The sequence below is a fragment of the Halomonas sp. DP8Y7-1 genome (assembly GCF_019801685.1).
In the GTDB taxonomy this organism is placed as follows: Bacteria; Pseudomonadota; Gammaproteobacteria; order Pseudomonadales; family Halomonadaceae; genus Halomonas; species Halomonas litopenaei_A.
In genome coordinates, this window is sequence record NZ_JAHVIN010000005.1 from 57,672 (window position 1) to 115,342 (window position 57,671).

43 protein-coding genes (2 of these 43 cut by a window edge) are annotated in these 57,671 nt (G+C 61.9%); 21 read left to right on the forward strand and 22 right to left on the reverse strand.

All coding sequences use genetic code 11. The features are described from left to right. Window positions 1-939, forward strand: the 3' portion of a protein-coding gene (locus KUV41_RS05790) for a 3-deoxy-7-phosphoheptulonate synthase (RefSeq protein ID WP_222484922.1). 156 nt of this gene lie to the left of the window's left edge; the window shows 939 of its 1,095 coding nt (coding positions 157-1,095); the start codon falls outside the window, past its left edge; the stop codon is at window positions 937-939. Here the strand turns inward: KUV41_RS05790 and KUV41_RS05795 are convergent, their stop codons facing one another. Beyond that, window positions 940-1,539, reverse strand: coding sequence for a lysozyme-like domain containing protein (locus tag KUV41_RS05795; RefSeq protein WP_222484925.1), 600 nt, complete (start codon window positions 1,537-1,539; stop codon window positions 940-942). A gap of 262 nt (window positions 1,540-1,801) precedes the next feature. Further along, entirely contained in the window at window positions 1,802-2,374 is a 573-nt protein-coding gene (locus tag KUV41_RS05800) for a hypothetical protein (protein ID WP_222484927.1), read from the reverse strand. A 487-nt stretch (window positions 2,375-2,861) separates the two neighbouring features. Between KUV41_RS05800 and KUV41_RS05805 the strand changes: the two genes are divergently transcribed. Continuing rightward, the gene (locus KUV41_RS05805; RefSeq protein ID WP_222484929.1) at window positions 2,862-4,991 is read left to right on the forward strand and encodes a PhoX family protein; all 2,130 of its coding nucleotides are present in this window, start codon (window positions 2,862-2,864) and stop codon (window positions 4,989-4,991) included. A 246-nt stretch (window positions 4,992-5,237) separates the two neighbouring features. Here KUV41_RS05805 and ppk1 read toward each other — a convergent pair whose 3' ends face one another. Beyond that, entirely contained in the window at window positions 5,238-7,460 is a 2,223-nt protein-coding gene (gene ppk1 / locus KUV41_RS05810; protein ID WP_222484937.1) for a polyphosphate kinase 1, read from the reverse strand. 48 nt (window positions 7,461-7,508) lie between these two features. Next, window positions 7,509-8,516 (reverse strand): porphobilinogen synthase, encoded by a 1,008-nt coding sequence (gene hemB / locus KUV41_RS05815; RefSeq protein WP_222161576.1) that lies wholly within the window; start codon window positions 8,514-8,516, stop codon window positions 7,509-7,511. Between the two features lie 209 nt (window positions 8,517-8,725). Between hemB and elbB the strand changes: the two genes are divergently transcribed. After that, the gene (gene elbB / locus KUV41_RS05820) at window positions 8,726-9,388 is read left to right on the forward strand and encodes an isoprenoid biosynthesis glyoxalase ElbB (protein ID WP_206940262.1); all 663 of its coding nucleotides are present in this window, start codon (window positions 8,726-8,728) and stop codon (window positions 9,386-9,388) included. 172 nt (window positions 9,389-9,560) lie between these two features. Here elbB and tatC read toward each other — a convergent pair whose 3' ends face one another. From tatC to KUV41_RS05890, 14 genes are all read right to left on the reverse strand, one after another. After that, a complete protein-coding gene (tatC, locus tag KUV41_RS05825) occupies window positions 9,561-10,355 on the reverse strand; it encodes a twin-arginine translocase subunit TatC (RefSeq protein ID WP_222484944.1) in 795 nt (264 codons plus the stop codon). Then, window positions 10,352-10,780, reverse strand: coding sequence for a Sec-independent protein translocase protein TatB (gene tatB / locus KUV41_RS05830; RefSeq protein WP_206940258.1), 429 nt, complete (start codon window positions 10,778-10,780; stop codon window positions 10,352-10,354). The genes tatC and tatB overlap by 4 nt, the downstream gene beginning before the upstream one ends. 6 nt (window positions 10,781-10,786) lie before the next feature. Next, complete coding sequence (gene tatA, locus KUV41_RS05835) at window positions 10,787-11,047, reverse strand: Sec-independent protein translocase subunit TatA (RefSeq protein ID WP_222484947.1); 261 nt, start codon at window positions 11,045-11,047, stop codon at window positions 10,787-10,789. A 58-nt stretch (window positions 11,048-11,105) separates the two neighbouring features. Continuing rightward, a complete protein-coding gene (locus KUV41_RS05840) occupies window positions 11,106-11,438 on the reverse strand; it encodes a phosphoribosyl-ATP diphosphatase (protein WP_222161580.1) in 333 nt (110 codons plus the stop codon). 21 nt (window positions 11,439-11,459) lie between these two features. After that, window positions 11,460-13,082 (reverse strand): ubiquinone biosynthesis regulatory protein kinase UbiB, encoded by a 1,623-nt coding sequence (ubiB, locus tag KUV41_RS05845; RefSeq protein ID WP_222484955.1) that lies wholly within the window; start codon window positions 13,080-13,082, stop codon window positions 11,460-11,462. After that, window positions 13,079-13,720: an SCP2 domain-containing protein gene (locus tag KUV41_RS05850; protein WP_222485723.1), complete on the reverse strand. Its 642-nt coding sequence runs from the start codon at window positions 13,718-13,720 to the stop codon at window positions 13,079-13,081. Before KUV41_RS05850 ends, ubiB begins: the two co-directional genes overlap by 4 nt. Before the next feature lie 7 nt (window positions 13,721-13,727). Continuing rightward, the gene (ubiE, locus tag KUV41_RS05855) at window positions 13,728-14,474 is read right to left on the reverse strand and encodes a bifunctional demethylmenaquinone methyltransferase/2-methoxy-6-polyprenyl-1,4-benzoquinol methylase UbiE (RefSeq protein WP_206940250.1); all 747 of its coding nucleotides are present in this window, start codon (window positions 14,472-14,474) and stop codon (window positions 13,728-13,730) included. A 111-nt stretch (window positions 14,475-14,585) separates the two neighbouring features. Continuing rightward, window positions 14,586-14,969, reverse strand: coding sequence for a gamma-butyrobetaine hydroxylase-like domain-containing protein (locus tag KUV41_RS05860; RefSeq protein WP_206940249.1), 384 nt, complete (start codon window positions 14,967-14,969; stop codon window positions 14,586-14,588). Between the two features lie 168 nt (window positions 14,970-15,137). Further along, window positions 15,138-16,460, reverse strand: coding sequence for an ATP-dependent protease ATPase subunit HslU (gene hslU / locus KUV41_RS05865; RefSeq protein ID WP_222161582.1), 1,323 nt, complete (start codon window positions 16,458-16,460; stop codon window positions 15,138-15,140). Between the two features lie 2 nt (window positions 16,461-16,462). Beyond that, window positions 16,463-16,981, reverse strand: coding sequence for an ATP-dependent protease subunit HslV (gene hslV / locus KUV41_RS05870; RefSeq protein WP_206940245.1), 519 nt, complete (start codon window positions 16,979-16,981; stop codon window positions 16,463-16,465). Between the two features lie 330 nt (window positions 16,982-17,311). Continuing rightward, the gene (locus KUV41_RS05875) at window positions 17,312-23,371 is read right to left on the reverse strand and encodes an Ig-like domain-containing protein (RefSeq protein WP_222484957.1); all 6,060 of its coding nucleotides are present in this window, start codon (window positions 23,369-23,371) and stop codon (window positions 17,312-17,314) included. Window positions 23,372-23,897: 526 nt separating this feature from the next. Next, a complete protein-coding gene (locus KUV41_RS05880) occupies window positions 23,898-24,641 on the reverse strand; it encodes an SPOR domain-containing protein (RefSeq protein WP_222483391.1) in 744 nt (247 codons plus the stop codon). Window positions 24,642-24,644: 3 nt separating this feature from the next. Further along, the gene (argS, locus tag KUV41_RS05885) at window positions 24,645-26,330 is read right to left on the reverse strand and encodes an arginine--tRNA ligase (RefSeq protein WP_222483392.1); all 1,686 of its coding nucleotides are present in this window, start codon (window positions 26,328-26,330) and stop codon (window positions 24,645-24,647) included. A 130-nt stretch (window positions 26,331-26,460) separates the two neighbouring features. Beyond that, complete coding sequence (locus tag KUV41_RS05890; RefSeq protein ID WP_222483393.1) at window positions 26,461-28,686, reverse strand: primosomal protein N'; 2,226 nt, start codon at window positions 28,684-28,686, stop codon at window positions 26,461-26,463. Between the two features lie 168 nt (window positions 28,687-28,854). Between KUV41_RS05890 and rpmE the strand changes: the two genes are divergently transcribed. After that, a complete protein-coding gene (gene rpmE, locus KUV41_RS05895; protein ID WP_206940235.1) occupies window positions 28,855-29,067 on the forward strand; it encodes a 50S ribosomal protein L31 in 213 nt (70 codons plus the stop codon). A 377-nt stretch (window positions 29,068-29,444) separates the two neighbouring features. Then, window positions 29,445-30,716: a malic enzyme-like NAD(P)-binding protein gene (locus tag KUV41_RS05900; RefSeq protein ID WP_206940233.1), complete on the forward strand. Its 1,272-nt coding sequence runs from the start codon at window positions 29,445-29,447 to the stop codon at window positions 30,714-30,716. A 178-nt stretch (window positions 30,717-30,894) separates the two neighbouring features. On the opposite strand, the gene KUV41_RS05905 is transcribed toward KUV41_RS05900, so the two are convergent. Continuing rightward, entirely contained in the window at window positions 30,895-31,656 is a 762-nt protein-coding gene (locus KUV41_RS05905) for a YdiY family protein (protein WP_206940232.1), read from the reverse strand. Between the two features lie 103 nt (window positions 31,657-31,759). Beyond that, window positions 31,760-34,288: a penicillin-binding protein 1A gene (locus KUV41_RS05910; protein ID WP_206940230.1), complete on the reverse strand. Its 2,529-nt coding sequence runs from the start codon at window positions 34,286-34,288 to the stop codon at window positions 31,760-31,762. 237 nt (window positions 34,289-34,525) lie between these two features. Between KUV41_RS05910 and pilM the strand changes: the two genes are divergently transcribed. The 12 genes from pilM to eno all read left to right on the forward strand — a co-directional run bounded on the left by pilM (window position 34,526) and on the right by eno (window position 50,993). Then, window positions 34,526-35,578, forward strand: a complete 1,053-nt coding sequence (gene pilM / locus KUV41_RS05915) for a type IV pilus assembly protein PilM (RefSeq protein ID WP_222483394.1) — start codon at window positions 34,526-34,528, stop codon at window positions 35,576-35,578. Then, the gene (locus KUV41_RS05920) at window positions 35,575-36,132 is read left to right on the forward strand and encodes a PilN domain-containing protein (RefSeq protein ID WP_222483395.1); all 558 of its coding nucleotides are present in this window, start codon (window positions 35,575-35,577) and stop codon (window positions 36,130-36,132) included. The genes pilM and KUV41_RS05920 overlap by 4 nt, the downstream gene beginning before the upstream one ends. Then, a complete protein-coding gene (locus KUV41_RS05925; protein ID WP_206940224.1) occupies window positions 36,129-36,857 on the forward strand; it encodes a type 4a pilus biogenesis protein PilO in 729 nt (242 codons plus the stop codon). The genes KUV41_RS05920 and KUV41_RS05925 overlap by 4 nt, the downstream gene beginning before the upstream one ends. Further along, window positions 36,854-37,384, forward strand: a complete 531-nt coding sequence (locus tag KUV41_RS05930; protein ID WP_222483397.1) for a pilus assembly protein PilP — start codon at window positions 36,854-36,856, stop codon at window positions 37,382-37,384. The genes KUV41_RS05925 and KUV41_RS05930 overlap by 4 nt, the downstream gene beginning before the upstream one ends. A 32-nt stretch (window positions 37,385-37,416) precedes the next feature. Further along, entirely contained in the window at window positions 37,417-38,784 is a 1,368-nt protein-coding gene (locus tag KUV41_RS05935) for a type IV pilus secretin PilQ (protein WP_315900555.1), read from the forward strand. Further along, complete coding sequence (gene aroK, locus KUV41_RS05940; RefSeq protein WP_206940219.1) at window positions 38,784-39,332, forward strand: shikimate kinase AroK; 549 nt, start codon at window positions 38,784-38,786, stop codon at window positions 39,330-39,332. Before KUV41_RS05935 ends, aroK begins: the two co-directional genes overlap by 1 nt. Further along, window positions 39,329-40,447, forward strand: coding sequence for a 3-dehydroquinate synthase (gene aroB / locus KUV41_RS05945; protein WP_206940217.1), 1,119 nt, complete (start codon window positions 39,329-39,331; stop codon window positions 40,445-40,447). The genes aroK and aroB overlap by 4 nt, the downstream gene beginning before the upstream one ends. Before the next feature lie 547 nt (window positions 40,448-40,994). Next, window positions 40,995-45,440, forward strand: a complete 4,446-nt coding sequence (gene gltB, locus KUV41_RS05950; protein WP_206940215.1) for a glutamate synthase large subunit — start codon at window positions 40,995-40,997, stop codon at window positions 45,438-45,440. Between the two features lie 34 nt (window positions 45,441-45,474). Then, window positions 45,475-46,893 (forward strand): FAD-dependent oxidoreductase, encoded by a 1,419-nt coding sequence (locus KUV41_RS05955; RefSeq protein WP_222483400.1) that lies wholly within the window; start codon window positions 45,475-45,477, stop codon window positions 46,891-46,893. 186 nt (window positions 46,894-47,079) lie between these two features. Continuing rightward, on the forward strand, window positions 47,080-48,735 hold the full coding sequence (locus KUV41_RS05960) for a CTP synthase (protein ID WP_206940212.1): 1,656 nt from the start codon (window positions 47,080-47,082) through the stop codon (window positions 48,733-48,735). A gap of 5 nt (window positions 48,736-48,740) precedes the next feature. Next, window positions 48,741-49,592 (forward strand): 3-deoxy-8-phosphooctulonate synthase, encoded by an 852-nt coding sequence (gene kdsA / locus KUV41_RS05965; RefSeq protein ID WP_206940210.1) that lies wholly within the window; start codon window positions 48,741-48,743, stop codon window positions 49,590-49,592. Between the two features lie 105 nt (window positions 49,593-49,697). Beyond that, entirely contained in the window at window positions 49,698-50,993 is a 1,296-nt protein-coding gene (gene eno, locus KUV41_RS05970) for a phosphopyruvate hydratase (RefSeq protein WP_222484960.1), read from the forward strand. 832 nt (window positions 50,994-51,825) lie between these two features. Here the strand turns inward: eno and fdxA are convergent. Both fdxA and mutS read right to left on the reverse strand, forming a co-directional pair. Beyond that, entirely contained in the window at window positions 51,826-52,149 is a 324-nt protein-coding gene (fdxA, locus tag KUV41_RS05975; RefSeq protein ID WP_206940206.1) for a ferredoxin FdxA, read from the reverse strand. Between the two features lie 250 nt (window positions 52,150-52,399). Further along, a complete protein-coding gene (gene mutS / locus KUV41_RS05980; RefSeq protein ID WP_409995785.1) occupies window positions 52,400-54,988 on the reverse strand; it encodes a DNA mismatch repair protein MutS in 2,589 nt (862 codons plus the stop codon). 372 nt (window positions 54,989-55,360) lie between these two features. Here mutS and KUV41_RS05985 point away from each other — a divergent pair, with 372 nt between their 5' ends. The 4 genes from KUV41_RS05985 to KUV41_RS06000 form a co-directional block, all read left to right on the forward strand. Further along, the gene (locus tag KUV41_RS05985) at window positions 55,361-55,519 is read left to right on the forward strand and encodes a YqaE/Pmp3 family membrane protein (protein ID WP_206940204.1); all 159 of its coding nucleotides are present in this window, start codon (window positions 55,361-55,363) and stop codon (window positions 55,517-55,519) included. Between the two features lie 179 nt (window positions 55,520-55,698). Then, window positions 55,699-56,190, forward strand: coding sequence for a CinA family protein (locus KUV41_RS05990; protein WP_222484969.1), 492 nt, complete (start codon window positions 55,699-55,701; stop codon window positions 56,188-56,190). A 225-nt stretch (window positions 56,191-56,415) separates the two neighbouring features. After that, window positions 56,416-57,489 (forward strand): recombinase RecA, encoded by a 1,074-nt coding sequence (recA, locus tag KUV41_RS05995; protein ID WP_206940191.1) that lies wholly within the window; start codon window positions 56,416-56,418, stop codon window positions 57,487-57,489. A gap of 169 nt (window positions 57,490-57,658) precedes the next feature. After that, window positions 57,659-57,671 carry the 5' end (the start) of a regulatory protein RecX gene (locus KUV41_RS06000; RefSeq protein ID WP_222484971.1) on the forward strand. Its footprint extends 467 nt past the window's final position, so only the first 13 of its 480 coding nucleotides appear in the window; its start codon is at window positions 57,659-57,661; the stop codon falls past the right edge of the window.

Below are 57,671 nucleotides of genomic sequence, written 5' to 3' on the forward strand. Positions count from 1 at the left end.
GCACAGCGTCAGGAAATTCGCGACATACTGGAAGGCCGAGATGACCGCCTGCTGGCGGTGGTGGGGCCCTGTTCGATTCATGATCCCCAGGCGGCCCTGGAATACGCCGAGCGCCTGGCCGGCCTGGCGGCCAGTATCCGCGATCGTGTCCTGGTGGTCATGCGCGTCTACGTCGAGAAGCCACGCACCACCGTGGGCTGGAAAGGGCTGGCCTACGATCCAGACCTGGATGGGACTGGCAACATGAGCCGTGGCCTGGGGCTGTCGCGCCAGCTGATGCGGGACATCGTCGAGATGGGGCTGCCGGTCGCCACCGAAATTCTGCAGCCGATGATGGCCCCGTACCTGGAGGATCTGCTGGCCTGGGTCGCCATCGGCGCACGCACGACCGAGTCTCAGCTGCACCGTGAGATGGCCAGTGGCCTGGGGGCTGTCGTCGGTTTCAAGAATGCCACCAGTGGTGATGTGCAGGTGGCCCTAGATGCGATGCACAGTGCTGCCCATCCCCATCAACATTTTGCCGTAGGCAGCGACGGCCAGCCGATGATGGTCGAGACCCAGGGCAATCCCCATACCCATGTGGTGCTGCGGGGCGGCCACGGCGAACCGAACTACGATGTTGCTGCGGTGGCGGCAGCGCGTAGAGCTCTGCGCGAGGCCGGGCTGCCGCCGCGCTTGATGGTCGACTGTAGTCATGCCAATGCACGCAAGGACCACCGCCGCCAGAGCGAAGTCTTGCTCGACGTGCTGGCCCAGCGGCTGGCGGGCGATACGGCGCTGATCGGGGTGATGCTCGAGAGCCATCTGCATGAAGGCAAGCAGCCTCTGGACCCCGGCAAGCTGCGCTACGGTGTCTCCGTCACGGACGCGTGCATTGGTTGGGAGACCACCGAACACCTGTTGAGTGTGGCCGCAGAGCGCCTGGCCGAGGGCGCCTGATCAACCCCGGCAAAATGGCCAGACCTCGAAGAATCCATCGCAACGAAACTCCGCCTCGCAGGCGGCCAGCTGGCCGCGATAACGCGAGGCGGTGGTTGCAACCTCGCGCGCCGCGCGCATGACCGCAGGCTTGGCGCGATAACTACCGCGCTGGTAGCCCCCCTGGCCCTCGTGGTAGGCCAGGTAGAGGTGTTCCGGATTGGCCAGCGAGACGCCGGTCATGCGCTGAGTTCGGGCGTTGTACCAGCCGATGAAGTCGGTGGCATCGTCCATGTCGCTGCGGCTTGAGAACAGCCCACCCGCATCATCACGGTATTCTCCCCAGACCGGATCCTGGGCCTGGGCGTAGCCGTAGGCCGAGGAGGGACGCGTCCACGGAATGAACCCCAATAGCGTGGTTCTGGGAGGCCTGACGTGGCTGCGAAACGACGATTCGCGCTTGATGAACGCCATTTGGGTCCAGGGGGGAGTCCCCCACTTTTCATACGAGGCACGCGTCGCGTCATACCAGTCCGGCTGCTGGCGAAAGACGTCGCACAGATTGTCCTGATGGGCCGGTGGCGCTGGGGCGAAGGCCGCACAGCCTCCCAGCAGCAACATGCCGCTCAAGACCAAGCACTTCAAGACTAAGCACTTCAAGACCCTGCGAGCCGGTTGAGAGACAGCGCCCCTGGAGACACAGCGCCCATAGACAGGGCGCTTGGAGGAACAGCTTCTGGAGAGGGAGCTCCTGAAGAAAGACTCGGGGGCAGGCCTTGAGGCGGGCATGGACACTCCATTGTCGTGATGAGCTTAAGCATTATGCCGTTCTCGCCATCTGGAGAACACTTGGCGTCACCCATGTTGCATTCGTTGATTGGTTTTATGCTGTTTCAGGCGTCGCCTGAGAGAGCTCCCCTGGATCCTGCATGTCCTTCGGCACCCTTGGCAGGTCGACGGGTAGATGGCGGGCGAAGAATGCCAGGCAGTCGAGGCTGCTGGAGGCGTCGGGAGCGAGCGGGCAATTCCATGGGGAATCGCGCAGCTCATCGGGCAACTGTTGGCTGAGCTGCTCCAGCTCCTGGCTCTTTGGCCAGCTGAGCCAACGCTCCCTCTCCAGGGCCTGGGGCTGACGCCACTTGAGCATCCAGTCGTCGCCCCAGGGCAGTACCGCCAGATGTCCAGGGTCTGGCAACGGCAGTCCCTGGAAGGCGCTGGACCACCAGGTGGGGTGGAGCTGCTGGCGGTGAAGCCGGTTCAAGCACTGGGCCAGCAGTCCCCGCTGGATCACCATCACATCCAGGTACTGATGGTCTTGATTGAGCACATGTACCGCCAGGCTCTGTCGACTCACACACAGCTCTTTCGCGATCAGCGTGTCGAGTGACGCTTGCGGGTCACTATGGCCCAGTACCCCCCGCTCTAGCGCCACCAGAGCGATAGTGTGGGGTGGCATGACCAGCACGCAGGGTAGGGCAGGATCCAGTTGACCAAGGAGATCCAGCCGGGAGTGGCTCCCCCCTCGCTGCTGCCTTTGATCGGTGCAATGTACCCAGTGCCAGCAAGGTTCTGGGTCCTCATCGCTAGAGGGTGCCTTTTGCGGCATGAGCAGAATGCGCTGATGTCGGTGTCCCAGATGCCACATGGTTCTGGTCCTGTCGAGAGCAAGCGTTGGATCACTCTGTCGTCACGTAAGCTTAGTTTCTTTCACTAATTGTTACCCTTTTAACATTTCAGTTACCTCTTATGCTTTGTCCGGCGTACCGCATCGTCACATCCCTGTCATCTAGACATCCTAGGGTGTCGCGAGGACCGACATCGCCGAGATAGCGCACCCAATAGCGCAGATCGGCGCGAGTGACCGCCCGCCACCGGCCCGCAGCCGGCAACGACATCCCGTCTGCCGACGTTCCACACGTCGACGGCCAAGAGAGGACTGCGCAATGAGCAAGGAAATCGAAGATCACCGCCTGTTGAACCCCAGCAGCAATGAGCCCTTTTCTTCAATACTCGATCGTCGCCTGTCGCGCCGCGCTGTGATGAAGGGCGGCATGGGTATGGCAGCCATGTCCATGCTGGGGGGCTTCGGGCTGACCGCTATCGCCGATCAGCATGGGTCGGGCATGTCCAAGACGCCGCTGGCACTGGCCTTCGACGCGGTCAAAGGGTCGCGCACGGATGCGGTAGTGGTGCCTGCGGGGTATACCGCCCAGGTACTGGTGCCCTGGGGGACCCCGCTCGATGACAGCGCCCCCCAATGGCGCGAAGACCTGGCAATGACGCCAGAGGGACAGGCAGCCAGCGTCGGCATGCACCACGACGGCATGCACCCCTTCGCTCTGGATGATGCCAGCGGCTCTGAGCGCTTCCTGCTGGTGATGAACAATGAGTACATTGATGAAAATGCCCTGTGGGCGCCCCAGGGCGGTCCCACCAACATGGCGGAGGGCAAGCGTCCTGCCGATGAAGTCCGAACGGAAATCAATGCCCACGGGGTCACGGTCGTAGAGGTGCAGAAGGGCGCCAACGGACACTGGAGTCACGTCAAGGGATCCCGTTACAACCGTCGCTATACCAGTGCCACGCCGATGCACCTGTCTGGCCCGGTGGCCGGCAGTGACTACGTCAAGACCCGGTTCTCTCCGGGGGGAACCCAGGCGCGGGGCACCAACAATAACTGTGCCAATGGGTATACCCCCTGGGGCACCTATCTGACCTGCGAAGAAAACTGGCCGGATTATTTCGTCAAGGACGAAGGGCGGACGCGGGACGATGATCGTCTTGGCATCGCCACCGGGCGCGGTCGCTATGGCTGGGAAACCGCAGCTGGCGACGCCAGCGAACGTGATGACGAGTTTACCCGGCTGATCGGCAACCCCGGCGATGGCGATGCCACCGGCGACTATCGCAACGAGGCGCGTCAGTTCGGCTATATCGTCGAGATCGACCCGTACACCGGCAAGCAAGCGGTGAAGCGCACGGCGTTGGGGCGTTTCCGCCACGAGGGGTGCTGGCCGGGCAAGCTGGAGGCTGGCCAGCCGGTCGTGTTCTACTCTGGCCACGACTCCCGCAACGAGTACATCTACAAGTTCGTGTCCAGGGCGGTCTGGGACCCGGCGGATGCCATCGCGCCCGGTGCCGAGGCCGACCGCCTGGCGCTAGGCAGCAAGTACATGGATGAGGGCACGCTGTACGTGGCTCGCTTCAATGCCGATGGCAGTGGCCAGTGGTTGCCGCTGACGCCGCAAGCCACCACCCAGGATGGTCGACCCCTGGCCGAGGCCCTGGAGCTCGGTGCCGACGATCTGGCAGGGGTGATCATCCATACCTGCGATGCCGCTGACCTGATGGGGGCAACGCCGATGGATCGCCCGGAGTGGGGCGCGGTGGATCCTTCCACCGGTGAGGTCTACATGACCCTTACCAACAACTCCAAGCGTACCGAGGAAGGCACCGAGGCGACACTGACCGGCGATGGCGACAGCATCGAGGCGTTGGGGAATGGCTACGCCACCGCTCCGGTCAATGCCGCCAACCCGAGGGCCAACAATGAGGCGGGGCAGATCATCCGCTGGCGTGAGGGGGGAGATGCCAGTGCTTTCGAATGGGAGGTCTTTGTCTTCGGTGCCGCCGCCAGCGATGCCGATAACCTGTCGGGCCTGACCGCCGACAACGAGTTCGCCAGTCCTGACGGTCTTTACTTCGACGAGCGCGGCGACGGCCAGGGTATCCTGTGGATTCAGACCGACAATGGCTATGAGGGCGTTGCCGAAAGCACCAATGACCAGGTTCTGGCGGTGGTGCCGGCAGGACTGGAGCGTGCCGATGGTGCGGCTGCGGTGCTGTCCGGTGCCAACCAGGACAAGCTCAAGCGCTTCTGTGTGGGTCCCAACGGCTGCGAGGTGACGGGTATCTTCTCGACGCCTGACAAGACGGCGCTGTTTATCAACATCCAGCATCCTGGCAACTGGCCTGCCAGCGATGATGCTACCCAGGCCACCGATTCCAGCGTGCGTCCGCGTGCTGCCACGGTGGTCATTCAGCGCGAAGACGGCGGCCAGATCGGACTCTAGCCATCGCTTGCCGCCTTTGACTGCCGCGTCCAGCACCTGCCCCCGGCTCCTTCATCGGAGCCGGGGGCTTTGCTTTGGGGCAGGGGGCAACAGGGGCGGGGCGCGACAGGGGCTGGGCGCAACAGGGGCGGTGCTGGCGCCAAGGCGCCCTGATGTCCGTGATGTTGGCGGTGCCGGCATGATATGCCCCCGACAGCATCGCTGGCGGGGGCTTTCTAGGAGCGCTGTGTCCTGGAGCTAAAGCCGTCAGGCCCGGGCGGCATAGGCGTAGAGCAGCGTTTCCTGGGCCGAGATCGGGGCGGCCTCGCCGGGATCCTGCTTGATGTAGGTCCCGTCGCCCTGCAACAGCCAGCTCTGACAGTTGTCGACCAGGTAGGTTTCCAGGTCCTTGCGCACCCGTGCGGCCAGTTTCTTGTCCAGCAGCGGGAAACAGGTCTCGACCCGGTGGAACATGTTGCGGGCCATGAAGTCGGCGCTGGAGCCCCAGGTTTCGGGCTTGCCGTCATTGTGGAAGTGGAAGACTCGGGTGTGCTCCAGAAAGCGACCGATGACCGAGCGCACGCGAATGTTCTCCGAGATGCCGGGAAGTCCGGGGCGCAGGCAGCACATGCCGCGAATGATCAGATCGCATTCGACCCCGGCCTGGGAGGCGCGATAGAGGGCCTGAATCAGCTTGGGTTCGGTCAGGGAATTACACTTGACGATGATATGGGCACGCTTTCCCTTACGCGCGAAGTCGGCTTCGCGCTCGATCATTGCGACGACTTGCTCGTGCAAGGTGAAGGGAGCGTGGAGCAGCTTTTCGATCTGGCGAGTGCGGCCCATGCCGGACAGCTGCTGGAATACCTTGTGCACGTCGGCACATAGCACTGGGTCGGCGGTCAGCAAGCTGTAGTCGGTGTAGAGCTTGGCCGTCTTGGAATGGTAGTTGCCGGTGCCCAGGTGGGCATAGTGACGCAGCGCGCCCTTCTCGCGGCGCACAATATGCATCATCTTGGCGTGGGTCTTGTAGGCCATGACACCGTAGATGACGATGGCGCCGGCCTCCTGCAGGCGTGAGGCGAGGGCCAGGTTGTCGGCTTCATCGAAGCGGGCACGCAGTTCGATGACAACGGTGACTTCCTTGCCATTGCCGGCGGCCTCCACCAGGGCGGTGACGATGGGGGAGTCGGCGCCGGTGCGATACAGCGTCTGCTTGATCGCCAGCACGTCCGGGTCGCGAGCGGCTTCACGGCACAGGTCTTCCACGGGAGTGAAGGACTGGAAGGGGTGGTGCAGCAGGATATCGCCTTCCTGCATGGCCTGCATGATGCTGTTGGGCTGTTTGACCTGCTTGGGTATCCCCGGCACGAAGGAGCGATACATCAGCTCTGGGCGCTCCGCGTCCCCCAGTACCGACATCATGCGAGTGAGGTTGACCGGGCCGTTGACGCGATAGAGGTCATTGGGCTCGAGCTGGAATTGCTTGAGCAGAAAGTCGGACAAGCCTTCCGGGCAGTTGTCGGCCACCTCGAGGCGCACGCCGCTGCCGTAGCGGCGGGCCAGCAGCTCACCACGCAGGGCCGAGGCCAGGTCCGAGACTTCTTCCGGGTCCACGGTCATGTCGGCGTTGCGGGTCAGGCGGAACTGATAGCAGCCCTTGACCTTCATGCCCGGGAACACTTCGTCGGCGTGGGCATGGATCATCGAGGACAGGAACAGGTACTCGTTGAAGCCTTCCTCACACAGCTCGCTGGGCAGTGCGATCACCCGTGGCAGGGAGCGGGGCGCCGGAAGAATGGCGAGGCCGCCTTCGCGGCCGAAGGCATCCTTGCCTTCCAGCTCGACGATGAAGTTCAGGCTCTTGTTGACCAGGCGTGGGAAGGGGTGTGATGGGTCCAGGCCAATCGGGCTGACGACCGGAATGATTTCGTTGGAGAAGTAGTCATGGACCCACTTGCGCTGAGCCTTGGTCCAGTCGCTGCGGCGGCGGAAGCGAATGTTCTGTGCCTCCATCGCCGGAATCAGCTGTTCATTGAGAATGCGGTACTGACGTTCGACATGCTCGTGGGCGATCTTGGAAATCTCGTCCAGCACGGAGCGCGGGCTGCGCCCATCGGCTCCGGTGGCGTCATCGCCCATGGCGATCTGGCTCTTCAGGCCGGCGACGCGGATTTCGAAGAACTCGTCCATGTTTGAGGAGAAGATCAGCAGGAACATCAAGCGGTTGAGCAGTGGATGCGCTTCATCCAGTGCCTGTTCGAGCACCCTGATGTTGAACTGCAGATGCGACAACTCACGATTGAAATAGAGGCTGGGATCGCTGAGATCCGCCTCCGGGTCGGGCAGAGCCTTGGGCTTGATCCCGGTGCGCGTCTGATTCAGCCGCGGCACCGGGGTATCGGCCTGGGGGGAGTCTCCCACCGAGATATCGGACTTGCCCAGGGTGGCCTGTTCAATGGTGGCGTTGTCGGTCTGTGCGTCTTCCATGGTCATTCCTCAAAAAGGGGCCCGGGAAGGCGCCGTTCCTTCCCCTCGTCAGCTTGCCAGCAGTCTGGCCGCTCGCTTGGCAAAATAGGTCAGCACGCCGTCGGCTCCGGCACGCTTGAAGCACATCAGGGACTCCAGAATGACGCTGTCGGCATCCAGCCAGCCATGGTCGAATGCCGCCATGTGCATGGCATATTCACCACTGACCTGGTAAGCGTAGGTGGGCACACGCAGTTCGTCCTTGACCCGGCGCACCACATCCAAATAGGGCATACCTGGCTTGACCATCACCATGTCGGCGCCTTCGGTAATGTCCATGGCGGCCTCGTGGAGCGCCTCGTCGCTGTTGGCGGGATCCATCTGGTAGGTGGATTTGTCGGCCTTGCCCAGGTTGGCCGCGGAGCCCACGGCGTCGCGGAAGGGGCCGTAGTAGCGCGATGCGTATTTGGCGCTGTAGGCCATGATGCGAGTGTTGTGCAGTCCTTCCTGCTCCAGCAGCTCGCGGATCGCGCCGATGCGGCCGTCCATCATGTCGGACGGTGCCACCACGTCGGCGCCCGCCTCGGCATGGGACAGGGCCTGCTTGATCAAGGTTTCCACGGTGCGGTCATTGGCCACGTAGCCGTGCTCGTCGAGGATGCCGTCCTGGCCGTGGCTGGTGTAAGGGTCCAGCGCCACGTCGGTAATGACGCCGAGTTCCGGCAGTGCCGCCTTGAGCTCGCGCACGCTGCGCTGGACGAGTCCGCCTGCGCTGTAGGCTTCTTCGGCCAGCTCGCTTTTCTTGTCGGCATCGACGACCGGAAACAGGGCAATCGCGGGGATCCCCAGCTCGACCGCTTCTCGGGCTTCTTCAATCAGCAGGTCCAGCGACAGGCGCTCGACACCGGGCATGGACGGCACGGCCTCGCGACGACCTTCGCCTTCCAGCACGAACACTGGCCAGATCAGGTCATCGGCGGTCAGGGTGTTCTCACGCATCAGGCGGCGAGAGAAGTCGTCCTTGCGCATGCGACGGGGACGAGCAGCAGGAAACAGGCGAGGGGTGATGGCACTCAAGACGGCACTCCACTGGGAACGAGATTTGGCGCCACGCGCTAGTGTGGTGGCGTTAGATGACAGGCGCGTGACATCCGTCGAGTATATTCCTCCTCGCCTGTTCGTCGAAAGTCGCGTCTTGTCGCACCCTTGGTGACTCTCTAGAGTAGTGGCTGTCTTGGCTGCACTTGGCGCCCCGGAGAGCCAAGTGCGCTCATAAGGAGAATGAAATGAGTAAACAGGTAGCGATCGTCCTGTCAGGTTGTGGCGTCCAGGATGGCTCTGAAGTCTATGAAACCACCCTGACCCTGCTGCGCCTGGATCAACTGGGCATTGCCTATCGCTGCTTCGCACCGGATATCGATCAGGCGGTGGTCGATCATCACCGCGGCGAGGCGGTCGAGGAGACGCGGAACGTGCTGGTGGAATCTGCGCGCCTGGCCCGGGGAGAGATTTCTCCGCTGGATGAGCTGTCTGCCTCGGACTTTGATGCACTGATCTTGCCCGGTGGTTTCGGGGTGGCCAAGAACCTGTCGAACTATGCGACAGCCAAGTCCGATATGGACGTGCACCAGGACTTGAGTGAGCTGTTGATCGAGTTTCACGACGCACGCAAGCCGATCGGACTGATGTGCATTGCCCCGGTGCTGGTGCCTAAGGTCCTGGGGCCGGGAATTGCAGTGACCATCGGCAGCGATCCGGAAGTGTGCGGCTGCATCAGTGCCATGGGCGGGCTGCATCGTAGCTGCGCCGTTGACGATATCGTGGTGGATTTCGAACACCGTATCGTCACGACGCCCGCTTATATGCTGGCGACCCGCATGAGTGAAGCGGCACTGGGCATCAACAAGCTGGTCGAGCGCATCGACGAGATGATGGACCTGAATCACTGAATGTGCGGTACGCACATCACCCAGTGATCGGGATTGGATAGCAAAAAAGCCGACGTTTTTTCGTCGGCTTTTTTGCGTCTTTCGCTACAGGTCTTTCGCTACAAGTCTTTCGCTACCGAGGCGTCGGTTGCTGTGTCCCTAGCGACGCGCAGGTTTGCACAATGCTCCGGGATCAGGCGTCGTTGGCGTCCTCGCTGGCGCTGTCTTCCTGCTCGGCATCAGCGCGGCGGCGCTTGACGAGCCGGCCGAACAGCAGCCCCACCTCATAGAGCAGATACATGGGAATGGCCAGCAGGCTCTGGCTGACCACGTCCGGGGGCGTCATCAGCATGCCGATCACAAAGCAGCCGAGTATGACGTAGGGGCGCTTGGCGCTCAGGCTTTCTACGCTGGCGGCTCCGGTAAGCACCAGCAAGAAAGTGGCGATCGGGATCTCGAAGGCAATGCCAAAAGCGAAGAACAGCTTCAGTACAAAGTTGAGGTACTGGTTGATGTCGGTCATTACCTGCACGTTCTCCGGCCCGGTCTGGGTGAAGAAGGCGAATAGCAGGGGAAACACGACATAGTAGGCGAAGGCCGCGCCGAGATAGAACAGCACCACACTGGAGGCCAGCAGGGGCAGCGCCAGGGCCTTTTCCTTGTCGTAAAGCCCCGGGGCGACGAAGGCCCAGGCCTGGTGCAGCACGAAGGGAATGGCCACGAATACCGCCACCACCAGCGTCAGCTTGAAGGGCGCAAGGAAGGGCGATGCGACCTCGGTGGCGATCATCTGCGAGCCTTCCGGCAACAGCTCCATCAGGGGATCTGCCACAAACTGATAGATGTCGTTGGAGAAGGCGTAGAGCGCCAGGAAGATCACCACGATGGCGATCACCGCGCGCATCAGTCGCGAGCGCAGTTCCACCAGGTGTTCAATCAGCGGGGCGTGGCCCTGACCGGACGGCGGCGTGTCACCAGAATGGCTCATCGGGCGGTGGAATCCTTGTGATCGGAAGTGGCAGCTGAGTCGGCGGACGAGGTTGGCTGGCTGGCGCTGTCAATGGCGGCGTCCAGGCGCTGGTCCGCGCTGGTGCTGCCGTCGCTCTGCGGGCGAGCGCTGTCACGAGGCGGTGCGTCGGCGATGGACTCGACACTGCGCTTGGCGCTTGCCGCACTGTTCTTCGCCTGGCTGACGCCTTCGTTGAGCTTGCGTTCCTGCTCCTTGAGTTTCTGCCGCAGTTCCTCGGCTTCGAGCTGGGCGCTGATTTCGCGCTGCATGCCCGCCACTGAGCGTTTGATCCGGCCTACCCACAGGCCGGCGGTACGCGCGGCCTTGGGCAGACGCTCGGGCCCCAGCACCAGAAGCCCCACCACCCCGATGATCAGCAGTTCGAGAAAGCCGATATCGAACATGTGGCGTTACTTGCGTTCGTCGGAGGACTCGGGCTTGCGCTCTGCCTCGACATCGTAGGTGTGGGTGCCGGTGGGCTCGTCATGACGCACCTGGGCCTGAGGCTTGTCGTCCTCGGGCTTCTCTTCGTCTTCGTTGACGGCCTTCTTGAAGCCCTTGACGGCGCCTCCCAGGTCGCTGCCGACATTTCTGAGCTTCTTGGTGCCGAAGATCAGGATGATGATGCCGAGCACGATCAGCAGCTGCCAGATACTGATACCACCTAACATAAGTGCTTCCTCAATGTACGGCGCCAAGCGCCTTGAATCGTTGGTTCCGGCCGCCTTGTCAGCGGGGGCGGGACGCCTTTTCCTCGTGGCCCGATACGCCAAAGCGACGGGCCAGTTCATCCAGCACCTGCTGATGGTCAAGGCCCAGGTGCGAGAGCATCACCAGACTATGAAACCACAGGTCTGCCGTTTCAGCGATCAACGCCTCTTGACTGGCTGGATCTGCGTCAACGTCCTTGGCGGCGAGGACGGTCTCCACCGCTTCCTCCCCCACCTTCTCGAGTATCTTGTTCAGGCCCTTGTGATGCAAGGAAGCGACGTAAGAGGACTCGGGGTCGGCGTGTCGACGTTCAGCGAGGGCGGCGTCGAGCTGCTTCAGAATATCGCTCATCGGTGAAGGTTCCATGAAGGGTCAGTTCCAGATCACCAGCAGGGTGCCAATGCCTGCCGCCAGCAGGACGGGCCATGGCTGGCCCGATAGCCATGCCGTCAATGGCTGCCAAGCCAGTGCGACGGCGGCCAGCGCCAGGCCCAGGCGGGTCCGTCGGACGCGCTTGGCCTGGCGGGTGAGCTGACTCAGGATATGGGTCAGTACATCGGCCTGCTGAGTGATCTGTCGGGAGCGCTTTTCGGTTTCCGACAGCGCCTTGTGGGCCAGCACGGGCAGTTCCGGTAGCTGGCGGGTGAGCTCCGGCGCTTGCCGCTTGAAGGAGTCCCAGAGCCCGTGGGCGCCGGCGCGCTCTTTCATCCACTGTTCCAGATACGGCTTGGCGGTGGCCCACAGGTCAAGATCGGGATAGAGCTGACGGCCGAGTCCCTCGATATTCAACAGAGTCTTCTGCAACAGCACCAGCTGTGGCTGGACTTCCATGTTGAAGCGCCGTGCGGTCTGGAACAGTCCCAGCAGCACCTGGCCGAAGGAAATATCCTTGAGCGGCTTTTCGAGGATCGGCTCACACACGGTACGCACCGCGGCGGCAAACTCGTTGGCGCGGGTGTCTTCTGCCACCCAGCCGGACTCGATGTGCAGCGCCGCCACCTCGTAGTAGTCCTGGTGGAAGAAGGCCAGCAGGTTGCGGGCCAGATAGTCCTGGTCTTCCCTTGTCAGGCTACCGACAATGCCGCAGTCGATGGCGATGTACTGGGGGTCGCTCGGATTCTGGCGCGAGACGAAGATGTTCCCCGGGTGCATGTCGGCGTGGAAGAAATTGTCGCGAAAGACCTGGGTGAAGAAGATTTCGACGCCTCGCTCTGCCAGCCGCTTGAGGTCTGTCCCCTGGGCCTTGAGGGCTTCGATATCGGCCACCGGAACGCCGTGGATACGCTCCTGGACCATGACCTTCTGACGCGTCAGCGGCCAGTGGATCGACGGTACGTAAAGCAGTGGCGAGCGCTCGAAGTTGCGCTTGAGCTGGGAAGTGTTGGCCGCCTCCTTGGTCAGGTCCAGTTCATCGAACAGGTTGACCTCGTAGTCGCGTACCACCTCCAGCGGATGCAGCCGGCGTGCCTCGGGCAGAAAACTCAGGGCCTTGGCCAGCAGATACATCAGCGACATGTCCTGGCGCATGACCCGATCAATGCCCGGGCGGATGACCTTGACTACCACATCCTGGCCATCGTGCAGGCGCGCCGTGTGAACCTGGGCGATCGATGCAGAGGCCAGCGGCTCCCGCGAAAATTCGGCAAACAGCGCCGACAGCGGTTCACCCAGGGACTCTTCGATCAGCGCTTCTGCCTGCTCGCCAGGGAAGGGCGGTACCTGATCCTGCAGTCGCTTGAGTTCGTTGGCGATATCGTCGGGAAACAGGTCTCGTCGCGTCGACAGCATCTGGCCAAACTTGACGAAGATCGGTCCCAGCGACTCCAGCGCCAGGCGCAACCGCTCACCCCGTGAGCGTTCACCTACGGGCACCAGCTTGAGCGGCGACCAGGTGAACACCAGGCGTAGCCACCAGGGTAGTTTCTCCAGTGGCAGCAGGGTATCCAGGCGATAGCGGGTGACGACCCAGATGATGCGCAGGGGGCGAAGGATCATGGGGCGTCGTTCTCCTGGGCCAGGCGGCGGGTCAGGCGCTTGAGGCGTGCTTCGGTGCGATCAGTGGCGAGTTCTAGCTCGGTCAGGGCGTCGCGCATGGCTTCCAGCTGGTGGCGGCCGGGCAGCCAGCGGGCTTCCTCGAACACGTACTCGGAGACATCGGCGCACAGTTCCCGCTGGGTGCGAAGTCCCCAGCGGGATAGACCGCGCAGCCCTTCGGCAAGCTGGTGGGCGGGCAGATCCCCCAGCCAGCGGGCGAGTTCGGCCTCCCAGTCCAGATCCAGGTCCAGCAGCAGGTCGCGGGTCGCCTCCAGCAGGTGGATCTTGCCGCGCACCGCCAGGCGGCCCTCGAACATCAGGCGCTCCATGTCGGCACCGCCGGCGAGGCGTCCCAGGGTCTCCGTGTCCAGCTCGACCACCGCGTCCCAGGCAGCTTCCTCGACCTCGTCGATCAGCAGCAGGTCAAGCCCTTGAGGGTGGTAGCACAGGCCCAGCTGCACCGGCGGCGATTCCAGGCACAGCAGGACGCGCTGGCCCGCCAGCTGGCGTAGCCGCGAGGGGGCAGCGGGGTCGCGGGCAAGCAGGGTGTTGACGGTCTTCTCGATGCCGGCCAGCAGCAGGGTCGGGGTCAAGGCCATCATGTCCTCAAAGCTTGATGCCGCGGTGCAGGGCGACGATACCACCGGTGAGATTGGTGTATTCGACACGCTCGAGGCCGGCCGTTTCCATCATGCCCTTCAGCGTTTCCTGGTCAGGATGCATGCGAATCGATTCGGCCAGGTAACGATAGCTGTCGGCATCACCCGCCACCATTTCGCCCATCTTCGGCAACAGGCGAAACGAGTACTCGTCGTAGGCTCGGGTCAGCAGGGGGTTGCCGGGCTTGGAAAACTCAAGCACCAGCAGACGGCCTCCTGGCTTCAGGATACGCGCCATCGACGCCAGCGCGGCATCCTTGTCGGTAACGTTGCGCAGGCCAAAGGCGATGGTGATGCAGTCGAAGGTATTGTCGGGAAAGGGCAAGCATTCCGCGTTGGCCTGAACGTACTCGACATTGCCACCGACGCCGCGGTCGAGCAGCTTGTCACGGCCCACTCCCAGCATCGATGCGTTGATGTCGGCCAGAACGACCTTGCCGCGAGGGCCCACCATACGCGAGAACTTGAGCGCCAGATCCCCCGTTCCACCGGCAATATCAAGCACGCTGTGGCCTGGGCGAACACCGGAGCGCTCGATAGTGAGGCGCTTCCACAGACGATGGATACCGAAGGACATCAGGTCGTTCATGACGTCATAACGGGCTGCCACGCTGTGGAAGACATCGGCGACGCGTGACGCCTTTTCGTCGACCGGCACGTCCTGAAAACCAAAGTGGGTAGTGCGCTTATCCATGGGACTCCCGAGTCGTGAGCTGTCGCGAGATGGGCCTAGAAAACGGCCATTGTAGCCTTGCGGGCCGGGCTTGTCTTTGACCGTGGCCTGGCCTCGGAAAGACGAGTGCTGCTACAGCTGACGGATCTCGATACCCAGCGGCTCGCGGCTGGCGCCAGCGGCTTCGAGGCGTTCGAGGTAGTCGGCCCAGTTGGCGTCGCGCTCGCGGATCAACCAGGCCAGGTAGTCCCAGCTGTAGAGCCCACTGTCATGGCCGTCATCGAAGTGAAGCTTGAGCGCGTAGCGTCCGGCCTGGCGAATATCGGCAAGACCTACATCCTTCTTGCCTACCTGCAGGGTGGCGGTATCGGCGCCGTGGCCGCGAACCTCGGCAGACGGCGAGAACACCCTCAGGTATTCCACCGGCAGGCGGTGTCGAGAGCCATCGGCATAGCCAATCTCCAGCTCTCGCGCTTTCCTGTGATAGTGCACCAGGGTAGGGGTAGGGGATGTCATGTCGATCTCCACGGAGTGATATGCCGATCTTGCGCTTGCTGCTGCCCTTGTGGTTGAAGCTGATCATCAGGGATGGTCATGACAGCCTACCATCACGACACGGGCCGCGGCGCGATGCGCGGCGGCCCGTGGGAGTGATGCTCAAGCCTCGTCGGGCATGGCAAGGTATTACAGAATATACCGGCTCAGGTCCTCGTCCATCGCCAGCTCACCCAGCTGAGAATCGACGTAGGCGCGGTCGATGACCAGCGGGCTGCCAATGTCTGAGCCCTTGAAGGAAGCTTCTTCCAGCAGTCGTTCCATCACGGTGTGAAGGCGGCGAGCCCCGATGTTTTCGGTGCCTTCATTGACGTTATAGGCGATCTCGGCGATGCGCTCGATGCCGTCGTCGGTGAACTGCACTTCCAGGCCATCGGTGGCCAGCAGCGCCTCGTACTGACGGGTCAGGGCGGCGGACGGCTCGGTCAGAATGCGCTTGAAGTCCTCCGGCGTCAGCGCCGACAGCTCGACGCGGATGGGCAGACGACCCTGCAGTTCCGGGATCAGGTCTGACGGACGCGACAGGTGGAAGGCCCCTGAGGCGATGAACAGGATGTGGTCGGTCTTAACCATGCCGTACTTGGTCGACACGGTGGAGCCCTCGATCAGCGGCAGCAGGTCGCGCTGGACGCCCTCGCGGGAGACCTCCCCGCCGCTGGACTGTCCGCTGCCCTTGGCCACCTTGTCGATTTCGTCGAGGAAGACGATACCGTTCTGCTCCACCGCCTCCACGGCGCGGGATTTGATGTCGTCCTCGTTGACCAGCTTGCCGGCCTCTTCGTCGCGCAGGATGGAGAAGGCTTCCTTGACCGTGACCTTGCGGGTCTCGGTCTTGCCCTTGCCCATGCCCGAGAACAGGCTCTGGAGCTGGTTGGTCATCTCTTCCATGCCCGGCGGCGTCTGGAATTCCAGATTGGGTGCCTGGGGAGACACCTGAATCTCGATTTCCTTGTCGTCGAGCTGACCCTCGCGCAGCTTCTTGCGGAACATCTGGCGGGTGGACGAGTCTTGACGCGGTTCGTCTTCCTGGCCCCGCGGCGGCGGCAGCAGGGCGTCGAGGATGCGATCCTCGGCGGCGTCCTCGGCGCGGTGGCCGACCTCTTCCTTGGCCTGCTCGCGGACCAGCTTGATGGCCGCTTCGGTGAGGTCGCGGATGATCGACTCGACGTCGCGCCCGACGTAGCCCACCTCGGTAAACTTGGTGGCCTCGACCTTGATGAACGGTGCCTTGGCCAGCTTGGCCAGGCGTCGAGCAATCTCGGTCTTGCCGACACCGGTGGGGCCGATCATCAGAATGTTCTTCGGCGTGACTTCCTGGCGCAGCTCACCGTCGAGCTGCATGCGACGCCAGCGGTTGCGCAGGGCGATGGCCACGGAGCGCTTGGCATCCTGTTGACCGACGATGTACTGATCCAGCGCGTGGACAATTTCGCGGGGTGTCATCTGGGTCATGATCAAAGCTCTTCCAGGGTCACGTGGTGATTGGTGTACACGCAGATGTCACCGGCGATTTCCAGCGACTTCTCGGTGATCTCGCGGGGCGACAGCTCGGTGTTCTCCAGCAGTGCGCGGGCGGCGGACAGGGCAAAGTTGCCGCCGGAGCCAATCGCGATGATGCCGCGCTCGGGCTCGACCACGTCGCCATTGCCGGTAATGATCAACGAGGCCTTCTTGTCGGCGACCGCCAGCAGGGCTTCAAGACGACGTAGAGCGCGATCGGTGCGCCAGTCCTTGGCCAGCTCCACCGCTGCCTTGACCAGGTTGCCCTGATACTTCTCGAGCTGGGCTTCGAAGCGTTCAAACAGGGTGAAGGCATCCGCGGTACCGCCGGCAAAGCCTGCCAGCACCTGGCCATGATAGAGGCGCCGCACCTTGCTGGCGTTGCCCTTCATTACCGTGTTGCCCAGTGACACCTGGCCGTCACCAGCCAGCGCCACCTGGTCGCCGCGGCGAACGGAAACAATCGTGGTCATGGAGCATTCTCCTTGAGGAAACCCCGGCATTCGACCGGCCTCGGGTTTCCTGTGACTTTCGAGGGAAGGGTCCCTCGTTGAAGACGATAGTCTGGGAGGTGTGGGCACCATGCCGAGATTTCAACCGGGCACAGCGGGCATCGCGCTGGCGGTGGGGCAGAATACGTTCGTGGCGTAGCCATGGAGACTGTCGTTGGCCATGGCTGACGCTGCATTCATCGCTCCGGGCCCGTAAACGACAGCACCCGGCCGAGGCCGGGTGCTGTTTCTTCCTTTTACATCAACTGCTTCCTTGCTACTGCGGGTATCGATAGGGGCTCAATGCAAGCCTTACTCGATATCGAGCTGGTGGTTCTCCAACAGACCCTTGAGGAAGTCATCGCTGGAGCCCGACATGCTGACATCGGACAGCACGATGACCTGGCTGGCGTTGCTGCCATCGGCGCTGATGTTGCCACCTGCGTCGATGTGCAGCACGGTGTCGGCCCCTTGCTGTTCTGCCAGCAGGTAGTCAGACAGCGACGCCTCTGATGCATCTTCCAGCAGATCCGACAGGTCCAGCTTGTCGGCACTGGCACTAGAGCCATAGACACCGGTGTGGAAGTCGACAATGGTGTCCGTCGCGGGCGAGCCCTCGACGCCTGCGTCAGCGAGAGTGAAGACAAAGGTGTCTGCACCGCCACCGCCGATCAAGATGTCATCGCCGGCACCGCCCCTCAGGATGTCGTCACCGCCCTGGGTGCGAGTGGTTTCCAGCAGCGATTCGTAGTTGTCGCGAACGTAGTCGCTGAGCTGGGCATTGGTCGGTGCTTCACCATCACCGTGCTCCGGAGACCACGTCAGGAACTCGAATACCCCTCTCAGGCCCATGCCGTCATGGGTGCCAGCAGCGAAGCTTGCTCCCGTGTCGCCATTGGTCCAGCTCAACTCGTCACTGTTGGTGGTATCACCAAAGATGATGTCGTTGCCGCCGCCGCCATCCAGGGTGTCGTTGCCAAGACCGTTGTATCCAGTTTCCTTGGAGCCGGTGGCCAAGGCCAGGTTGAGCTCGAACTGGGTGTCGACAATCTCCGCCTCGCCAATGGTGCCGGTGAATTCGGTGCCGTCATCCAGAATGACGGTAGATTCCCCGACCACGTTGGTGTTGTCGAAGTACTGGGTGATCTGCGAGACGTTGGTATCGTCGGGCAGAATCGTGCGGGTCTTGGGCGTTTCATCCCAGCCCACCGCGTGCACATCGGTGTACTGCGTCAGGTCGTTGAAGGCATCTACCGTCTCCTGCATCGTGACCTGGGTGGTGTTGGCCGTCCACACCTTGGCGTCGTTGTTCACGCCCGCCATGTAGAACTGAGGCGTACCGTCGGTGTAGAAGATGGTCTGGTTTTCCACGTCGTCAGTACTGACTTGCTTGAACCAGGTCTCTGTCTTGCGGAACGCGTCTTCGGTGTTGGTGTAACCACCCGGGCCCCAGCCGTTGACACGGTCGATGATGGACTGGAACAGGTTGTTGCCGACGACGTCCTTGTACTCCATGGTGTAGGCGTGATCGTTGAAGATCACCACGTTCATGTTGATGACGCCGACATGATCCTTGAGGCCATTGACGAATTCGGTGACCGCCTCCCTCAAGATTTCGATACGCGTCTTGAAGTACCCGGGGTAGCCGTCTTTCGGTATGTCGGTATACGCCGCAGTACTCACCGAGAAGTCGAGCACCAGAGCCAGGTTGTAGTCCTTGCCGTTCTCGATGATGGTTGCGCTGCCGCCATCGTCGCCGATGATGACATCGTCGCCGTGGCCTGCGGTGATAGTGTCATCGCCGTCACCACCGGCCTGCACGCTGTCTTCCTCGCGGGTCTCGAGGGTCAGGTAGCCTTCGGCGTAGTCGCCATCCCCATCGGTACCGGTCAGCTCGTAGGTAACATCGAGGCTGCCACCTTCACCGCCCGAGCGATACTCCATGCCGCCGAGGCTAAGGTCATTGCCCGCCTGGCCAGTGATTTCCACTGCCTGGAAGGGCTGGCTGCTCTCAAGTTCGATACGCCATCCGTCCTGAATGCCGGCCACGGTGATGCTGTTGCCGTTATCGGTCAGGGTGATTTCCGAGGTGACCTCGACACCCACGGCATCGAATACCGAGATGTCGCTGACCGACAGGTCGACAGGAGTGCCACTGCCCAGGGCAGGTACCGAGCTGCCGGCGCCGCCGTCGACATCAAAGGCAAATGCGGAGACAGAGAGGGACGCTGTCGAGCTGGACTTGCCATCAACATGCAGCGTCTGCTGGTAGCGGCTGATGGACTGATGGCTGTCCCAGGACGCTTGACTCTTGCTGATGACAGCATTGTTGAGGAAGTCGACGCGGATGACCTCACCAGCACTGATCTTGGCATCCTTGACGCCCAGGGAGTTGTCATCACGAACGATGGTCTGACCCTTGGAACTGATCAGTACATCGTTGCCAGGCTCTGCATCCGCCACGTTGTAGCCGATAAAGCTGTGGTCTTCGGCAGCGGTTCCCGTCGATACGATGACGTCATTGGTCTCGCCAGTGGTAAAGGCATCGCTGGCCATCACCGAGTAGCTGGTCCCATCGTCCGACAGGGCCACAGAGAAGGCAACGTCGCCGTCAGCGGTAACCGCTGACAGCATCTTGCCGTCGTCGCTCAGCGCGTAGGTCAGGGGTTTGCCAAGGTAGATCAGAGCGTTACCAGCGCTGTCCAGCGCTGCGGTGCCATCGATGTCGTCGTAGAACACCACGCTATCGGCACCATCGGCGCCGGCATGGGTAGCGAAGTTGAGGGAACCTGACGCACCATCTTCCAGGAAGGCAGGATCCGCCATGAACACTTCCGGCATGTCGTCATTGAGGTTGACAGTCAACTTGCCGGTGACGACATCACCATCACCATCCTTCAGCGCATAGCCGAGGTCCAGGGAAATAGTGTCCTCGGTATTGATCATCGGATGATCAAGGACATCGCTAAGGACCACTTCGTAGCTACCGGAGGCAAGGTCAGTGACCTTGGCGGTCAGTACTGTCGTGCCATCGGTCGTGCTACCCGTCAACACGGTGCCGTTGGCACTGACGGTAAAGGTGATGGCATCACCGCCAGAAGTCAGCGACGGTAGACCTGCCGTCTGCCAGGTGAAGGCGCCGGTGCTGGCCGGACCATCCTCGCCGAAGGTATAACCCAGAGATCCCGTCGTCTTCACGACTTCACCGGACACATCGCCGTTGCCGCCGGCCAGGCCACCTGACAGGCCGTCCTCATCGAGGGTGGTGACAGGGGAGGTGGTGTTAGGATCACCATCGGTCTCGGGCGTCGTGGGTACGATGCCGTTATCCATGACATTGACCGTTACCGTCGCGCTGCTGGTATCGCCGTCGCCGTCCTTGAGGGTGTAGGAGATCCTGGCAATCCCTTCAAACTTGGGAGCAGGAGTGAAGGTCAGAGTGCCATCGCTGTTGATGGACACGGAGCCAACGTCCGCACCGCCGACCACGGTCGCCTTGCTGATGTGGGCTCCGTCGGCGCCCAGCGCATCGTTCGCCAGTACGTTCAGCGTTATGGGTGAGTTGTTCTCGGCATCAACGCGGTCATTTCTTGCCTGCGATGAGTCGTCATTCACCAGGATCTTCAACGTGCCAGAGGCTTGAGCGCCAGCGCTGTTGGTGATGGTATAGCCCAAGTCCAGTACGAAGTTGTCTTCTTCTGTCGGGTTGGCGTGGTCCAGCGGCTGATGGAGCACCACCTTGTAGCTTCCTGACGCCAGGTCAGGCAACTGAACGGTGATCACCTTCCGGCCATAATCGTCAAAGCCCACCAAGGAGCGACCGTTACCGTTGAGGAAGAAGGTGACGTCGCTACCCCCAGAGGTCAGCTGCGGCAACGAGCTCTGATCCCAGGAAAACGCATCGGCTGGATCGGCAGGCCCCAACGAGCCAAAGTCGTAATTCAGCTGACCTGTTTTTACGATAGCTGTGCCAGCAATATCTCCGATGCCCCCTTCGTTTCCACCCGGCAAACCGTCCTCATCTACAATGGCGAGAGGAGCACTGGAAGAAGGGTCTCCGTCGGTTTCTGGCGTCGTCGGCCCTGTGGCCGTCTGGGTGACGTCTACCTTGAGCTTGCCATAGGCAATGTCGCCATCACCATCAGTGAAGGTGTATTCGACAATAGCTTTACCGGTGAAGTCCTGAGCCGCGGTAAACGTCAGGGTGTTGTCGGCATTGACCACAACGGTGCCGACGCTATCGCCGCCAGCTACGGTCGCAGACAGTTGCCCAGAGCCATCTGCTCCGGCCTGGTCATTGGCCAGAACGTCGAAGGTGATGGGGCTTTGGTTATCGGTGGACGTGTGGTCATCCTTCACCAGGGGGGAGTCATCATCAATGATGACTTTCAATGCACCTTCCGCCGTCAACCCTTGCTTATCGGTGACGGTATAGCCAACCACCAGGCGAATATCGTCCTCGACCTCAGGGTTGCGGTGATCCAGTGGCTTGGTGATGACCACCTTGTAAGTACCTGTAGGCACATCGGTCAACTGGATGAAAACGATCTTCTCGCCCGAGTCAGTGCTGCCGACCAGGGAGCGACCGTTGCCGTTCAAGTTGAAGGTGATGGCTTCGCCACCGGTGGAGATCAACGGCAGGTTGCTGGGATCCCAGCGGAAGGCGCCGGTATCCGCCGCTCCGTAGATGCCAAAGTCATATCCCAGCGTGCCGAAGCGCACAGTTGCGGTAGTCAGCGCATCATTGGCGCCGCCTCGCACCCCTCCCGCAAGCCCTTCTTCATCCAGCACGGTGATTTCCGTCTTGGTTAGCGGATCACCATCGCTATCAGGCGTGACTGGGCCCACGTTTCCTGCGCTGTCGACGCTGATTGCCAGCTCGCCGGTGGCTTGGTCGCCATCGCCATCCACCAAGGTATAGGTGATGACGGCGTCTCCTGCGAAGTTGACGTTTGGTGTAAAGGTCACGGTGCCGTCGGCGTTGATCTCGGCCGTGCCGGTAGCGGCTCCGCCCTGCACATCCACCTTTGTCACCTGGCTGCCATCGCCACCGGGACGGTCGTTCTCAAGGACGTCCACCGTCACCGCTGTGGCGCTGTCTGTAGAGGCTGTATCTTTGAGGGTCTTGGGGGAGTCATCATTGACGACGACGTTTAGCTTGCCATCGGCACTGAGGCCTTCGGCATCGGTGATGGTAAAGCCGACGGAGAACTCGATATTGTCCTCCATGGTGGTGTCGGAATGATCCAGCGGTTGGCGAATAAAGACGGTATAGGTGCCTTTCTCTACATCCATGAGCTGCAGAGTAATGACGGCTTCGCCATCTGGTGTCTTGCCTTCAATGACCCGGCCGTTGGGGCTCAGGGTATAGCTGACGGCTTCGCCTCCAGAGGTGAGCGCCGGCATATCTTCCAGGTGCCAAGAAAAGGCGTCGGCCCCGGCCGCAGGGCCACTGGCACCATAGCTGTAGCCGAGCTCGCCTCGGGCCGTGGCGAACATTTCAGGCACATCGCCGACGCCACCTTCGCCCCCGCCTTCTAGACCGTCTTCGTCGACGGTGGCAGTGGGTGAGGTGGTGGCGGGATCATCGTCCGTCTCTGGCGTGACGGGGACAGCCTTGAGTTTTACCGTGGTATTGAAGGTACGGCTGGTGACGTCACCGTCGGTGTCGCTGGCCGTCACGGTGAAGCTGAGTTTAGGGTCATCCTCGATGACGTCCCTGTCGATGGTGAAGGTCCAGGTGCCGTCGCTCTTGATGGTCAGCACGCCATTGTCCAGCTGAATGGCGGTATCGAGTGCATAGCTGGTGCTGTCGCCAGGCACCTTGACGCTGGCATCTTCCAGACCGTCAGCACCGCCGCTGAGCGTCCAGTTGCCGGTATGTGTGGTGGATACTTCGATTTCGCTGCCGTCCTGGTAAGTGATGGCAGGCGAATCATCGTCGATAAAGACAGCGATCATGTCGCTCGAGGTGGCGCCGGCACTGTCGGTCAGGGTGAAGCCAACCTGCAACAGCAGATCGTCTTCCGCCGTGGGAATGCCATGGTCGGCTGACTTGAAAAGTGTCGCCTCAAACAGACCTGAAGAGGTGTCTTGCATGACAAGTTCGAAGACTTTTTCGCCATCTTCGTCAGCGGCTGTCAGGGTCAGGCCGTCATCTGACACTGAGTACGTCACGGCGGAGCCGCCGGACGTGATTGCCTGAATACCTGTAGTTTTCCAGGTAAAAGGCGAGTTGCTGGCAGGGGTTCCATTGTTATAGGAAAAACTGATCAGACCCTGGGTGGTGATATCCGTGCCGGGGAGATCATTGATACCACCAGCATTGCCGCCTGTCAGTCCATCTTCATCAAGGAACGCGGTTGTGTTCACTGTTTCAACGTTGCTTTCAGCCATCACTGTCCACCTGTAAGTAGAGGAAAATGCGCCGACGCTCAATGACAGAATTCGCCATTGTTGTGCAGTTTCAGGGTTGTTGACGTAACCCCGTCATATGGGCATGCGCTGGCGAAAACCATGCTAGTGATAAGGACAAAGTGGTAATACTGGCTACATGGGCAGGTGGGGAAACTTTGGTATGCGTGATTAGGTAAGGTATGGATGAGTGCTCTAATCTAAGTCATTCATTCGCGTGATAATTAGAAAATGTAAATGTGCTTGTATGGCGTGTTTTTGGGGTTTTTTCTGAGATACGTCACTGTTTCTTGTACCACAGTACGTGAAAGATGCGTTCTAAATGTGAGAGTTGCCTGAGCATATTCAGAGATATGATAGAGGGCAAAGAAAATGAGCCATATGGCTGATGCCGTGTCGAAAACAACAAGGCCCGCTCCTGGGGTAGATCAGGAAGCGGGCCTCGAGGTGTCAGCAAGGCGTCGTCAAGTGACGGGGTAAGGCATCAATTCTGCAGTTGAATCAGCAAGGGTTCGATACCTTGGGTGCTCATCAGGTCCTGGGCGCGTGCCAGCTCGTTGCGGTCGCTGTAAGGACCGACCTGCACCCGGTGCCATGTCGCCCCGCCGGTGGCCTCGACCTCACTGATCTTGGCCAGCAAGCCGAAGTCCTTGAGCCGGCCAGCCAGTTGACGTGCATCACCCACTTCACGAAATGACGCTGCCTGCAGCATGTAGCGGCGTTCGGCGCTACGGGGCGTCTCGGAGGGCGTGCTCGCCGATGTGTCCTCGCGGGAGTTGGCGGCGATCACGGCGGCAATGGGGTCATCGTCCGAGATGGAATCATCACTGGACGTTGCCGCTTCCGGTCGACGAGCCGTGGACTCGGGCACTTCCTCGTCTGACGCAATGACCTCTGACTCGGGGAGCAGGGTGTAGAACTCGAAGGTCGGCATGGGCGGTTCGCTGTCGCTGCTCTGACCTTGTCCGCCGCTGGTGGAAGTACTACTTGTTCCACCGCCCTGGCCATCATTGCTCGATGGCTTGGGCAGTACCGCAGCGATCGGCGATCGCGGATCCTGCCATGGCGCGGTGCCGTTCTGGTGGTGTGCCAGCAGAAAGCCAGCCGCCAGGCCGACGGCCGCCCACAGCCAGCCGGGAATGCCGCCGCGGCCGCGCGTGGAGGGCTGTTTGCGCTTCTGGCTGCTGGTGGCTCCCCGCTTGCGGGGCGGCGCCTTGCGAGTGGCCATGGCTTACATCTCCTCCGGCGCGCCGACGCCCATCAGGTCAAGCCCATTACGCAGCACTTGGCGGGCAGCAAGGCCCAGTGCCAGGCGGGCATTGCGCAAGGCAGCGTCCTCGACCATGACCTTGCAGGCGTTGTAGCAGCTGTGGAAATCGGCAGCGAGGTCCTGCAGATACTGGGCGATCTGCTGGGGCTCGCGAGCCTTGGCGGCGTGTTCGACCACCTCGGGGTAGCGGGCCAGGCGATTGAGCAGCGCCTTTTCCTGATCCGCTTCGAGCAGGCCCAAGTTGGCCATGCCCGTGGCGTGGTCGAAGGCCAGGCCTTCGCTCTCAGCCTTGCGCAGCACGCTGCAGACGCGGGCGTGGGCGTACTGCACGTAGTAGACCGGGTTGTCATTGGACTGGGAGCGCGCCAGATCAATGTCGAAGGTCAGCTGGGAGTCTGCCCGCCTGGCAGCGAGGAAGAAACGGGTGGCATCTCGCCCGACCTCATCGATCAGGTCTCGCAGGGTGACATAGCTTCCTGCGCGCTTGGACAGCTTGACCTCGACCCCTGAACGGGTCACCAGCACCATCTGGTGCAGCACGTAGTCGGGCCAGCCCTTGGGAATACCCACGTCCAGGGCTTGCAGCCCTGCGCGTACCCGGGTCACGGTGGAATGGTGGTCCGCCCCCTGCTCATTAACGACGGTGGTGAAACCCCGTTGCCACTTGTCGAGGTGGTACGCCACATCCGGCAGGAAGTAGGTGTAGCCGCCCTCGCTCTTGCGCATTACCCGGTCCTTGTCATCGCCAAAGTCCGTGGTGCGCAGCCACTGAGCGCCGTCCTGCTCATAGGTGTGACCATTCTCCGTCAGGCGGCGTGCGGTTTCCTCGACCTTGCCGTCTTCGTACAGCGAGGACTCCAGGAAGTACACGTCGAAGCTGACGCCGAAGGCGCGCAGGTCGAGATCCTGCTCCCGGCGCAGATAGGCGACGGCGAAGTCGCGGATGGCCTCGAGGTCATCGGGATCGCCCTTGCCGGTCACATGGCGATCGTCGGCATGGACGGTGTCACCGGCCAGGTAGGCGTTGGCCACGTCGGTGATATAGTCGCCGCGGTAGCCGTCCTCCGGCCATCCTGCGTCGTCTGGCCCGAGACCCTTGGCGCGGGCCTGGACGGACAGCGCCAGGTTGCTGATCTGAGCGCCTGCATCGTTGTAGTAGAACTCGCGGGTGACGTCGTAGCCGGTGGCCTCAAGCAGGCGACACAGGCAGTCGCCGACGGCAGCGCCACGGCCATGTCCCACGTGCAGCGGGCCGGTCGGGTTGGCCGAGACGAATTCCACCTGCACCTTCTCTCCCTGGCCTGTCAGGCTGCGGCCGAACGTATCGCCAGCATCCAGCACGTGGCGCACGACCTGGGCAGCGGCATCCGTGGCGGCGAAGAAGTTGATGAAGCCTGGGCCCGCGATGTCGACCTTGGCGACAGCATCGCTTTGCGGGAGAGCGGCCACCAGTTTTTCCGCTATCTGGCGCGGGGCTGACTTGGCGGGCTTGGCCAGCATCAAGGCGAGGTTGGTGGCGTAGTCACCGTGAGCCTTGTCCTTGGTCGGATCGACCTTGTAGGTGGGGGCGAGTTCCTGGGGAATGACTTCCTGCTGCTTGAGCTCGGCAAGGGCGGCATCCAGCAGCGCAACGATAGTGTCTTTCATGAGGCGTCTATGTCCTGTGGCACGGTGGCCGAGCGCGGCGATCAGGGCGCCAGTCGGCAGGCAGACCGTGCATTATCGATGATTGCGTCCAGCCTTTAAAGGCCGGACGTCTGCTCATGGAAATTCCGGATCAGCTCAGGCTCTGAGGGTCGACATCGATCGACCAACGAACGCGTCGGGCGTCGGGCCAGGCCTCCAGCCGCTGTGCCAGCCACGCCAGGGCAGGGTGCAGCTGACTGCGCTTGTCAGACATCAGCGCCAGCTGCAAGTGGTAACGATTCTGTCGCCGCTCCATGGGGGCGGGCACTGGGCCGAGGCAGTCGAGTTCGAGCGCCTGTTGCTTGATGTGATCGCGCAATTCGCGGGCGAGCTCTCGTGCCAGGGTGGTCAGTGCCTCTTCTCGAGGCCCCTCCATGCGCAGCAGGGCCATGAAACGGTAGGGAGGAAGGGCGGCGATGCGTCGCTCATCCAGCAGTGTCTGGGCCAGAGCGTCATAACCCCGGTCTGCCAGCAAACGGAGGTTCGGGTCGTCCGGGTGCATGGTCTGTACCAGCACCCTGCCCGGGTGGGCCGCGCGCCCGGCGCGGCCGGCCACCTGCTCGAGCAGCTGGGCGGAATGCTCGAGGGCACGAAAGTCGCTGGCATAGAGGCCGGCGTCGGCATTGACCACGACCACCAGCGTGACGTGAGGCAGATGGTGTCCCTTGGCAAGCATCTGAGTGCCCACCAGGATGGCCGGCTCGCCCCGGCGCACCTCCGTCAGCATCTTCTCCAGGGCATCCTTGGTACGGGTACTGTCACGATCGATACGATGCACGGGAACGTCGGGAAAACTCTCCGCCAGGCTTTCCTCGGTGCGCTCGGTGCCGCTGCCCAGCGGGCGCAGGTCAGCACTGCCACACTCTGGGCAGGCGTCGGGAAGGACTCGCCGGCGGTCGCAGTGGTGGCAGGCCAGCATCGGAGGCTGGCGATGCCACGTCATGCGTGCATCGCAATGATCGCAGTCCGCCATCCAGCCGCAAGCATGGCAGGACAGGGTAGGAGCAAAGCCGCGGCGATTGATGAACACAAGGACCTGATGTCCGGCGCTCAGAGTGGCCTTGATGGCGTCGATAACCGGTGGAATCAGGCCTCCGCGGCGAGTGCGCCCCTTCAGGTCGACAAGCTCCAGGCGAGCGGGAGCGTGGCGGGTGGCTCGCTTGGTCAGCCGCAGGTGGGCGTAGTCCCCTGTCAACGCGCGATGCAGGCTTTCCAATGAGGGTGTAGCGCTACCCAATAGTAGCGGGATCTGGTCGCGCTTGGCGCGCACCACCGCCAGGTCTCGCGCATGGTAGCGCAGTCCGTCCTGCTGCTTGAAGGAGCCGTCGTGCTCTTCATCGACGATGATCAGGCCTGGCCTCGCCAGCGGCGTAAAGATGGCCGAGCGGGTGCCGATGATGATCAGTGCTCTGCCGCTGGCAGCGGCTTCCCAGGCATCCAGGCGTTCATGGTCGGTCAGACCGGAGTGCAGCGCAACGACGGGCACACGGAAGCGCTGGCGGAAGCGTCCCAGGGTCTGGGGGGTAAGCCCGATTTCCGGAATCAGCACCAAGGTCTGGCGACCTTTGGCCGCGACGGCCTCGATCAGCTGCAGGTAGACCTCGGTCTTGCCGCTTCCCGTGACACCGTGCAGCAGACACGGGTGAAAGCGATCCAGGCCCTGGTGCAACCGATTGAGCGCTTTCGCCTGTTCGTCGTTCAGGCTGAGGGCGGGGCTGGCGAGAAGGCCCTTGGTGTCGTCCGTGGGGGCCGCGGCGAGCGCTTCCTCATGGCGGATGATCAGTCCCTTGGCTTCCAGGGAGCCCAGCTGGTCTCGGCTGAAGGACTGTGCCAGGACCACCTGGGTCGTCAGGCCGTGAGGATGCTGGCCCAGCATCTCGAGTAGTGCGGCCTGTCGAGGCGCGCGTCCCAGTCGCGAGCGGTCGGCGTTGGCATTGATCATCCAGCGCTCACGGGTGCGGGCCTGCAGTGGTCGCCCCTGGCGGAGGAGCACCGGCATGGCATGTGCCAGGGTGTCGCCCAGCGCATGTTGATAGTAGCGTGCGGTGAACCGGCACAGCCAAAGCCAGTCCGCCGGTAGCGGCGTGCTGTCGATACAGCTCTGGATGGGCTTCAGTTTGTCCAGTGGGAAGTCGCTGTCATCGGCGCAGGCCACGATGACGCCCACCACCTGCCGACGACCGAATTCGACGCGCACGCGCAGGCCCTCCTGCCAGCCGTCGGGCGGAACTGGGCCGCCAGGACGGTAGTCGAACAGTCTGCGCAGAGGTGAGGGAATAGCAATGCGCAGTACGCGCGGGGCAGGGGTGTCAGGCAATTGGCCTCCACAATGAAGTCTGCTAGAATGCTCCGCCGCCTGTAACAGGCAGGCGGTTCACCGGCCGGCACGGTGGTGCGTCACAGCATGCACGATGGCCGTGCCATTACCCGTATGCGGTGCCTGGCAATGGATCAGGTGGCGGCATACCGAAAAGTGAGGTTCACGATGAAACAAGGTATCCACCCGGATTACAAGACGGTCAACGCGACTTGCTCCTGCGGCGCCAGCTTCGAAGTCGGCTCCACTGTCGGTCACGACCTGCACCTGGACGTCTGCTCTCAGTGCCACCCCTTCTACACTGGCAAGCAGAAGCAGGCTACCACCGGTGGCCGCGTCGAGCGCTTCAACAAGCGCTTCGGTGCTGCACTCAAGCGTTGATCGTCTGATGGGCGCCGTCGTCAGGCGACGGCGCAATGTCATGATGACGCTCGGGCTTTGCCCGTCACAAACCCGCCAGCATTGGCGGGTTTGTTGTATCTGGAGGACGCATCGCACCACGTTTCTGGGTATCGCTGTTGCGGCGCGTCAATGCGTAAGACGTCGCTGAGGTCTAGTCTTCTAAGGACGGTTGCGTCGCTCGGCTGATGGATTCAGCGCTTTGTTAGACGTTGGTGCAATGCAGCAAAAGTTGTCGACATTGTCAGCGAACATCTTCAAACGAGCGTGTAAATATCGCTTTTGGTGCCAATGTTGAGAAATGGAATATTTTTCTATATTGTGTGGCCACGTTCCACAAGGATATCCGGACACCAAGCATGACAGACGCAAAGAAGCAGGCTGCGCTGGACTATCACGCACTTCCCATTCCCGGCAAACTGTCGGTCGAGCTGACCAAACCGACGGCCACCGCCAAGGACCTGGCGCTTGCCTATAGTCCTGGCGTGGCGGAGCCCGTGCGCGAAATCGCTCGGGACCCGGAGAATGCCTATCGCTATACCGGCAAGGGCAACACCGTCGCGGTGATTTCCGATGGCACCGCCATCCTTGGCCTTGGCAACCTCGGTCCGCTGGCCAGCAAGCCGGTCATGGAAGGCAAGGGGGTGCTGTTCAAGTGCTTTGCCGGCATCAACTCGGTCGATATCGAGGTCGATGCCGAAAGTCCGCAGGCGTTCATCGACACGGTGGCGCGCATTGCCGACAGTTGGGGTGGCATTAATCTCGAGGACATCAAGGCGCCGGAGTGCTTCGAGATCGAGCAAGCCCTGGTTGAGCGCTGCAAGATCCCGGTCTTCCATGATGACCAGCACGGCACCGCCATCGTGACGGCGGCGGGCATGCTGAATGCGCTCGACATCGCCGGCAAGTCGCTTGAGCAGGCGCGGATCGTCTGCATGGGGGCTGGTGCTGCTGCGATTGCCTGCATGAAGCTGCTGGTGGCTTGTGGTGCGAATCCCGCCAACTTGGTGATGCTCGACCGCAAGGGAGTCATCCATAGCGGGCGGGAAGACCTGAATCAGCACAAGGCGATGTTTGCGGTAGATACCGACAAGCGCACCCTGGACGACGCCATCGATGGCGCGGATGTCTTTATCGGCCTGTCCGGCCCCGGCCTGATGACGGCCGACCATATCCGCAAAATGGCCAAGGATCCCATCGTCTTTGCCTGCACCAACCCGGACCCCGAGATTCATCCCGATCTGGCCCGGGAAACCCGCCCGGACGTCATCATGGCGACGGGGCGGTCTGACTACCCCAACCAGGTCAATAATGTGCTGGGTTTCCCGTTCATCTTCCGTGGCGCGCTGGATGTGCGTGCAACTCGCATCAACGAGGAGATGAAGGTAGCGGCGGTCCATGCGCTCAAGGACCTTGCTCGCGAGCCTGTTCCTCAGGCGGTGCTGGATGCCTACGAGCGTGACGCCATGAGCTTTGGCCGGGAATACATCATTCCGACCCCGGTGGATGTGCGCCTGCTGGAGCGAGTGACCTCCGCCGTCGCCCAGGCGGCTGTCGACTCAGGGGTGGCACGCAAGCCCTATCCTTCGCACTATCCGCTGAAGACCATCGACGACGTCTACGGCAGCTGAGCGCCGTCTCAAGCGTGGCTCTCTGGTCATGCGGTAATGAAAAAGCCCTCCACTGGAGGGCTTTTTTGTATGGGCTTTTTTGTATGTGAGGGCTTGATCAGGGAGCGCAGAGCTTGGTGTGTCGAGAGAGGATGGTTCACCAACGCTGGCTCGGGCGCTGACCCAGGCTGACGTCGTCTCAGAACTCGTAGCGTAATGAGGCTGACGTAATTCGATCCGTCCGTGCTTCGGCGTCTTCGGGTGGATCCGAGTTGTGCTTTATCTCATGCGACAGTCGCAGCGACATGTGCGCATTGATCCGGGTATCGAGTGCGGTGTAAGAGCGTAGCGTCGAGTTCTTGCGCGTGGTCTCGACCGAGAGTTCCTGTTCAAGACTGGCGCTGGCGCTCAGGATGTAGCCGGCTTCCATGGCGCCGTAGGCGACGGCCAGGCGCTGATCGTCCTCGTCGGGCAGGATGTCTGCGCGATAGCCTGGGCCTGCCTCAAGCTCAAGGTGGGCGCGGGGAGAGTCGAGGATCTGCCGGCCGTAACCAGTAATGGCGGTGAACTGATGATCGTAGCCGCTGAAACGATCCTTCTCCCAGCGACCGAAGGCAAACAGATAGTGAGGACCTACCAGCTCGCGGCGCTGACGAAACGAGGTCATGTAGCGTTCGGCGCTGGTTTCACTGTCCTCGCTGGCATGGCGGGCTTCGGCCCGAAAGCGCGATAGCCAGGCGCCGTTGAGCCAGGTCAGCTGGGTCTTGCCCAGCACGGTCTCGGTGTTGGTATTGCCGGAGAGACGGGTATAGCCAAATTCGACATGCCCGATAAAGTCGGGGGCGTCGTCGTTCGGCGCTGCAGGGGCGTAGAAGGAATCGGCCAGGGATGGCGATATCGGCACAAAAAGCCCAAAGAAGCACAGTGTGGCTGCCAGCGTGCGTAAGCGGGAAAGCACCATGTGGTGGTCACCTGGATAAGGCTAGGGGAAGAGATCAGGATGCCGCCATGGCGGCAGTCATGCTTCTCCCCCGGGCGGGGGAGAAGCGACTTGCGGGATGAGGCTAGAAGATAGCTTCGTAGGCGCCAGTGCCCTGGGAGCCGCTGTGACGCTCCACGGCGCTTTCCACGCGACGGGGCTGGACACTGGGCATGTGATCTTCGTCGAAGATTTCCTCGATGCCACCGCCCTGGTTGTCGCCGAGTAACCGGCCGGTGTTGGCGTCTACGCGGGCCGTCACGATACCCGGCGGCTGCGGCGGAATGTTCTCCGGCTTGCCCGCCAGCGCCTGGCCCATGAAGTCGACCCAGATCGGCAGTGCTGCCTGGGCGCCGTACTCCGCAGTGGGAGTGTTGTCGTCCTTGCCGACCCATACGGTGGTGGCGTAGTCGCCGTTGAAGCCCGCGAACCAGGCGTCGCGCTGATCGTTGGTGGTACCGGTCTTGCCGACGATATCGCTGCGCTCAAGGGAGAGCGCGCGACGAGCGGTGCCGCGTTCGACCACGTCACGCAACATGTCACGCAGCAGGTAGACCGCGCGGGCATTGGCCACCCGCGGAGCGACTTCATAGGTCTTGCCGTCGATCTCGGTGGTGCTTTGTCCTTCCTCGCACTCACGGCATGCCACCCGCGGGCTTGCCTCTTCCACCAGCGTCTGTTGCTCACCCTGGGTAATCTTTTCGATAAACCAGGGAGTGACGCGGAAACCGCCGTTGGCGAGCACGGCGTAGGCATTGGTCATCTCCAGTGGCGTCAGGCTGGCGCTACCCAGGGCCAGTGACAGCCCGTTAGGCAGACGCTCTCGGGAGAAGCCGAAGTCGACCAGAAAGTCGATGGTGCGATCAAGGCCAATGCTTTGCAGCAGGCGGATGGTGACCAGGTTGCGCGATCGTGCCAGGCCAGTGCGCAGACGGGTCGGGCCAAGGAAGTCGCCGCTGGAGTTCGATGGGCGCCACAGTTCGTTGCTGCCGTCGTTGAGCACGACGGGGGCGTCGTTGATCACGGTGGCGGGGGTCACATCGCCGCTGTTGAGGCCTGCCAGGTAGATAAACGGCTTGAAGATCGAGCCTGCCTGGCGACGTGCCTGAATGGCGCGGTTGAACTTGCTGGCATCGAAGTCAAAGCCCGCCTGCAGGGCCAGAATCGCGCCGGTCTTGGGATCCATCACCACCAGCGAGCCTTCCGCATCGGGCTGCTGGGAGAGTCGCCAGCTGTCGTCTTCGCGCTGCAGAATGCGCACGAGATCACCGCGGCTGGCGATCTGGGAGGCGGCCGTGGGCTTGGCCCCACGATAGCGAGCGCTCTTGTAAGGAGCTGCCCACTCAAGGCCCGCCCAGTCCAGGGTGATCAACTGGCTGTCGTGGGTGAGGACCTTCATTTCACGGCCATCGGTCGCCACCACAATGGCGGGCTCCAGGGGGCCGAAGGAGGGGGTGCGCTCGAGCACTTGCAGCCAGTTGCTGACGTCGCCATCGATGCCTTCGACCGTTGTCTGGCTGCGTTCTGCGGCACGACGAGCGGTTTCCATCACCTCGGGTGAGCCTGACAGCTCTTCTTCCAGGCCAGTGCGCTCGGTCTGGTCCTGCGCTTCTGCCAGACTTTGCGGGATATCGGTGTCTTCCGGGCCGCGCCAGCCGTGGCGGGTATCGTAGGCGATCAGGCCATTGGCCAGCGCCTGCCGCGCCATGGGCTGCAGCTCGCTGTCGATGGTCGTGGTGATGCGATAGCTGCCGGTATAGGCCTCGTCACCGAAACGTTCGGTGGCGAACTGCCGCGCCATCTCCGCGACATAATCGGCCTGAACTTCGGCACGGGCGACGTGACGGCTGGCCGTGATCGGGGCCTGGACGGCGTCGTCGTAGGCTGCCTGGTCGATATACCCAAGCTCGCGCATGCGGAACAGGATCCAGTTGCGGCGAATCAGGGCGCGTTCGGCATTGGCCAGCGGGTTGAAGGACGAAGGCGCCTTGGGCAGCCCGGCAATCATGGCGCTTTCGGCCAGGGTCAGTTCGTCCAGCGGCTTGTCATAATAGACCTCTGCCGCAGCGGCAATGCCGTAGGCGCGGTGGCCCAGGAAGATCTTGTTGACGTACAGCTCCATGATTTCCTGCTTGGACAGAATCTGTTCCATCTGCAGCGACAGCAGGATTTCACGCAGCTTGCGGGTAAAGGTGCGGTCCAACGTCAGCAGATAGTTTCTCGCTACCTGCATGGTGATGGTCGAACCCCCGGACTGGGGCGTGCCGCCGCTGGTGATCAGCTGCTTGACGGCCCGCGCCAGCCCTTTCGGATCCACCCCCGGGTGTTCAAAGAACGCCGCGTCCTCAGCGGCCATCAGGGCCTGCAGCATGGGCTCGGGGATCTCATCGAAATCGACGGGCATACGGCGTTCCTCGCCGAATTCGCCAATCAGCTGGTTGTCCCTGGTGTAGATGCGCAGCGGGGTCTGCAGCTCGAAGTCCTGCAGCTGGCGGACATCGGGAAGACCGGGCGCAAAATAGAGGGCGGCACCAACGACACCCAAGGCTGCTGCGGCGCCCAGTGAGATCACTAGCCACACGGCAGAGAATAAGAGCGTTCTGAGATACTTCATGAAATCGCGGTGTCCATGCTGAAAACGAAAACGGCGGGGTATATCACTGAAAAAGGCAATCCTTTGCGTCGGCCATTATAGGAACTGGGCGCAGCCGTCACCACCTTTGTGACGAATTACCCGCCTTGTTGCACAAAGTCGTGGCATAGATCAGTAACCTCTTGCCTACGGTTGGCTAGGCTGGCACCACGGTAATGTGCATCGGGTGCATGCCATAGCTGCGGATGCGACGACGACATGTGGTTTACCTCAAGGGCCAATGGCCTGGTGGGTGTGGATATCACGTCTGCCACGGTCAAGCTGATCGAGCTTGAGTCGGTAGCGGGTGGCCACCGAGTGGTCAGCCATGCGGTGGGACCCTTGCGCCAGGGAGCCGTGGTCGAACGCCGTATTCGCGATATGGGCGAGGTGATCGAGGTCCTGTCCCGTGTCGTCGAGCGCGCCGCCCCGCGCAGTCGGCATGCCGCCGTGGCGGTCCCTTCTGGAGCGGCGATCACACGCTTGCTGCGTTTCCCGGCGGACTTGAACGAGGACCAGGTCGAAGCCCGGATCGAGTGGGAGTCTGACAAGCACATTCCGTTTCCGTTCCGTGAGGTGGCATTCGACTTTCAATGCCTCGGTGAGTGTGTCGATGATCCGGCATTTCGGGAGTGGTTGCTGGTGGCGTGTCGACGCCACGATGTCGAGCAATTGACCCAGGCGCTGGAGGCCAGTGGGCTGGTGCCGGCCGCCGTCGATGTGGAGAACTTTGCCATCGAACGAGCCATGGCTGGGCTCTATCGGCGTCTGCAGATGGGGGATGAGGCCTTGGCGCTGGTGGATGTTGGTGCCTATCTCAATGCGCTGCATGTGCTTGAGGCAGGGCGGATTATCTATAGCCACGACAGTCTTTACGGCGGCATGCAGTTGACCGAGGCCATCCAGCGTCACTACGGCATGAGTCTTGATGAAGCGGGTTTCGCCAAGAAACGCGGCGGCTTGCCGGGGGACTATGGGCAGGCCGTGCTGCTGCCGTTTCTTGATACCTTGATCGGCCATATCGAAAACTCGCTCCAGCTCTATCGCGTGTCGGGAGGATTTCGCCCGCTGAGTCGCCTGTTGGTGGCGGGGGGCACCAGCCTGATCGGCGGCTTCGCCGAACGGCTATCTGAGTCGATCGGATTGCCGGTCAGCCTGGTCGATCCGCTGGAGGGCATGAGCATTGCATCATCCCTGGACGTCGACGCCGTGCGCGCCGAGGCCCCCGCGCTGCTGACCGCCTGTGGCCTGGCGCTGAGGGGGCGGGCATGAGCCGGGTGCGCATCAATCTGCTCGATTGGCGCGACGCGGCCAGGGTGCGGCGTACCCATGGCTTCTGGCTGACGGTGGTCATGGCTGCAGCAGCAGGCGTGGGAGTGGCCTTGCTGGCGTCGCTGTGGCTGCAGTGGCAGCTGTCGTTGATGGCTGAGCGCGACCAGCACGTGCAGCAGGCGATGACGCAGCTCGAGGCAACGTCGCGGGAAATGGCGGACCTTGACCGGCAGCTGGCGCTGCTTGACCAGGAAGAGGCACTGCTGTCTCGCTTGCAGGACCAGCGTCGGCAGACCCTGGATGTGGTCAATGGTCTGGCTGCGACGCTGGTCAATGGCGTGCGTTATGACCGGGTCGAGCGCCGCGATGATGCGCTTATCCTCGAGGGGGAGGCGGTCGACAGTGCGCGCCTGGTCGAGCAGCTGCGTGCCCTTGAGCGAGTGCCGACGTTCCTGGAGCCGCAGCTGTCTCGGGTAGGGGCACAGCATGGTCGCCAGCACTTTGTCGTGCAGTTGCAACTGGCGTCCCACGCCGTCGAGAGGCCAAGGCCATGATGCCGTCACTGGATAGGCGCAGGGCGGTGGGGCATGGGGCCGACGCGATAGCGGGGGTGCCATCATCGCGCTCCCGGTGGCTGCGCCTAAGGGAAGAGTGGCGTCGCTTGGGTGTGGTCGACTGGCGACGGTTGGAGCTGGGTGAGGCCGGGCGCTGGCCATGGATGTTGCGCGTGCTGGTGGGCTCCAGCGCCTTTTGCGTTGCGCTTGTTGTGACGCTGGTGTGCTACGTGCGACCGCTGGCGATACGCCTGGAGCAGCTTGAGCTGCAGGAGCAGCAGGCGATCGGGGAGTTTGAAGCGCGGGCGCGTGAGCTGGCGGAGCTGGATCGCATGAAGCGCGTGCTGGTGAATCTGGATCAGATGGTCAGCGAGCGTCGGCAGATGCTGCCGGATGGGGCTGATATCCCCTCGCTGCTTGAAGGTATCGGGGATGAGGCCAGAGCCCGGGGGCTGGCACTGCAGGAGCTGGCGCTGGGGCAGCCTCGTCCGCTGGCGCTCTATGTGGAGCGTCCCTTCGAGCTGCGGGTGCGGGGGGGATATCACGCCATCGGTGGCTTTATCGCTGACCTCGCCAATCTGCCGCGCTTGGTGACCATTCACGACTTCAGTCTGCTGCCCGTGGAAGGCCAGCTTGAGCTGAGTGCTCGGGTGCAGACCTACAGTATTGGCGATGCGTCGGCCGCCGCTGTGCGAGTCTCCGATGAGCAGGTACGGCGTCAATGAGCAGCCGCTGTCGGGGAGAGTTCACCCGTCTGTGGCTGGTTCTGGCCTGTGTCATGACGGGCTGTGTCTTGACGGGCTGTGAACACGACAGCCTGGAAGCGTTGGATGAACGACTGGCGGCGGCGCTGACCACCGAATGGCGCCAGCCGGCAGGAGAGCTGCCTGAGAGCGTTGAGCTTCCGATTCTTCACTACCTGTATGCCGAGTCGAGAAGCCCCTTTCGCTTCGCCGGCCAGGTGCAGCGCGATCCCCAAGGGTTGGCCGCCTTTGCTCTGGACGAATTGACCCTGGTCGGGGTGCTGGAGCGCCAGTCCCAGCGCTGGGCCTTGTTCGAGACGCCTGGAGGGCGGGTGCATGCCGTAATGGAGGGGCAGTCGCTGGCCTCTCCAGCGGTCAAGGTGGCGGCCATCGAACCCGATGCGGTCAGGCTGGAAGCCGATCATCCGGAGCATTATGCCTGGCGGGATCGCCTGGTGTCGGTGGGCGAAGGGCCAGCAGGGTCCGTCGTCGCCACAGCAACTCAATGACGCGGGGCGAACATGCAGAGACTGATGAAATCATGGCGCAGCCCGATGAAGGGCCGCAAGCACCGCAGGCGGGGGCTGTTCTCTGGCTCGTGCCGGTCATCTTGGGAGTGGCGTCCTGCAGCGTGCAGGCGGCAGATTATCCGCAGGCGGACTATCAGGGCGCGCCGATCACGCTGAACTTCCAGGATGTCGAGGTGCGTTCCGTGCTGTCGGTGCTGAGTGACTTCACCGGCCTCAATATCGTGGTCAGTGATAGCGTCAGTGGTCGCGTCACGCTGAATCTCGATAACGTGCCCTGGGACCAGGCCCTGGAAATGGTGCTGCAGACCCAGGGGCTGGGTAGTCGCCGCCAGGGCGATATCCTGCTGGTGGCCCCGGTGGCGGAGCTTGCCGAGCGGGACCGACTCTCGTTGGAGGCCGCTTCTCGACGCGACCTGTTGGAGCCGCTGGTGACGGAGCATGTCGAGGTGCGCTATGCCAAGGCCAGTGAGCTGGCCGCGCTGCTGCGAGGTGAGAGTGGCTTTGGTCTGCTGACCGAGCGCGGCAGGGTCGCCACGGATCCGCGCACCAACACCTTGCTGATCCAGGATGTGCCGGCTCAGCTGCTCGAGATCAGAAGAACCCTGGCGCGGCTCGATGTACCGGTCAAGCAGGTACAGATCTCGGCGCGTATCGTCGTCGCCAGGGACAATACCGCCGAGGAAATCGGCGTCAACTGGGGTGTCAGCAGTCGCCATGGCAAGACCGTCGGCGATAGTGGGGATATCACCATCGGGGATGTGATTTCGGGCAATCGAGGGGATACCTACGGCGGCATGTCCGTGGACCTGGGAGATGCCCTGGAAGCGGGTAACTCTTTCAACATCGGCTATCTGGCCGGTGACGTGCTGCTGGACCTGGAGCTTCGAGCGCTGGAGAGCGAAGGCAAGAGCCAGACCATTTCCGAGCCCAGGGTGATTACTTCCAATCAGCATACGGCGCTGATCAAGCAGGGTACGGAGATTCCCTACCAGGAGTCCACTTCCAGTGGCGCCACCAACGTGGAGTTCAAGGAGGCCGTGCTGGCGCTGGAGGTAACGCCACAGATCACCGGTGACGACCGGGTGGTGATGGATCTGACCATCAACAACGATACCTTGGCCGAGCAGAGCATCGACGGCGAGCCCGCTATTGATACCAACGAGATTCAGACCCAGGTGCTGGTGGATGACGGTGAAACCGTGGTGTTGGGCGGAATTTTGACCACGCAGCAGCTGCATACCCTCTACAAGACCCCCTTGCTGGGTGACCTGCCGGTGCTGGGTAGGCTTTTTCGCTATACCGAGGACGTCAACGATAAGGTAGAGTTGTTGGTATTCATTACACCCCGGATACTCGACGACGGCCTGGCGAATCACTGATGCAGGATGTACCGAACCTGATTCTGATAGGCCCCATGGGGGCTGGAAAGAGCACCATCGGCCGCCTGCTGGCGGCCGAATTGTCACGTCCCTTCTACGACAGCGACCATGAGATCCAGGCACGCTGCGGCGCGGATATTCCCTGGATCTTCGATGTCGAGGGCGAGAGTGGCTTTCGCGATCGTGAAAGCAGCATGATCAGCGAGCTGGTCGATTACGACCAGGTCGTCATTGCCACGGGTGGTGGCGCCGTGCTGCGCGAGGAAAATCGACAGTGCATCCGGGAGGGTGGCACCGTCATCTATCTCTATACCACCGTGGAACAGCAGCTCAAGCGTACCGCCAAGGATCGCAACCGTCCGCTGTTGCAGCGCGGTGATCGCGAGCAGCTTTTGCGTGACATGTTTGCGCTGCGCGACCCGCTGTATCGTGCCACCGCCGACCTGGTAGTGCGTACGGATCGCCGCGGACCGCGCTCCGTGGTCAACGATATCGTGCGGCGTGTCCATCGTCTTCTCGACCCCCTGACTTGCAAGGCTTCCTCATGACCACCGCATCGATTGCTGATCCCTTGTCGTTGAACGTCTCCCTGGGAGAGCGTAGCTACCCCATCTATATCGGTGCGGGACTGATGGACCAGGGCGAGCGCCTGGTCTCGCACCTGTCCGGGCGGCAGGTGATGGTGGTGACCAATGAGACCGTGGCGGCGCACTACCTCGAGCGCCTGACGACGGCGCTCGCCCGGGCGGACGAAACGCTGCGTATCGAAACCCTGGTACTGCCCGATGGGGAGGCGTACAAGAATATCGAAGGGGTGTCGCGCATCTGGGATGCCTTGCTGGAGGCTGGCTTCAACCGCCGCTCGACGCTCGTGGCCCTGGGTGGCGGGGTGATCGGGGATATGGTCGGGTATGCCGCAGCGTCTTATCAGCGTGGCATCTCGTTCATTCAGGTGCCGACCACGCTGTTGTCTCAGGTGGACTCTTCGGTGGGAGGCAAGACCGGGGTCAATCATCCCTTGGGCAAGAATATGATTGGTGCCTTCTGGCAGCCCCGTGCCGTGCTGATCGATACGGCGACGCTGGCGACGCTGCCCCAGCGGGAGTTGTCCGCCGGGCTTGCCGAGGTGATCAAGTACGGCTTTATCTACGATCGCGCTTTTCTCGAATGGCTGGAGCAGCAGCTCGACGCGCTGCGTCGGCTGGATGACGTGGCTCTGGCCACGGCCATCGAGCGTAGCTGTGCGATCAAGGCCGAGATCGTGGCCCTGGATGAAACCGAGCAAGGTGTTCGGGCGCTGTTGAATCTGGGCCATACCTTTGGTCATGCCATCGAGGCCCATATGGGCTACGGTGCCTGGTTGCACGGCGAGGCAGTGGGAGCGGGCATGATGATGGCTGCCGACCTGTCGATGCGGCTCGGATTTATCGATAGCGAAGCGGTCGACCGCACACGGCGGCTGATCGAGCGCTGTGGTCTCCCGGTGTCGGCGCCGGCCGAGATGAGTGTGGAGGACTTCGTGTCACGCATGAAACTCGACAAGAAAAATCTCGACGATCGCATTCGACTGATCCTGCTGCAGGAGCTCGGCAAGGCCTGCGTCCATGATCAGACGCCATCCGCGGTCCTTCACGATTGCATCAAGGAGTTCCCGCGTTGCTGATGCTGGGCTGCGGCAGGGGGTAGTGCTCGACCGGTTTTGCTCGAGCGTGGATCGCCGGCGCCCGCCATTGTGCGGGCGTTTGCGTGTCTGAGGGTAGCGTCGCTCGCGACAGACTGATGCAAGGGGGGGGGGCTCCGTCAGTCTGTCAGCCAGTCACAGGCAATCAGGGCGGATGGCGAGCAGGTTCACGAACAGCGTTCATGCGTCGATCAGTATGTCATATGCCTGATCGGCATGGGGTGTCGACAGTTTTTACGACTAAAGTCTAGTGGCGAAATCGGGGTAGTCGAACTTGCTGGAAAACACTTCCAAGTGGTTGACCTGATACGTTTTTTTTCTTGCCTGTCTGTGCAACCTTCAGATTTACGGTGTTTTTTTATCTATGTGGAGGTCGCGGGTAATTGCGCAAGGGCGGGGTGCTGGCTATGCTGGGAACCCATTTTTCCTGCAGTTAGCGATGGCCCGAGCGGGCGCTAAATAAAAAGAAAAACCGATAACAATATCGCGAAAATGCTGTGACTACAACCCTTTCACCCGAGGCGCGCCCATGAACAAAGGTCTTCATCAGCCTGGCGAGTTCCGTGACAACTGCGGGTTTGGCCTGATCGCCCACATGGAAGGGCAGGCTAGCCATGAATTGCTCAGCACTGCCATCGAGTCCCTGACCTGCATGACCCACCGCGGTGGTATCGCGGCCGACGGCAAGACCGGCGATGGTTGCGGGCTGTTGTTGAAGATGCCCGACGGCTTCATGCGTCAGGTGGCTCAGGAGAGCCTTGATGTGGCCTTGGGGGATCGCTACGCCGTAGGGGTGATCTTTCTGCCGGATGACGACCAGCGCGAGACGGCCGCCCGACAGACACTGGAAGACTGCCTGACCCAGCGTGGTGTCAAGGTCATCGGCTGGCGCGACGTGCCGGTCGACCCCAGTGTCTGTGGTCCCATGGCCCTCGACTGCCTGCCGCGGATCCGTCAGCTGTTTGTCGAGCCGGGTGCGGGGGAAGAAGCGTTTGATGTTTCCCTGTTCATGGCTCGTCGTCTGGCCGAGCAGGCCCTGATTCATGAGCCCGACTTCTATGTAAGCTCGCTGTCCAGTGAAGTGGTGTCCTACAAGGGGCTGGTCATGCCGGTAGATCTGCCGGCCTTCTATCAGGATCTCGGTGATGAGCGCCTGGAAACCGCTATCTGCGTGTTTCACCAGCGCTTCTCCACCAACACCGCCCCCCGTTGGCCGCTGGCTCAGCCGTTCCGTCTGCTGGCCCATAACGGCGAGATCAACACCATTGAGGCCAACCGTGGCTGGGCCAACTCGCGCAAGGAGAACTTCATCTCCGAGCGGCTGCCCGACATCGCCAGCCTCGACCAGATCGTCAACACCACCGGTTCCGACTCCTCTAGCATGGACAATATGCTGGAGGTGCTGTTGACCGGTGGCATGGAGCTGCACCGTGCGGTGCGCATGATGGTGCCGCCTGCCTGGCAGAACGTGGAAATCATGGATGGCGACCTGCGCGCCTTCTACGAATACAACTCCATGCACGTGGAGCCGTGGGACGGTCCTGCCGGCGTGGTCATGACCGATGGGCGTCAGGCGCTGTGCATGCTTGACCGCAACGGCCTGCGTCCGGCCCGCTGGGTGATCACCAAGAACGGCTTCATCACCCTGGCCTCCGAGATCGGCACCTACGACTACAAGCCCGAAGACGTGGTCGCCAAGGGGCGTGTCGGTCCCGGTCAGATTCTGGCGGTGGACACCGAGACCGGTGAGGTGCTGCACACCAGCGACATCGATGAGCGGCTGAAGTCTGCCTATCCCTACAAGCGCTGGCTGAAGCAGGAAGCCCAGTTCCTCGAGTCTGCCCTGACCGAGCTTGCCGCCTTCAAGAATATGGACCCTGAAACGCTGCAGGTGCAGCAGAAGATGTTCCAGGTGAGTTTCGAAGAGCGCGACCAGGTGCTGCGCCCGCTGGGAGAAAGCGGTCAGGAAGCCGTCGGCTCCATGGGTGACGACACCCCCATGGCGGTCCTGTCGGGCAAGCATCGCATGCTCTCGGACTACTTCCGTCAAAAGTTCGCCCAGGTGACCAATCCGGCCATCGATCCGCTGCGTGAAGCCATCGTCATGTCGCTTGAGACCTGCATCGGCGCCGAGCGCAACGTGTTCAAGGCGACCCCTGAACACGCCCACCGGATCGTGCTGACCACCCCGATCCTGTCGCCACGCAAGTTCACCGCCCTGGTGAGTCAGGACGACCCCGCCTTCGCCAGTCACACCCTGTCGCTGGGCTATGACCCGGAAGAGAAGGGGCTCAAGGCTGCGCTGCTGGAGCTTTGCCGTGAGGCAGAAGCCGCGGTGCATGAGCAAAAGGTCATTCTGGTCCTGTCCGACGCTGACCTTCCCCAGGGGCAGGTGCCGATCCATCCGGCACTGGCGGTGGGCGCGATCCACAACGAACTCGGTCGCAAGGCCCTGCGTCCTCGCGTCAACCTGATCGTCGAGACCGGCTATGCCCGCGACGCGCATCAGATGGCGGTGCTGTTCGGTGTCGGGGCGACGGCGGTCTATCCATGGCTTGCCTATCAGGTCATGGCCGATATGCACCGTAGCGGTGAGCTCTCTGGCAACCCCGCTGATGCTCGCGAGAACTATCGCAAGGGCCTGCAGAAAGGGCTCTACAAGATCCTGTCGAAGATGGGTATCTCGACCCTGGCGTCCTACCGTGGCTCCCAGCTGTTTGAGGCGGTGGGGCTTTCCTCGGAAGTCATGGATTTGTGTTTCACCGGCATGGCGTCGCGCATTCAGGGTACTGGCTTCAACGAGATTCAGCTGACCCAGGTGGCGCTGGCCAAGGACGCCTGGAAGCCGCGCAAGGGTATTTCCCAGGGCGGCCTGATGAAGTACGTTCACGGGCACGAGTATCACGCCTACAACCCCGATGTGGTGAAAGCGCTGCAGGAGGCGGTGCAGGAGGGCGACTACAGCAAGTGGAAGAAGTTTGCCCAACTGGTCAATGAGCGTGACCCAGCCACCATTCGTGACCTGCTCAAGCTCAAGCCCGCCGCCGAGCCGCTTCCGCTTGAGGAGGTCGAGCCGGTCGAGGACCTGCTGCCACGCTTCGACAGCGCCGGCATGTCCCTGGGGGCACTGTCTCCTGAGGCCCATGAAGCGTTGGCGCAGGCCATGAACGAGGCCGGTGGGCGCTCCAACTCTGGTGAGGGCGGTGAAGACCCCTCACGTTACGGCACTATCAGAAGCTCCAAGATCAAGCAGATCGCCTCTGGTCGTTTTGGCGTTACTCCGGCCTATCTGGTCAATGCCGAGGTGCTGCAGATCAAGGTCGCCCAGGGTGCCAAGCCTGGTGAAGGCGGCCAGTTGCCGGGTGGCAAGGTGAACGAGCTGATTGCCCGTCTGCGCTACTCGGTGCCGGGGGTGACCTTGATCTCGCCGCCGCCACATCACGATATCTATTCCATCGAGGACCTGGCTCAGCTGATCTTCGACCTCAAGCAGGTCAATCCTGATGCCCAGGTGTCGGTGAAGCTGGTGTCTGAGCCGGGTATCGGCACCATCGCGACCGGTGTGGCCAAGGCGTATGCAGACTTGATCACCGTGTCCGGTTATGACGGTGGTACCGCGGCAAGTCCGCTGACCTCCATCAAGCATGCCGGTTCGCCTTGGGAGCTAGGCTTGCCGGAAGTGCATCAGGCGCTGCGTATCAACGGCCTGCGCGACAAGATTCGACTGCAGACCGACGGCGGTCTGAAGACCGGTCTCGACGTGATCAAGGCGGCGATTCTCGGTGCCGAGAGCTTCGGCTTTGGTACGGCGCCGATGGTGGCCCTGGGCTGCAAGTACCTGCGCATCTGTCACCTGAACAACTGCGCCACCGGCGTGGCGACCCAGATGCAGTATCTGCGTGATGAACACTTCCGCGGCACGGTGGACATGGTCAAGCATTACTTCCGCTTCATTGCTGAAGAAGTGCGTGAGCTGATGGCGCTCGTAGGGGTGCGCAAGCTCACCGACCTGATTGGCCGCACCGATCTGCTGGAGGTGTTTGAAGGCCTGACACCGTCGCAGAACAAGCTGGACCTGACGCCGTTGCTGGCCAACGATCACGTGCCGGCAGATGCGCCCCAGTCCTGCCAGGTCAGCCGCAACGTGCCACATGACCCTGGTGCCAAGAACCTCGAGGTGCTCGATGCGCTCAAGTCGGCGATCGAGTCCAAGGCCGGGGCCGACGTGTCCTTCACCATCACCAACTGTGACCGTTCGGTGGGGGCGCTGACCTCTGGGGCCATTGCCAAGCAGTATGGCGAGGCTGGTCTCGACGATGCCCCGGTAACGGCACGCTTTACCGGCGTGGCGGGTCAGAGCTTTGGTGTATGGAACGCTCGCGGGCTCAACCTGTACCTGGAAGGGGATGCCAACGACTACGTCGGCAAGGGCATGAATGGTGGCAAGATCGTCATCACGCCGCCGAAGAACAGTCAGTTCGACAGCCACAAGACAGCGATCATCGGCAATACCTGCCTGTACGGCGCGACCGGCGGCAAGCTGTTCGCTGCGGGCACGGCCGGCGAGCGCTTTGGCGTGCGCAACTCCGGTGCCCATGCGGTCATCGAAGGCTCTGGCGATCACTGCTGTGAGTACATGACCGGCGGCATCGTCTGCGTGCTCGGTGAAACTGGCGTCAACTTCGGTGCAGGCATGACCGGCGGCTTTGCCTACGTGCTCGACGAAGATCGCTGTTTTGTGGATCGCTACAACCACGAGCTGGTGGAGATCCATCGCGTCAATACCGAGGCCATGGAGGCCTACCGGAGACACCTGAGGGAGACCATCGAGGAATATGTTGCCGAGACCGGCTCACAACGCGGCCAGGCGATCCTCGAGGACTTCAGCGACTTCATCCGCCATTTCTGGCTGGTGAAGCCCAAGGCGGCGAGCCTGAGCGGTCTGCTCGCCCAGTCCACGCGTCAGCCCGAATAACCCGACGGCGTCCCGAACAAGGCAGGAGAACATCATGGCAAACCGTTTGAGCAACGACTTCCAGTTCATCGACGTCGGTCGTCAGGATCCGCAGAAGAAAGCGGCGCGCACCCGCGCCCGTGAGTTCGCTGAAATCTACGAACCGTTCAAGCCCATGGATGCGGCGAGTCAGGCCCATCGCTGCTTGCACTGCGGCAATCCCTACTGTGAATGGAAGTGCCCTGTTCACAACTATATTCCCAACTGGCTGCAACTGGTCAGCGAGGGCAACATTCTCGAGGCGGCAGAGCTGTCTCATCGCACCAATTCGCTGCCCGAGGTATGCGGCAGGGTGTGCCCCCAGGATCGCCTGTGCGAGGGTGATTGCACCCTCAATGATGGCTTTGGCGCCGTGACCATCGGCTCGGTGGAGAAATACATCACGGACACGGCCTTTGCCATGGGCTGGCGCCCGGACATGAGTCAGGTGACCTGGACCGACAAGAAGGTCGCCATCATCGGTGCCGGACCCGCCGGGCTCGGTTGCGCGGATATTCTGGTGCGTAATGGGGTCAAGCCGGTGGTGTATGACAAGTACGCCGAGATCGGTGGTCTGCTGACCTTCGGCATTCCGGAATTCAAGCTTGAAAAGACCGTCATGGAGCGCCGTCGCGCCGTATTCGAGGAGATGGGCGTGGAGTTCCGCCTGGGCGTCGACGTCGGCAAGGACATTGCCTTCGACGAGCTGCTCGAGAAGTACGACGCGGTGTTCCTCGGCATGGGTACCTACACCTACATGGAAGGTGGCTTCCCGGGCGAGGATCTGCCCGGCGTGCACAAGGCGCTCGACTACCTGATCGCCAACGTCAATCATCGTCTGGGCTTCGAAAAGAACCCCGAGGACTTCGTGTCTCTGGAAGGCCAGCGGGTGGTGGTGCTGGGTGGCGGCGACACGGCCATGGACTGCAACCGTACCGCCATCCGGCAGGGTGCGAGGGAAGTCACCTGCGCCTATCGTCGTGATGAAGAGAACATGCCGGGTTCCCGTCGCGAGGTGGCCAATGCCCGGGAGGAAGGTGTCGACTTCCTGTTCAATCGGCAGCCGGTGGCGGTCGTCGGTGAGGAGCGAGTCGAAGGCGTCAAGGTGGTGCGCACGCGGCTGGGCGAGGCTGACGAGAACGGACGTCGTCGCCCGGAAGTGGTGCCAGGATCCGAGGAAATCATTGCGGCGGACGCCGTGGTCATTGCCTTCGGTTTTCAGCCTAGTCCGGCCCCCTGGTTCGAGACCTTTGGTATCGAGGTTGACGAGCGTGGCCGGGTGAAAGCGCCGGAGCACGGCAGCTTTGCTTTCCAGACCACCAATGAAAAGATCTTCGCCGGTGGTGACATGGTACGCGGCTCCGATCTCGTGGTGACCGCCGTGTATGAAGGCCGCCAGGCGGGCGAGGGTATCCTCGACTACCTCGATATCTAGAAACCGAGAGTGATGCTGGCGCCCGTTCGATCAGGAGGGCGGGCGCCAAAGCGCTGGCGAGTTGGGCAGAGAGAAGAAGCTTCCCTGTTGTGCAAATTGAGCCGTTGATCGAATTCTGCTAGTCTGTCGTCCCATCCTGGCGCGGCTTCCTGCCGGGCCTACCGATCACGTTTCGACAGGTTCTCCATGACACGATATATCTTCGTGACCGGCGGCGTTGTGTCCTCTCTTGGCAAGGGCATTGCGTCGGCCTCGCTGGCGGCGATTCTCGAGGCTCGCGGCCTCAAGGTCACCATGCTCAAGCTCGACCCGTACATTAACGTGGATCCGGGCACGATGAGCCCTTTCCAGCACGGCGAGGTGTTCGTCACCGAGGATGGCGCAGAGACGGACCTGGATCTGGGTCACTACGAGCGCTTCATCCGGACCAAGATGACCCAGGCCAACAACTTCACCACCGGCCGAGTGTATGAGCACGTGCTGCGCAAGGAGCGCCGTGGTGACTACCTCGGTGGTACGGTGCAGGTGATTCCGCACATCACCGACGAAATCAAGCGTCGCGTGTACGAGGGTGGTGAAGGGTTCGACGTAGCGCTGGTCGAGATCGGCGGCACCGTCGGCGACATCGAGTCACTGCCGTTCCTTGAGTCCATCCGTCAGATCCGCAGCGAGAAGGGCGCCAGCAACGCCATCTTCATGCACCTGACCCTGGTGCCGTACATCCAGACGGCGGGTGAGACCAAGACCAAGCCGACCCAGCACTCCGTCAAGGAACTGCGCTCTATCGGTATCCAGCCGGACATCCTGATCTGCCGCAGCGAGGTCGAGCTGGAAGAGACCGAGCGTCGCAAGATTGCGCTGTTCACCAACGTCGAAGAGCGTGCGGTGGTGCCGCTTCAGGATGCCGATACCATCTATCGCATTCCGCTGATGCTGCACGAGCACGGCCTTGATGACATCGTCTGCGACAAGCTGCGTCTGGAAGCCCGCGAGGCCGATCTGAGCGAGTGGGTCAAGGTGCTCGATGCCAAGCTCAATCCGCTGAAGTCGGTCAACATCGCCATGGTCGGCAAGTACATGGAGCTGCTGGACGCCTACAAGTCGCTCAACGAAGCCTTGATCCACGCGGGTATCCAGACCCGCGTGAAGGTCAACGTCGACTACATCGACTCCGAGGATATCGAGCGTCACGGCACCGAGCGGCTGGCAGGCAAGGACGCGATTCTTGTGCCGGGTGGCTTTGGTGAGCGCGGGGTCGAAGGCAAGATTGCCACCGCGCGCTTCGCCCGTGAAAACGACATTCCTTACCTGGGCATCTGCCTGGGGATGCAGGTAGCGGTGATCGAGTACGCTCGGCATGTGGCAGGTTGGGACGATGCCAACTCCACCGAGTTCACCCACGATACCCAGCATCCGGTGGTGGGCCTGATCACCGAGTGGCTCAATCCGGAGGGCAAGATCGAAATCCGTGATGAGGCCTCCGATCTCGGCGGCACCATGCGCCTGGGCGGCCAGGAGTGCCGGCTGGCCAAGGGGTCCAAGGCGCGTGACGCCTACGGCGACGAGGTCATCGTCGAGCGTCATCGCCATCGTTTCGAGGTCAATAACCAGTTTATTGAAGAGCTCGAGAAGACAGGACTGGTCATCTCTGGTCGCAGCGTCGACAACTCCCTGGTGGAAATGGTCGAGCTGCCGGATCACCCCTGGTACGTGGCGTGTCAGTTCCATCCGGAATTCACCTCGACGCCGCGTGACGGGCACCCGCTGTTTACCGGTTTCGTCAATGCGGCACTCGGGCACAAGGCCAAGCGCACCCGCGCCCAGTCCACCCATCAGGAGTGATACTGATGTCTGACGCCCAGCGTATTATCGAGTTTGCCGGCCTGAGGGCCGGCAATTCGTTGCCCCTGGTGCTGTTTGCCGGGATGAATGTGCTTGAATCCCGCGAGCTGGCGCTCGAGGTGGCCGAGGCCTACGTCGAGGTGACCGGCAAGCTCGATATCCCTTATGTGTTCAAGGCGAGCTTCGACAAGGCCAATCGCAGCTCGGTGCATTCCTTCCGTGGGCCTGGGCTGGACAAGGGGCTTGCGATCCTCGACGAGGTGAAGTCGCGCTTCAATGTGCCGGTGATTACTGACGTTCATGAGCCCTACCAGGCGGCGCCCGCCGCTGAGGTGGCTGACGTCATCCAGCTGCCGGCGTTTCTGGCGCGCCAGACGGATCTGGTGGTGGCGATGGCCGAGACCGGGGCGGTGGTCAACATCAAGAAGCCCCAGTTTCTTGCCCCCCACGAGATGCGCCATATCATCACCAAGTTCCGTGAGGCCGGCAACGAACGGCTGCTGCTGTGCGAGCGCGGTTCCAGCTTTGGCTACAACAACCTGGTCGTCGATATGCTCGGTTTCGGCGAGATGAAAGACACCGGCTTCCCGCTGTTGTTTGACGTCACCCACTCACTGCAGCGTCCGGGCGGACGCGCCGACAGTGCGGACGGACGCCGTGCGCAGGTGCTGGACCTGGCCCGTGCCGGGGTTGCCGTCGGTATCGCCGGGCTCTTCCTGGAAGCGCACCCGGATCCCGACTCGGCAAAATGTGACGGCCCATGTGCCTTGCCGCTTGATAGACTCGAGCCCTTCCTGGCACAGATCAAGACGTTGGACGACGTCGTGAAACAGCTTCCGTCCATCGAGATACGCTAGCGCTACCTCTGATAGCCTGACGGGCCTGACCCAAGGGCCTATGGCACGTCCAGAGTAGATCGACAACGCTGACACGAGCTTTATCACCCACAAGGACCCATCGAGATGACCAAGATCGTCGATATTCGCGCCCTAGAGGTGCTGGATTCACGCGGTAACCCCACCGTCCAGGCAGAAGTGCGCCTGGAAAGCGGCGCCGTGGGCGTCGCCTGCGCGCCGAGCGGCGCCTCCACCGGCTCCCGCGAGGCGCTGGAGCTGCGTGACGGCGACAAGGGTCGTTACCTGGGCAAGGGTGTGCTCAAGGCCGTCGACGCGGTCAATGGCAAGATTCGTGACGCTCTGGTGGGCATGGATGCGCGTGATCAGCGTGGCCTGGACGACGCCATGCTCGAGCTCGATGGTACCGACAACAAGGAAAACCTGGGCGCCAACGCTATCCTGGCGGTGTCACTGGCCGCCGCCAAGGCAGCGGCCAATGCCAAGGGCGTACCGCTGTACGCCCACATCGCTGAGCTGTACGGCCAGCCGGGGCAGTACCTGATGCCGGTGCCGATGATGAACATCCTCAACGGTGGCGAGCATGCCGACAACAACGTCGACATTCAGGAGTTCATGGTGCAGCCGGTGGGTGCCGCCAGCTTCCGCGAAGGCCTGCGCGCCGGTGCCGAGATCTTCCATGCCTTGAAGAAGGTGCTGTCGTCGCGGGGTCTTGCAACCGCCGTAGGTGATGAAGGTGGCTTTGCCCCTAACCTGTCTTCCAATGCCGAGGCGCTGGCGGTCATCAAGCAGGCCGTTGAGAACGCAGGCTACGAGCTCGGCAAGGACATCACTCTCGCGCTGGACTGTGCCGCCAGTGAGTTCTATAAGGACAGCCAGTACGTGCTGGCAGGCGAGGACAAGCGCTTCGACGCCGAAGGCTTTGGTGATTACCTGGTGGGTCTGGCCGACGAGTATCCGATCGTGTCCATCGAGGACGGCCTGGACGAGTCCGACTGGGACGGCTGGAAGTCTCTGACTGCCAAGCTGGGAGACCGTGTCCAGCTGGTCGGTGACGACCTGTTCGTGACCAATACGCGGATTCTGAAGCGTGGTATCGATGAATCCATCGGCAACTCCATCCTGATCAAGTTTAATCAGATTGGTTCACTGTCCGAAACGCTGGATGCCATCCGCATGGCACAGGACGCGGGTTTCACGGCGGTCATCTCCCACCGTAGCGGTGAAACCGAAGACACGACCATCGCCGACCTGGCGGTAGGCACTTGCGCGGGCCAGATCAAGACGGGTTCGTTGTGCCGTAGTGATCGTGTCGCCAAGTACAACCGCCTTCTGGTCATCGAGCAGGAGCTGGGAGAGCGCGCTACTTACCCAGGTCGCGCGGCGATCAAGGGACAGGCGTAGGGTTTGATAAACCCTTTGTGGTGGTTGTGTCCTCACATCTTGTAAGACATTGACTACATTTTATGTAGGACATTACCCCCATATGACCCGAAGAGGCCCGCGATGTTATCGCGGGCCTTTTTTATGTTGTTCATTTCTATATATTTTTTGGGGCGTCGCAAAGAAGCATGTCACGTAGGATATGTCGCACTGCAAAATAAGGCGACTTGAGATGATGCCCAAAGCTGACAGAATGCACTCATGAATCGAGAGGTCAGGCTTCGCGGCATCAGGCTGCTTGCCAGGACTGCGAGACGCCTAGGGTGGTCGGATTCGTCTGCATGGAGGTAGACAGGTTCGGCAACAACAGGCAGGCATGGAACGCCGATCGCAGGACCATCACGGCATGTGGCTCGACGTTCGATTCAGTTGGGTGTTTTCGGGATGCGTTCTAGAGTCAAGAGTGCGCCTGGTGCGACAGGATGTCGCTTCTGGGCACGGAGGGCACTCAGGGAGTCGGGCGGAGGGAGCCGCCCAAGGAAATGCTTGGAGCGGGCGGCCTACGGGCCGCCTTTTTTTATGCCAGCAGGTTGGCTGGCGTGACGAGATGCTGAGCCTGGTGGCCGGCGCGGTCGGCTCGAACAGCTGCCCTGAACAGCGGGTCCGGGCAGGTGGTTTGGACAGGTCGTCTGGATAGTGAAAACGGCCAGCCGAGTTCGGAGAGACGCCTGATGGCCGGGAAAGCGAGCGCCATGGAGGTATCGTCTGAAGGATGTTCGCCGCCGCCAGCAACACAATAGCCGCCTCGTTGGGCGGCTATTGTGTTAAGCAGGTAGTGGCTTGTCGTGCCAGATCAGCGTTCGAGCTGCTCCAGCTTGCCTGTCTTGCCGTCCCACTGCTCGGCGTCTTCCGGTGGATCTTTCTTTTCGGTGATGTTGGGCCACACCTCGGAAAGCTCCGCATTGATCTCGATGAACGCCTCCTGGCCCTCGGGTAGCTCATCCTCGGAGTAGATGGCCTCGGCCGGGCACTCGGGCTCACACAGGGCGCAGTCGATACATTCGTCCGGGTGGATCACCAGAAAATTGGGACCCTCGTAGAAGCAGTCCACCGGGCAGACCTCGACGCAATCGGTGTACTTGCACTTGATGCAGTTTTCGGTGACGACGAATGTCATGCCAGTCTCCCTTCCTCGGGCCAGTTCGGTGCTGGCCGCTCAATCATTGGTCACTTGCGCCCGAAAGGTCGCCATGGCGACGCTTCGGATCATGGGTAGCTCGCGCCCCGACGCAGAGGAGCTGAGCGTCGTTTCGCCTGTCGCGTGTTAAGCCTTAAAGTTATATGGAAATGGCTTTCTTATAATGCACGGTCCTTGGGTGCCACATTCTAGACCCGCACTTCTGTAGGGGCAAGCGCGGGGTGCACGGTCATACTGACGATTTCCAGCGGTATAGAAGCTCCAGTGCCTGACGCGGTGACAGTTCATCGATGGCCAGTTGCTCGAGCTCTTCGATCAAGGGGTGAGGCGTGCTGGCGAACAGGTCTGCCTGCTGGGGGGCAGGCTCCGTTCGCGACAGGCTGGACGGGCCTTGTCCATGATCCACTTCCTGCTGCTCCAGCGCGGCGAGCTTGATCCTGGCTTCGGCGATGACGGACTGGGGGACGCCGGCCAGTTGCGCGACCTGGAGACCGTAGCTTTGGCTGGCTGGGCCTTCTTCCACCCGGTGCATGAACACGATGCCGTCATTGTGCTCTGCAGCGGTCAAGTGCACGTTGGCCACCGCAGCAGAATCTCCGGCCAGAGCGGTCATTTCGAAATAGTGGGTGGCAAACAGGGTGAAGGCCCGCGTGCGGGTCAGGTGTTCGGCACTGGCCCAGGCCAGCGACAGTCCATCAAAGGTACTGGTGCCGCGGCCAATTTCGTCCATCAAGACCAGGCTATGATCTGTGGCGTTGTGCAGGATGTTGGCAGTCTCGGTCATTTCCACCATGAAGGTGGAGCGGCCACCGGCCAGGTCATCGCTGGACCCTATGCGGGTAAAGATGCGGTCCACCGGGCCGATGGTGGCACTGTCAGCGGGAACGAAGCTGCCACAGTGGGCAAGCAGGGTGATCAACGCGGCCTGACGCATGTAGGTCGATTTACCGCCCATGTTGGGGCCGGTAATGACCAGCATGCGGCGGTCGTCGTCCATCAGCAGGTCGTTGGGCACGAATGGCGTGTCACTGACCTGTTCGACGACCGGGTGGCGTCCACCGCGAATATCGAACCCGGCCACATCAGCGAGCGTGGGGCGTACAAAATCCAGTGCCCGTGCGCGTTCGGCCAGGGCGCATAGCACATCAAGGGAGGACAGTGCTCTGGCGGTGGCCTGCAGGCGAGCGAGCTCTGCGTTGAGGCTGTCGATCAGGCCTTCATAAAGCAGCTTTTCCCGGGCCAGTGCGCGGGATTTGGCGGATAGCGCCTTGTCCTCGAACTCCTTGAGCTCCGGGATGATGAAGCGCTCTGCGTTCTTCAGTGTCTGGCGCCGGATATAGTCCGCAGGGGCTTCCTTGGCCTGGGCTCGAGGAATCTCGATGAAGTAGCCATGGACGCGGTTGTACCCCACCTTGAGCCCGGCGAGCCCGGTGCGTGCCCGCTCCCGTGTTTCCAGTTGCACGAGGTAGTCACCGGCGTGCTCGGCCAGCCCTCTGTGTTCGTCCAGTTCACTGTCGAAACCGTCAGCGATCACGCCCCCATCCCGAATGACCACCGGGGGATTGTCGATCAGCGCACGGGTGAGCAAGTCCGCCAGCTCGGGAAGTGGCTGGATATGGACGCGCAGTTCGTCAAGCGTGGTGCCTTCAGCGTAGCCAGCCAGCTGATCGCGCAGAGCGGGTAACGCATTGAAGGCGTCTCTCAGTCTCGCCAGGTCCCGCGGGCGAGCGCTGCCCAGCGCCACCCTGGCCAGGATGCGCTCGATGTCGCCAATGGCCTTCAACTCGTCGCGCAGCGGCTCGTAGCCTTCCTGGTCCAGCAGCAAGCTGATCGCGGATTGACGTCCCATGACCTGCTGCCTGTCTCGCAGCGGGCGGTTCAGCCAACGCTTGAGCAGGCGCGAGCCCATTGCCGTGGTGGTGGTGTCCAGGACGCTGGCGAGGGTGTTGTCGCTGGTACCTCCCAGGTTGATGTCAATCTCCAGGTTGCGCCGGCTTGCTGCATCAATGACCACGCTGTCGTCACGGTTTTCCACACCGATCGCGGTGACATGGGGCAGGGCGCTGCGCTGGGTGTCCCTGGCGTAGTCCATCAGCACACCAGCCGCAATGATGGCGGAGTGCAGGTGTGCGCAACCAAACCCCTTGAGGTCCTGAACCCGGAACTGATCACACAATACCCGGTGCGCACTTTCATGATCGAACAGCCAGTCACTCTGGCGTCGAAGCCCGCGTCGCTCGGACATGGAGGCGGGTAGTTCCAGGCTTTCCGGCACCAGCAGTTCAGCCGGATCCAGGCGCGTCAGCTCGGACAGCATCTCGGTTTCGCTGTCGACCTCCAGCACGCTGAAGCGTCCGCTGGAGACTTCCAGCCAGGCCAGGCCAAGGTGGTCGCCATGGGGAGCTACCGCCACCAGCAGGTTGTCGCGGCGTGCATCCAGCAGTGCCTCATCATGCAGGGTGCCTGGGGTGACGATCCGCACCACTTGACGCTCTACCGGGCCCTTGGACGTCGCCGGGTCACCGATCTGCTCGCAGATGGCCACCGATTCGCCCGCACTGACCAGGCGAGCCAGATACCCCTCGGCGCTATGGTAGGGAATACCGGCCATGGGAATCGGCTTGCCTGCTGACTGGCCACGCTGTGTCAGCGTGATATCAAGCAGTGCCGCGGCGCGCTTGGCGTCGTCGTAGAACAGTTCGTAGAAGTCCCCCATACGATAGAACAGCAGGACGTCAGGATGCTCGCGCTTGATCCTGAGGTACTGGGTCATCATCGGCGTATGGCTGGGAGCACTGGGCTTGGCCATGTCGTTCATGGAATCTCAATGCGCTGGTGGGCGGATGGATAAAGCGAGGATCGGTCGGAACAAGGCCGACGAAAGCCCATAAGGATAGCATGGCCGACGGGCCGATCTGTAGCGCAGCCAGGACGACGGAGGGGGATGATAGAACCGCCTACATCATGGCAATATGATGCATGCGCGACACGGCATCTGTTTGTCGGAGAGATCTCCGGCTACCCTAGGTGGTATGCCTCAGGGCGCGAGCAAAGGCGGTGACGGAGTCACCGCTGCCCCTGGGAGCATCAGCCAACAGATGTCACTGCAAGGACCACGCTTCCCGATCCCTCTTGGGCGATGATCCAAGTTGGGTGATGATTCAAGGACGTTGAATAAAGGAGCAAGTATATGGACGTTATTCGCATCATTCTGGCCATCCTGCTGCCCCCGCTGGGTGTCTTCCTGCAAGTTGGCTTCGGTCTGCACTTCTGGCTGAACATCCTGCTGACGCTTCTCGGCTATATTCCCGGGATCGTTCACGCGGTGTGGATTATCGCGAGGCGCTAGGTGGCCTCGTCGTCAATCCTGTGATCGGCGGTAGAGCACATTGCGGCGACTGAGGTCGCCGCAATGCGTTGATCCCGAGTTGCAGGCACGATGTTGGCGACGTATCCCGCGCGCCTGCATGACGTCGCGGCCCCATCGTTGCGGCCCGTGCCCCCACCTTCACTTCAGGAGCTATCTCCATGACGCCTGCACCAGAAGATATCCGAGTGCTGTCGAGTCGCTTGGGTGAACTGTGCCTCAAGCGTCAGGTCCATGTGACCACCGCCGAGTCCTGCACCGGTGGCGGCGTGGCCACCGCGATCACCGATATCGCAGGCAGCTCGGACTACTTCGAGACTGGCTATGTGACCTATTCCAATGCCGCCAAACAGCGCCTGCTGGGGGTGCCGTTGGCCTTGCTGGAGCGCCACGGGGCCGTCAGTGAGTCAGTGGTCGAAGCCATGGTGGTTGGAGCATGTGCCGAAAGTGGCGCATCCCATGGCGTCGCCATCAGTGGTGTTGCGGGGCCTGGTGGGGGCAGCGACCATAAGCCGGTGGGCACGGTCTGGTTTGCCTTTGCCGCAGATGGCGTGTGCGTGGCAGAACGTTGCCAATTTGCAGGAAATCGCGATGACGTGCGCCGCCAAGCCATTGCCTACGCGCTGCAGGGGCTGATTGATCGGCTGAGCTAACGCCAAGGCTAGCGTTAGCCCCCAGGGTGACGATGTTGGCGGCCGGCGGCTCGCTGGCATTGGACTCCGATGGCAGCAATAGGCCTGGAGCAGGGGTGGTGGTCAGCGCATTTTTTCGTCATACTACTGTTCAGTCATACAGTAATTGCCAGGGTCCGGCGCAGGGCCCGATGGGGACCAGGACACGCCGTTCGGCCCCGATCCATTGTCTACAGGAGCTCCGAAATGGCGCAGGATCAAAACCGCAGCAAGGCGCTTGACGCCGCTCTTTCTCAGATCGATCGCCAGTTTGGCAAGGGCACGGTCATGCGTCTGGGCGATGCCCCCAGGGTGGTCATGCCGTCGGTGTCCACCGGCTCCTTGGGTCTGGATATCGCCCTGGGCATTGGCGGACTGCCTTACGGGCGCGTCGTGGAAATCTTTGGCCCGGAATCCTCGGGCAAGACCACGCTGACGCTGTCGGTGATCGCTCAGGCACAAAAGGACGGCAAGACCTGTGCCTTTATCGATGCTGAGCACGCCCTTGACCCGAGCTATGCAGAAAAGCTCGGCGTCAACCTGGATGATCTGCTGGTCTCCCAGCCGGATACCGGCGAGCAAGCCCTGGAAATCTGCGACATGCTGGTCCGTTCCGGCGGTGTGGACGTGATCATCATCGACTCGGTGGCGGCCCTGACTCCCAGGGCGGAAATTGAAGGCGAAATGGGGGATTCCCACGTGGGTCTCCAGGCGCGTCTGATGTCCCAGGCGCTGCGCAAGATTACCGGCCACATCAAGAACGCCAACTGCATGGTGGTGTTCATCAACCAGATTCGTATGAAGATTGGTGTGATGTTCGGCAGCCCGGAAACCACCACTGGTGGTAACGCCCTGAAGTTCTATTCCAGCGTGCGCCTGGATATCCGCCGCACCGGTTCGGTCAAGCAGGGCGATGAGGTCACCGGTAACGAAACCCGGGTGAAGGTTGTCAAGAACAAGGTGGCTCCGCCGTTTCGCCAGGCCGAGTTCCAGATTCTCTACGGCAAGGGCATCTATCACGCCGGCGAAGTGGTCGATCTGGGCGTCCAGTGCAAGCTGGTGGACAAGGCAGGTGCCTGGTACAGCTACCAGGGCAACAAGATCGGTCAGGGCAAGGCCAATGCCGCCCAGTTCCTGGAAGACAACCCTGCGATCATGGAAGAGATCGAGTCTCAGATTCGTGCTCAGCTGCTGGTCCAGCCAGATCCCAAGAAGGAAGAGCAGGACAAGCAAGCGGAAGCCGCACCAGCGGGTGACGATTTCGGCGATGACCTGCTGTAATTCGCTGCTGCGGTACTGGATGGGGGTAGGCAACGCCGGCCTCCATCGCCATTCGGGCCCCTGCTAGGGGCCCGTTGCGTTTTGACGTTCACCAGATGGGTGGGGCGCGCGCCGTGCCACGCCGAGCATGAATGCTGGTGGTCATGCAGCGCATATACGGGAGGCTTGCATGCGCAAGGCGA

What these genes read in the sequence shown, in the direction of transcription:
- KUV41_RS05795 (WP_222484925.1), bottom strand. Translation starts at nt 1,539, where the DNA reads ATGTTGCTGCTGGGAGGCTGTGCGGCCTTCGCCCCAGCGCCACCGGCC.
- KUV41_RS05800 (WP_222484927.1), bottom strand. Translation starts at nt 2,374, where the DNA reads ATGCCACCCCACACTATCGCTCTGGTGGCGCTAGAGCGGGGGGTACTG.
- KUV41_RS05805 (WP_222484929.1), top strand. Translation starts at nt 2,862, where the DNA reads ATGAGCAAGGAAATCGAAGATCACCGCCTGTTGAACCCCAGCAGCAAT.
- ppk1 (WP_222484937.1), bottom strand. Translation starts at nt 7,460, where the DNA reads ATGGAAGACGCACAGACCGACAACGCCACCATTGAACAGGCCACCCTG.
- elbB (WP_206940262.1), top strand. Translation starts at nt 8,726, where the DNA reads ATGAGTAAACAGGTAGCGATCGTCCTGTCAGGTTGTGGCGTCCAGGAT.
- tatC (WP_222484944.1), bottom strand. Translation starts at nt 10,355, where the DNA reads ATGAGCCATTCTGGTGACACGCCGCCGTCCGGTCAGGGCCACGCCCCG.
- tatB (WP_206940258.1), bottom strand. Translation starts at nt 10,780, where the DNA reads ATGTTCGATATCGGCTTTCTCGAACTGCTGATCATCGGGGTGGTGGGG.
- tatA (WP_222484947.1), bottom strand. Translation starts at nt 11,047, where the DNA reads ATGTTAGGTGGTATCAGTATCTGGCAGCTGCTGATCGTGCTCGGCATC.
- KUV41_RS05840 (WP_222161580.1), bottom strand. Translation starts at nt 11,438, where the DNA reads ATGAGCGATATTCTGAAGCAGCTCGACGCCGCCCTCGCTGAACGTCGA.
- ubiB (WP_222484955.1), bottom strand. Translation starts at nt 13,082, where the DNA reads ATGATCCTTCGCCCCCTGCGCATCATCTGGGTCGTCACCCGCTATCGC.
- KUV41_RS05850 (WP_222485723.1), bottom strand. Translation starts at nt 13,720, where the DNA reads ATGGCCTTGACCCCGACCCTGCTGCTGGCCGGCATCGAGAAGACCGTC.
- ubiE (WP_206940250.1), bottom strand. Translation starts at nt 14,474, where the DNA reads ATGGATAAGCGCACTACCCACTTTGGTTTTCAGGACGTGCCGGTCGAC.
- KUV41_RS05860 (WP_206940249.1), bottom strand. Translation starts at nt 14,969, where the DNA reads ATGACATCCCCTACCCCTACCCTGGTGCACTATCACAGGAAAGCGCGA.
- hslU (WP_222161582.1), bottom strand. Translation starts at nt 16,460, where the DNA reads ATGACCCAGATGACACCCCGCGAAATTGTCCACGCGCTGGATCAGTAC.
- hslV (WP_206940245.1), bottom strand. Translation starts at nt 16,981, where the DNA reads ATGACCACGATTGTTTCCGTTCGCCGCGGCGACCAGGTGGCGCTGGCT.
- KUV41_RS05880 (WP_222483391.1), bottom strand. Translation starts at nt 24,641, where the DNA reads ATGGCCACTCGCAAGGCGCCGCCCCGCAAGCGGGGAGCCACCAGCAGC.
- argS (WP_222483392.1), bottom strand. Translation starts at nt 26,330, where the DNA reads ATGAAAGACACTATCGTTGCGCTGCTGGATGCCGCCCTTGCCGAGCTC.
- rpmE (WP_206940235.1), top strand. Translation starts at nt 28,855, where the DNA reads ATGAAACAAGGTATCCACCCGGATTACAAGACGGTCAACGCGACTTGC.
- KUV41_RS05900 (WP_206940233.1), top strand. Translation starts at nt 29,445, where the DNA reads ATGACAGACGCAAAGAAGCAGGCTGCGCTGGACTATCACGCACTTCCC.
- KUV41_RS05905 (WP_206940232.1), bottom strand. Translation starts at nt 31,656, where the DNA reads ATGGTGCTTTCCCGCTTACGCACGCTGGCAGCCACACTGTGCTTCTTT.
- KUV41_RS05910 (WP_206940230.1), bottom strand. Translation starts at nt 34,288, where the DNA reads ATGAAGTATCTCAGAACGCTCTTATTCTCTGCCGTGTGGCTAGTGATC.
- pilM (WP_222483394.1), top strand. Translation starts at nt 34,526, where the DNA reads ATGTGGTTTACCTCAAGGGCCAATGGCCTGGTGGGTGTGGATATCACG.
- KUV41_RS05920 (WP_222483395.1), top strand. Translation starts at nt 35,575, where the DNA reads ATGAGCCGGGTGCGCATCAATCTGCTCGATTGGCGCGACGCGGCCAGG.
- KUV41_RS05925 (WP_206940224.1), top strand. Translation starts at nt 36,129, where the DNA reads ATGATGCCGTCACTGGATAGGCGCAGGGCGGTGGGGCATGGGGCCGAC.
- KUV41_RS05930 (WP_222483397.1), top strand. Translation starts at nt 36,854, where the DNA reads ATGAGCAGCCGCTGTCGGGGAGAGTTCACCCGTCTGTGGCTGGTTCTG.
- KUV41_RS05935 (WP_315900555.1), top strand. Translation starts at nt 37,417, where the DNA reads ATGGCGCAGCCCGATGAAGGGCCGCAAGCACCGCAGGCGGGGGCTGTT.
- aroK (WP_206940219.1), top strand. Translation starts at nt 38,784, where the DNA reads ATGCAGGATGTACCGAACCTGATTCTGATAGGCCCCATGGGGGCTGGA.
- aroB (WP_206940217.1), top strand. Translation starts at nt 39,329, where the DNA reads ATGACCACCGCATCGATTGCTGATCCCTTGTCGTTGAACGTCTCCCTG.
- gltB (WP_206940215.1), top strand. Translation starts at nt 40,995, where the DNA reads ATGAACAAAGGTCTTCATCAGCCTGGCGAGTTCCGTGACAACTGCGGG.
- KUV41_RS05955 (WP_222483400.1), top strand. Translation starts at nt 45,475, where the DNA reads ATGGCAAACCGTTTGAGCAACGACTTCCAGTTCATCGACGTCGGTCGT.
- KUV41_RS05960 (WP_206940212.1), top strand. Translation starts at nt 47,080, where the DNA reads ATGACACGATATATCTTCGTGACCGGCGGCGTTGTGTCCTCTCTTGGC.
- kdsA (WP_206940210.1), top strand. Translation starts at nt 48,741, where the DNA reads ATGTCTGACGCCCAGCGTATTATCGAGTTTGCCGGCCTGAGGGCCGGC.
- eno (WP_222484960.1), top strand. Translation starts at nt 49,698, where the DNA reads ATGACCAAGATCGTCGATATTCGCGCCCTAGAGGTGCTGGATTCACGC.
- fdxA (WP_206940206.1), bottom strand. Translation starts at nt 52,149, where the DNA reads ATGACATTCGTCGTCACCGAAAACTGCATCAAGTGCAAGTACACCGAT.
- mutS (WP_409995785.1), bottom strand. Translation starts at nt 54,988, where the DNA reads ATGAACGACATGGCCAAGCCCAGTGCTCCCAGCCATACGCCGATGATG.
- KUV41_RS05985 (WP_206940204.1), top strand. Translation starts at nt 55,361, where the DNA reads ATGGACGTTATTCGCATCATTCTGGCCATCCTGCTGCCCCCGCTGGGT.
- KUV41_RS05990 (WP_222484969.1), top strand. Translation starts at nt 55,699, where the DNA reads ATGACGCCTGCACCAGAAGATATCCGAGTGCTGTCGAGTCGCTTGGGT.
- recA (WP_206940191.1), top strand. Translation starts at nt 56,416, where the DNA reads ATGGCGCAGGATCAAAACCGCAGCAAGGCGCTTGACGCCGCTCTTTCT.